The sequence below is a fragment of the Lentibacillus saliphilus genome (assembly GCF_019093865.1).
GTDB lineage: Bacteria > Bacillota > Bacilli > Bacillales > Amphibacillaceae > Lentibacillus_B > Lentibacillus_B saliphilus.
Genome location: NZ_JABJXD010000003.1, coordinates 288358 through 346028, shown reverse-complemented (window position 1 = coordinate 346028; position 57671 = coordinate 288358). Strand labels below are relative to the sequence as shown.

Annotated in this window: 61 protein-coding genes (2 of these 61 only partly in view); 44 read left to right on the top strand and 17 right to left on the bottom strand. The window is 39.9% G+C overall.

Annotation, left to right across the window (positions count from 1 at the left end; all coding sequences use genetic code 11):
- On the bottom strand, positions 1-2116 hold the 5' portion of the coding sequence (locus tag HPC67_RS08075) for a transglycosylase domain-containing protein (RefSeq protein ID WP_217587025.1). It extends 839 nt beyond the left edge of the window; only the first 2116 of its 2955 coding nucleotides appear in the window; the start codon lies at positions 2114-2116; its stop codon lies off the left edge, out of view.
- Positions 2117-2516: 400 nt separating this feature from the next.
- Between HPC67_RS08075 and tyrS the strand changes: the two genes are divergently transcribed.
- Positions 2517-3794, top strand: coding sequence for a tyrosine--tRNA ligase (tyrS, locus tag HPC67_RS08070; protein WP_217587024.1), 1278 nt, complete (start codon positions 2517-2519; stop codon positions 3792-3794).
- 339 nt (positions 3795-4133) lie between these two features.
- On the opposite strand, the gene HPC67_RS08065 is transcribed toward tyrS, so the two are convergent.
- Both HPC67_RS08065 and HPC67_RS08060 read right to left on the bottom strand, forming a co-directional pair.
- Positions 4134-5318 (bottom strand): site-specific integrase, encoded by a 1185-nt coding sequence (locus HPC67_RS08065; protein ID WP_217587023.1) that lies wholly within the window; start codon positions 5316-5318, stop codon positions 4134-4136.
- 220 nt (positions 5319-5538) lie between these two features.
- The gene (locus HPC67_RS08060; protein ID WP_217587022.1) at positions 5539-5946 is read right to left on the bottom strand and encodes a helix-turn-helix domain-containing protein; all 408 of its coding nucleotides are present in this window, start codon (positions 5944-5946) and stop codon (positions 5539-5541) included.
- Between the two features lie 154 nt (positions 5947-6100).
- Here HPC67_RS08060 and HPC67_RS08055 point away from each other — a divergent pair, with 154 nt between their 5' ends.
- From HPC67_RS08055 to HPC67_RS07980, 16 genes are all read left to right on the top strand, one after another.
- Entirely contained in the window at positions 6101-6301 is a 201-nt protein-coding gene (locus tag HPC67_RS08055; RefSeq protein ID WP_217587021.1) for a hypothetical protein, read from the top strand.
- Positions 6302-6317: 16 nt separating this feature from the next.
- Positions 6318-6590 carry a hypothetical protein gene (locus tag HPC67_RS08050; protein WP_217587089.1) on the top strand — a complete coding sequence of 91 codons (273 nt, stop codon included), beginning with the start codon at positions 6318-6320 and terminating at the stop codon, positions 6588-6590.
- Between the two features lie 47 nt (positions 6591-6637).
- Entirely contained in the window at positions 6638-6826 is a 189-nt protein-coding gene (locus HPC67_RS08045; RefSeq protein WP_217587020.1) for a hypothetical protein, read from the top strand.
- A gap of 380 nt (positions 6827-7206) precedes the next feature.
- On the top strand, positions 7207-7488 hold the full coding sequence (locus tag HPC67_RS08040; RefSeq protein ID WP_217587019.1) for a hypothetical protein: 282 nt from the start codon (positions 7207-7209) through the stop codon (positions 7486-7488).
- Positions 7489-7502: 14 nt separating this feature from the next.
- A complete protein-coding gene (locus HPC67_RS08035; protein WP_217587018.1) occupies positions 7503-7769 on the top strand; it encodes a group-specific protein in 267 nt (88 codons plus the stop codon).
- A 17-nt stretch (positions 7770-7786) separates the two neighbouring features.
- Positions 7787-7996, top strand: a complete 210-nt coding sequence (locus HPC67_RS08030) for a hypothetical protein (RefSeq protein WP_217587016.1) — start codon at positions 7787-7789, stop codon at positions 7994-7996.
- A gap of 317 nt (positions 7997-8313) precedes the next feature.
- Complete coding sequence (locus HPC67_RS08025; RefSeq protein ID WP_217587014.1) at positions 8314-10878, top strand: DUF927 domain-containing protein; 2565 nt, start codon at positions 8314-8316, stop codon at positions 10876-10878.
- A gap of 418 nt (positions 10879-11296) precedes the next feature.
- Positions 11297-11683, top strand: coding sequence for a hypothetical protein (locus HPC67_RS08020; protein WP_217587012.1), 387 nt, complete (start codon positions 11297-11299; stop codon positions 11681-11683).
- 167 nt (positions 11684-11850) lie between these two features.
- The gene (locus tag HPC67_RS08015) at positions 11851-12258 is read left to right on the top strand and encodes a phBC6A51 family helix-turn-helix protein (protein ID WP_217587010.1); all 408 of its coding nucleotides are present in this window, start codon (positions 11851-11853) and stop codon (positions 12256-12258) included.
- Between the two features lie 529 nt (positions 12259-12787).
- Positions 12788-13552 (top strand): hypothetical protein, encoded by a 765-nt coding sequence (locus HPC67_RS08010; RefSeq protein ID WP_217587008.1) that lies wholly within the window; start codon positions 12788-12790, stop codon positions 13550-13552.
- Complete coding sequence (locus HPC67_RS08005) at positions 13537-13770, top strand: hypothetical protein (RefSeq protein WP_217587007.1); 234 nt, start codon at positions 13537-13539, stop codon at positions 13768-13770. The genes HPC67_RS08010 and HPC67_RS08005 overlap by 16 nt, the downstream gene beginning before the upstream one ends.
- Complete coding sequence (locus HPC67_RS08000) at positions 13771-14100, top strand: hypothetical protein (RefSeq protein ID WP_217587006.1); 330 nt, start codon at positions 13771-13773, stop codon at positions 14098-14100.
- Positions 14101-14165: 65 nt separating this feature from the next.
- Entirely contained in the window at positions 14166-14597 is a 432-nt protein-coding gene (locus tag HPC67_RS07995; RefSeq protein WP_217587005.1) for a hypothetical protein, read from the top strand.
- The gene (locus HPC67_RS07990) at positions 14584-14850 is read left to right on the top strand and encodes a hypothetical protein (protein ID WP_217587004.1); all 267 of its coding nucleotides are present in this window, start codon (positions 14584-14586) and stop codon (positions 14848-14850) included. The genes HPC67_RS07995 and HPC67_RS07990 overlap by 14 nt, the downstream gene beginning before the upstream one ends.
- A gap of 76 nt (positions 14851-14926) precedes the next feature.
- Positions 14927-17365: a phage tail tape measure protein gene (locus tag HPC67_RS07985; RefSeq protein ID WP_217587003.1), complete on the top strand. Its 2439-nt coding sequence runs from the start codon at positions 14927-14929 to the stop codon at positions 17363-17365.
- Entirely contained in the window at positions 17362-18141 is a 780-nt protein-coding gene (locus HPC67_RS07980) for a hypothetical protein (protein WP_217587002.1), read from the top strand. The genes HPC67_RS07985 and HPC67_RS07980 overlap by 4 nt, the downstream gene beginning before the upstream one ends.
- 107 nt (positions 18142-18248) lie before the next feature.
- Here HPC67_RS07980 and HPC67_RS07975 read toward each other — a convergent pair whose 3' ends face one another.
- The 3 genes from HPC67_RS07975 to rpsD all read right to left on the bottom strand — a co-directional run bounded on the left by HPC67_RS07975 (position 18249) and on the right by rpsD (position 19972).
- Entirely contained in the window at positions 18249-18410 is a 162-nt protein-coding gene (locus HPC67_RS07975; protein WP_217587001.1) for a hypothetical protein, read from the bottom strand.
- A 262-nt stretch (positions 18411-18672) separates the two neighbouring features.
- The gene (locus HPC67_RS07970) at positions 18673-19167 is read right to left on the bottom strand and encodes a hypothetical protein (protein WP_217587000.1); all 495 of its coding nucleotides are present in this window, start codon (positions 19165-19167) and stop codon (positions 18673-18675) included.
- Positions 19168-19369: 202 nt separating this feature from the next.
- A complete protein-coding gene (gene rpsD / locus HPC67_RS07965; protein WP_217586999.1) occupies positions 19370-19972 on the bottom strand; it encodes a 30S ribosomal protein S4 in 603 nt (200 codons plus the stop codon).
- Between the two features lie 379 nt (positions 19973-20351).
- Here rpsD and HPC67_RS07960 point away from each other — a divergent pair, with 379 nt between their 5' ends.
- Positions 20352-22214 (top strand): sensor domain-containing diguanylate cyclase, encoded by a 1863-nt coding sequence (locus HPC67_RS07960; protein WP_217586998.1) that lies wholly within the window; start codon positions 20352-20354, stop codon positions 22212-22214.
- Positions 22215-22250: 36 nt separating this feature from the next.
- Here HPC67_RS07960 and HPC67_RS07955 read toward each other — a convergent pair whose 3' ends face one another.
- On the bottom strand, positions 22251-22733 hold the full coding sequence (locus HPC67_RS07955; protein ID WP_217586997.1) for a GAF domain-containing protein: 483 nt from the start codon (positions 22731-22733) through the stop codon (positions 22251-22253).
- Between the two features lie 225 nt (positions 22734-22958).
- Between HPC67_RS07955 and refZ the strand changes: the two genes are divergently transcribed.
- The 5 genes from refZ to HPC67_RS07930 all read left to right on the top strand — a co-directional run bounded on the left by refZ (position 22959) and on the right by HPC67_RS07930 (position 28289).
- Positions 22959-23570 (top strand): forespore capture DNA-binding protein RefZ, encoded by a 612-nt coding sequence (gene refZ / locus HPC67_RS07950; RefSeq protein ID WP_217586996.1) that lies wholly within the window; start codon positions 22959-22961, stop codon positions 23568-23570.
- 227 nt (positions 23571-23797) lie between these two features.
- Complete coding sequence (ezrA, locus tag HPC67_RS07945; protein ID WP_217586995.1) at positions 23798-25495, top strand: septation ring formation regulator EzrA; 1698 nt, start codon at positions 23798-23800, stop codon at positions 25493-25495.
- A gap of 133 nt (positions 25496-25628) precedes the next feature.
- The gene (locus HPC67_RS07940; protein WP_217586993.1) at positions 25629-26768 is read left to right on the top strand and encodes a cysteine desulfurase family protein; all 1140 of its coding nucleotides are present in this window, start codon (positions 25629-25631) and stop codon (positions 26766-26768) included.
- Positions 26769-26770: 2 nt separating this feature from the next.
- Positions 26771-27973 carry a tRNA uracil 4-sulfurtransferase ThiI gene (gene thiI, locus HPC67_RS07935; RefSeq protein WP_217586992.1) on the top strand — a complete coding sequence of 401 codons (1203 nt, stop codon included), beginning with the start codon at positions 26771-26773 and terminating at the stop codon, positions 27971-27973.
- Between the two features lie 109 nt (positions 27974-28082).
- Complete coding sequence (locus tag HPC67_RS07930; RefSeq protein ID WP_217586991.1) at positions 28083-28289, top strand: alpha/beta-type small acid-soluble spore protein; 207 nt, start codon at positions 28083-28085, stop codon at positions 28287-28289.
- A gap of 67 nt (positions 28290-28356) precedes the next feature.
- Here HPC67_RS07930 and HPC67_RS07925 read toward each other — a convergent pair whose 3' ends face one another.
- A complete protein-coding gene (locus tag HPC67_RS07925) occupies positions 28357-29163 on the bottom strand; it encodes an NAD kinase (RefSeq protein ID WP_217586990.1) in 807 nt (268 codons plus the stop codon).
- A 244-nt stretch (positions 29164-29407) separates the two neighbouring features.
- Here HPC67_RS07925 and HPC67_RS07920 point away from each other — a divergent pair, with 244 nt between their 5' ends.
- The 6 genes from HPC67_RS07920 (at position 29408) to HPC67_RS07895 (ending at position 33925) form a co-directional block, all read left to right on the top strand.
- Positions 29408-29983, top strand: a complete 576-nt coding sequence (locus HPC67_RS07920) for a DUF2953 domain-containing protein (RefSeq protein WP_217586989.1) — start codon at positions 29408-29410, stop codon at positions 29981-29983.
- Between the two features lie 32 nt (positions 29984-30015).
- A complete protein-coding gene (gene ytfJ, locus HPC67_RS07915; RefSeq protein WP_217586988.1) occupies positions 30016-30492 on the top strand; it encodes a GerW family sporulation protein in 477 nt (158 codons plus the stop codon).
- Between the two features lie 86 nt (positions 30493-30578).
- On the top strand, positions 30579-31079 hold the full coding sequence (gene tpx, locus HPC67_RS07910; protein WP_217586986.1) for a thiol peroxidase: 501 nt from the start codon (positions 30579-30581) through the stop codon (positions 31077-31079).
- Between the two features lie 129 nt (positions 31080-31208).
- Positions 31209-32186 carry a class I SAM-dependent methyltransferase gene (locus HPC67_RS07905; RefSeq protein WP_217586984.1) on the top strand — a complete coding sequence of 326 codons (978 nt, stop codon included), beginning with the start codon at positions 31209-31211 and terminating at the stop codon, positions 32184-32186.
- 19 nt (positions 32187-32205) lie between these two features.
- Positions 32206-33393 carry an acetate kinase gene (locus HPC67_RS07900; RefSeq protein WP_217586982.1) on the top strand — a complete coding sequence of 396 codons (1188 nt, stop codon included), beginning with the start codon at positions 32206-32208 and terminating at the stop codon, positions 33391-33393.
- Positions 33394-33406: 13 nt separating this feature from the next.
- On the top strand, positions 33407-33925 hold the full coding sequence (locus HPC67_RS07895) for a MogA/MoaB family molybdenum cofactor biosynthesis protein (protein ID WP_217586981.1): 519 nt from the start codon (positions 33407-33409) through the stop codon (positions 33923-33925).
- Between the two features lie 48 nt (positions 33926-33973).
- Here HPC67_RS07895 and HPC67_RS07890 read toward each other — a convergent pair whose 3' ends face one another.
- Entirely contained in the window at positions 33974-34411 is a 438-nt protein-coding gene (locus HPC67_RS07890; RefSeq protein ID WP_217586979.1) for a universal stress protein, read from the bottom strand.
- Between the two features lie 130 nt (positions 34412-34541).
- Here HPC67_RS07890 and HPC67_RS07885 point away from each other — a divergent pair, with 130 nt between their 5' ends.
- Positions 34542-34706 (top strand): hypothetical protein, encoded by a 165-nt coding sequence (locus HPC67_RS07885; protein ID WP_217586977.1) that lies wholly within the window; start codon positions 34542-34544, stop codon positions 34704-34706.
- Positions 34707-35761: 1055 nt separating this feature from the next.
- On the opposite strand, the gene HPC67_RS07880 is transcribed toward HPC67_RS07885, so the two are convergent.
- A complete protein-coding gene (locus HPC67_RS07880) occupies positions 35762-36859 on the bottom strand; it encodes a M24 family metallopeptidase (protein WP_217586975.1) in 1098 nt (365 codons plus the stop codon).
- Between the two features lie 150 nt (positions 36860-37009).
- Between HPC67_RS07880 and HPC67_RS07875 the strand changes: the two genes are divergently transcribed.
- A complete protein-coding gene (locus HPC67_RS07875; RefSeq protein WP_217586973.1) occupies positions 37010-37693 on the top strand; it encodes a PspA/IM30 family protein in 684 nt (227 codons plus the stop codon).
- 119 nt (positions 37694-37812) lie between these two features.
- The gene (locus tag HPC67_RS07870; protein WP_217587087.1) at positions 37813-38493 is read left to right on the top strand and encodes a metal-dependent hydrolase; all 681 of its coding nucleotides are present in this window, start codon (positions 37813-37815) and stop codon (positions 38491-38493) included.
- A 212-nt stretch (positions 38494-38705) separates the two neighbouring features.
- On the opposite strand, the gene HPC67_RS07865 is transcribed toward HPC67_RS07870, so the two are convergent.
- On the bottom strand, positions 38706-39461 hold the full coding sequence (locus HPC67_RS07865) for a prepilin peptidase (RefSeq protein ID WP_217586971.1): 756 nt from the start codon (positions 39459-39461) through the stop codon (positions 38706-38708).
- 177 nt (positions 39462-39638) lie between these two features.
- Between HPC67_RS07865 and HPC67_RS07860 the strand changes: the two genes are divergently transcribed.
- Entirely contained in the window at positions 39639-39866 is a 228-nt protein-coding gene (locus HPC67_RS07860) for a hypothetical protein (protein WP_217586970.1), read from the top strand.
- Between the two features lie 72 nt (positions 39867-39938).
- Positions 39939-41249, top strand: a complete 1311-nt coding sequence (locus HPC67_RS07855) for a DRTGG domain-containing protein (protein WP_217586969.1) — start codon at positions 39939-39941, stop codon at positions 41247-41249.
- A 165-nt stretch (positions 41250-41414) separates the two neighbouring features.
- Here the strand turns inward: HPC67_RS07855 and tnpA are convergent, their stop codons facing one another.
- On the bottom strand, positions 41415-41888 hold the full coding sequence (gene tnpA, locus HPC67_RS07850) for an IS200/IS605 family transposase (protein ID WP_217586968.1): 474 nt from the start codon (positions 41886-41888) through the stop codon (positions 41415-41417).
- A 175-nt stretch (positions 41889-42063) separates the two neighbouring features.
- Positions 42064-42363, bottom strand: coding sequence for a YtpI family protein (locus HPC67_RS07845; RefSeq protein WP_217586967.1), 300 nt, complete (start codon positions 42361-42363; stop codon positions 42064-42066).
- Positions 42364-42470: 107 nt separating this feature from the next.
- Here HPC67_RS07845 and HPC67_RS07840 point away from each other — a divergent pair, with 107 nt between their 5' ends.
- Positions 42471-43421 carry a DHH family phosphoesterase gene (locus HPC67_RS07840; protein ID WP_217586966.1) on the top strand — a complete coding sequence of 317 codons (951 nt, stop codon included), beginning with the start codon at positions 42471-42473 and terminating at the stop codon, positions 43419-43421.
- Between the two features lie 59 nt (positions 43422-43480).
- On the opposite strand, the gene HPC67_RS07835 is transcribed toward HPC67_RS07840, so the two are convergent.
- The 3 genes from HPC67_RS07835 to ytrH form a co-directional block, all read right to left on the bottom strand.
- The gene (locus tag HPC67_RS07835; protein ID WP_217587086.1) at positions 43481-43669 is read right to left on the bottom strand and encodes a YtzJ family protein; all 189 of its coding nucleotides are present in this window, start codon (positions 43667-43669) and stop codon (positions 43481-43483) included.
- Positions 43670-43797: 128 nt separating this feature from the next.
- Positions 43798-44301: a sporulation membrane protein YtrI gene (ytrI, locus tag HPC67_RS07830; RefSeq protein ID WP_217586965.1), complete on the bottom strand. Its 504-nt coding sequence runs from the start codon at positions 44299-44301 to the stop codon at positions 43798-43800.
- The gene (ytrH, locus tag HPC67_RS07825) at positions 44301-44633 is read right to left on the bottom strand and encodes a sporulation membrane protein YtrH (protein ID WP_217586964.1); all 333 of its coding nucleotides are present in this window, start codon (positions 44631-44633) and stop codon (positions 44301-44303) included. The genes ytrI and ytrH overlap by 1 nt, the downstream gene beginning before the upstream one ends.
- A 125-nt stretch (positions 44634-44758) precedes the next feature.
- Between ytrH and dnaE the strand changes: the two genes are divergently transcribed.
- From dnaE to HPC67_RS07785, 8 genes are all read left to right on the top strand, one after another.
- Entirely contained in the window at positions 44759-48109 is a 3351-nt protein-coding gene (dnaE, locus tag HPC67_RS07820; protein WP_217586963.1) for a DNA polymerase III subunit alpha, read from the top strand.
- A gap of 167 nt (positions 48110-48276) precedes the next feature.
- Positions 48277-49485 carry an NADP-dependent malic enzyme gene (gene ystJ / locus HPC67_RS07815; RefSeq protein WP_246569863.1) on the top strand — a complete coding sequence of 403 codons (1209 nt, stop codon included), beginning with the start codon at positions 48277-48279 and terminating at the stop codon, positions 49483-49485.
- A gap of 19 nt (positions 49486-49504) precedes the next feature.
- Positions 49505-50134, top strand: a complete 630-nt coding sequence (locus HPC67_RS07810; RefSeq protein WP_217586960.1) for a FadR/GntR family transcriptional regulator — start codon at positions 49505-49507, stop codon at positions 50132-50134.
- 67 nt (positions 50135-50201) lie between these two features.
- The gene (gene accD, locus HPC67_RS07805; protein ID WP_217586959.1) at positions 50202-51062 is read left to right on the top strand and encodes an acetyl-CoA carboxylase, carboxyltransferase subunit beta; all 861 of its coding nucleotides are present in this window, start codon (positions 50202-50204) and stop codon (positions 51060-51062) included.
- Positions 51059-52015 (top strand): acetyl-CoA carboxylase carboxyl transferase subunit alpha, encoded by a 957-nt coding sequence (gene accA / locus HPC67_RS07800; RefSeq protein ID WP_217586958.1) that lies wholly within the window; start codon positions 51059-51061, stop codon positions 52013-52015. Before accD ends, accA begins: the two co-directional genes overlap by 4 nt.
- A gap of 276 nt (positions 52016-52291) precedes the next feature.
- A complete protein-coding gene (gene pfkA, locus HPC67_RS07795; protein WP_217586957.1) occupies positions 52292-53251 on the top strand; it encodes a 6-phosphofructokinase in 960 nt (319 codons plus the stop codon).
- 39 nt (positions 53252-53290) lie between these two features.
- Positions 53291-55051, top strand: a complete 1761-nt coding sequence (gene pyk / locus HPC67_RS07790; RefSeq protein WP_217587085.1) for a pyruvate kinase — start codon at positions 53291-53293, stop codon at positions 55049-55051.
- A gap of 103 nt (positions 55052-55154) precedes the next feature.
- Complete coding sequence (locus HPC67_RS07785) at positions 55155-55541, top strand: FxsA family protein (protein ID WP_217586956.1); 387 nt, start codon at positions 55155-55157, stop codon at positions 55539-55541.
- Here the strand turns inward: HPC67_RS07785 and ytvI are convergent.
- Entirely contained in the window at positions 55529-56653 is a 1125-nt protein-coding gene (ytvI, locus tag HPC67_RS07780; protein ID WP_217586955.1) for a sporulation integral membrane protein YtvI, read from the bottom strand. The genes HPC67_RS07785 and ytvI overlap by 13 nt on opposite strands.
- 239 nt (positions 56654-56892) lie before the next feature.
- Between ytvI and citZ the strand changes: the two genes are divergently transcribed.
- Positions 56893-57671: the 5' portion of a citrate synthase gene (citZ, locus tag HPC67_RS07775; RefSeq protein WP_217586953.1), read on the top strand. The gene runs 337 nt beyond the window's last position; only the first 779 of its 1116 coding nucleotides appear in the window; its start codon is at positions 56893-56895; its stop codon lies beyond the right edge, outside the window.

The window sequence follows — 57671 nt, the reverse complement described above, 5'->3', positions numbered from 1 at the left end:
GACGGACATCTGCTGCTGCATTGATGAGTGATGCCCAGAGGAGCCCATTTTTTTGATAATATCTTAACGAACATCCTGAGCACTCGAGATCCTGTTGATATTTGTAACCCATCCATGAACCAACTGTTATATTTGGATTACCTCCGACAAACCATAAATCGCCGCGCTTCTGGGATGTCCCAGTTTTTCCAAACCAATCGACATTCGAATGATTTAAATAAGACTTCGCGTAAACCCCTGTGCCCTGTGACATGACGTCACGCATCATATCAACCGCTAAGTAGTTGGTCTGTGGCGAAAATACGGTGTTTTTAACGGGTTCATGTTCATAGACTACTGTTCCATCCTGTGTCGTAATCTTATCAATCATATATGCATCAACAAAGGTGCCATTATTACCGAATGTCGCAAATGCGTTCGTATTTTCTTCAACGGTGATACCTCTTCCCGCAGCACCAATGGATAGCGCCAAATTAGCATATTCATTGTCACCGAGCGTCGTGATGCCCATTGGTCGCAGGTATTGATTTACGATGTTATCATTTGCAAATTGACTAAATAGCCTAATCGTAGCCACGTTGATCGATTGTGTCAGTGCGTGCCGGGCTGATACAAGTCCATTGAAACGTTCATTTACGTTATTAGGTTCCCAGTCCCCCATCTTAAATGGTGCATCTAAAATGGGAGAGCCCGGTTGTGTAAGCCCTTTTTCCATCGCTGCGCCATAGACGAAAGGCTTCATCGTACTCCCGTTTGATCGTGGTGCATTGGTCGCATAATTAATTTGGTTTTCTTGAGTATATCCACGGCCACCAACGAAGGCGATCGTACGGCCAGTGCTGTTCTCGACCATGTAGGCGCCAGTCTCAACACGTTGATCAACATTATTTAATACGTCTCCATTAGGGAACGTGATGTTACCCTTCCAATTGGGTCCATAATGCTCAAAGTTTTTGGCAACTTTTTGTAGGGCATCGTAAACATCTTTATCAATGGTTGAATGAATATTGTAACCATCCATCCGGAGCGCCCGTTTAGCCAATATGTTATATTTCTCTGATAGTTCAGCGTCTTCATTGAGTTCTTCTTTTGTAATACCATCTTCTTTAGCTAAGATGTCTTTAATAATGCCTTCAGCTCGATTTTGTAGCTCAAACGTTAAATAAGGATATTTTTCAAGTGGTGATGTTTTTCGATCTGTAAAATCAGCCGTGATATCATGGGCTAATGCATCCTTATATTCTTTTTCGGTAATGTATGCTTCTTCATACATCCGTTTTAAAACAGACTTCATCCGATTAATGCCAGGCTGTAAACCTTCTTCTGATTTTAAGCCACCGTGATTTTGAAACGGTGTGTAGGCATAAGGGCTTTGTGGAAGACCAGCAAGGAATGCAGCCTGTGGTAATGTCACATCTTTGGCATCAACGCCGAAAATCCCCTGTGCCGCTGTTTGTATCCCTGCAATGTTTCTACCAGAAGCTTCTCTACCGTAAGGGACAATGTTTAAGTAAGCTTCTAGAATTTCGTCCTTATCAAAAAAGTTTTCCAGTCTCATCGCTAGAAGAATTTCTTTTGCTTTTCTTTCGAATGAGACTTCATTTGTGAGAATTTGATTCTTAATTAATTGCTGTGTTAAAGTACTACCGCCTGATTTCGTTGACGCATTTGTCACTTCTTGAACCATTGCACGGACAATCGCTTTTGGCACAATACCATTATGCGTCCAAAAATACTCGTCTTCTGTTGCGATGACGGCATCAATCAAAACAGGTGATACATCGCCTAGCATCACTTCTTCGCGATGTAGATCTGATTGTACATCGCCGAAGTAAATATCATCGGCGAAGTAAAGCTTAGACGTTTCCTCGTAATTATAAATGGCTTGTTCCATACTTGCCTCATCACGAATTGGTTCATCTTTAACAAGTGATGCAAAGTAACCGACACCAACGCCGCCTATAAAAAAGGTACCAATAAAGCCAATAATTAAGAAGAATAGAATGACGTTCCAAGTCACGTCATATGTAATCCGGAATGAGCGTTGGAGTTTTCCAGTGTGCCACAAGTCCAACCATTTTTCTTTATATTTATGATATAATTGTTTTACATCCACACGATAAACCTCCTAAAAGTGCATGTTTCAAAAGGGGAAAGGCCCAACCGTCTATACGGGCGATTAGGACCACCTTCTAAAAAAACATCATTTTATATTATAGCATAATTTTGAAAGTGGGCGTAGACTAATTTTCTATTGCACAAGCTGTTGGAATATGGTACTAATATAGCATTAAGTAAGATCAAAGATGCTAGGTAATGTTTTGAACCAATTAATGCGTGGATGTTGAGCTGCATCAGGTTGACGATTTAGATGAAGGAACAGTCGTATAATAAGTGAGTGTTTGGTCATTTGATTTGTCATCATAAAAGTGTGGTAAGCGAATTTAGCGCGCCCCTTAATCGATTATAAGGGCGGGTTTTTTCATATTAATGATTTAATAATTGGAGTGTGAAGAATGGATATATTGCAGGATCTTGACAAAAGAGGGCTGATCAATCAAACAACAGATTTAGAAGGCTTAAAGAAAAAGCTGGCTACTGAGGAAGTGACATTGTATTGCGGATTTGATCCGACTGGTGACAGCTTACATATTGGTCATTTAGTTCCTTTAACGATGCTCAAGCGTTTTCAGAAAGCAGGCCATAAACCGATTGCACTTGTTGGTGGTGGCACCGGAATGATTGGTGACCCGAGCGGTCGTTCCAGTGAACGTTCATTAAATACGACAGAGGTCGTTAAAGGCTTTAGTGATAAAATTCGTCAGCAAATTGTTCGCTTTCTAGATGTCGACAATAGCAACGAAGAAAATCCTGTTGTTGTTAGAAACAATCACGACTGGTTATCACAAATGACTGTCATTGATTTTTTACGTGATGCGGGTAAACACTTTGGTATTAACTACATGCTGGGAAAAGAGTCCGTATCTGCACGAATTGAACAAGGGATTTCATACACTGAATTCAGCTATATGATTTTACAGTCACTTGATTTCCAAAAGCTTTATGAAGAAGAAAACTGTACATTACAAATCGGTGGCAGTGATCAGTGGGGCAATATTACAGCTGGGATGGAGCTCATTCGCCGGTCACGTGAAGATCAAACAGAAGAGATCAACGTATATGGTCTTACTGTACCGTTAATTACAAAAGCAGATGGCACGAAATTCGGGAAAACAGCTGGTGGCGCTATTTGGCTTGATCCTGTTAAAACGACACCATATGAATTTTACCAGTTTTGGATCAACACTGATGACCGCGATGTTATTAAATTTTTGCAGTATTTTACATTCCTTTCGGATGAGGACATGGAAGCTCTTGAATGGGAAGTGGCTAACCAGCCCGGACAACGCGTCGCTCAAAAGCGCTTAGCTGAAGAAATGACGAGAAGCTTACACGGTCAAGAAGCACTTGATCAAGCGCAAAAGATTACAACAGCTTTGTTCAGTGGTGATTTATCAAGCTTGACAGCTGATGAAATCAAACAAGGCTTCAAGGATGTTCCTGCGAGCGATGTAGAGAAAGCAGATATTGGTCTTGTTGATCTTCTCGTTGAAGCTGGCATTTCATCATCAAAACGGCAAGCTCGCGAGGATATCAATAACGGTGCCATTTACATTAATGGTGAGCGGAATCAAGATGTTTCTCACGTGGTGAGTGGAAGTGACCGTATTGAAGACCAATTTACCATCATAAGACGCGGTAAGAAAAAATACTTTATGATTCAATTTAACTAAACACGAAAAAATCTCGGGTGATGCATCCCGGGATTTTTTTCGTTAAATCAGGTTGATATTAATTTAAAAAATGTTTTCGTAGATTTATTCCATTTAAGATGGGAGTGTGAAGGGGTGCAATGTATTAAACAATTATTACTTAAATGATAGAAGAGACAAAGGGACGACAATATTTAGTATAGAGGCTCATTTACATGGCACAGAAAAACCCTAGAAAGATTTGTATAACAACCTTTCTAGGGTTTAATGATTGCTATTTAAGCAGCAATGTTATTAACGTGAGTAGTGTTCTACAACATTTTAAAGCCTTATATATCAATGCTTTCAGGTTGTTTTAAATTAATTAGCCCCACTTTTAGCCCCACCTAGTAGACTTTCTCTAAACGCATCGACTGCTTTATCCTCTAGTTCCTTAAAGGAATGAGAATAAACATTATAAATCATTTCCACAGTGTTACCTAGACGCTCCGCAATAGTTTTAGGCGGAACCCCTGCGTTAATTAACATGGTTGCATGAGTATGTCTTAAACCATGTGGAGTGATACGTTTGATTTCGATTTCGTGTTTCTTCATTTGAGTGTACAGCCGTTCAAAAAGATAATGTGCTGTGGTCGATCCTATTGGTGAACCACCTTGATGGGAAATGAGCACGTAGTCTTTCTTTTTATTGAGCTTCATGCCGTAAGAAAACTTTGTTTCTACGCACCATTTTTGATAAACTTTTAGTTGATCAACTAATATATCGTCTATAGGAATGGTTCTGTAACTGTTTTTTGTCTTGGGATTTCTGTCGCCGTATCTATCCCTTGTACAATCAACAGTTACAGTTTTTTCATTTAGGTCGATGTTTTCCCACTTCAATCCTAGAGCCTCACCTTTTCTTAATCCGGTATAGGCTAAAATTAAAACAAACGTGTAATTCGTAATGTTGTCATATTGTTTAGCGGCATTTAAAAACACATTTAACTCTTCAGGTGTAAGAAAATTTTTCAATTCCTCATCTTGATCGATCGTGATTTTGTTAAACCTGTTACGTGGAATTATTTCATCCTCAACAGCAGCATTAATCGCAATTTTAAATAGGCGATGGAACAATGTAACCGTATTAGGCTTATATTTTTTCAACAGTTCATTGATATAAACCCTTACATAGGTTGTTTTGTCCAGGTCTTTTAGTTTGTACTGACCTAAAAGGGGCTTCATTTGATACTTTATAGCGTTTTTTCGCTGAAGCCTGGACGTGACTTCCCAGCTGTTGTTGTATGTCTCAAACCATATATCTAACCATTTAGCAACGGTTAATTGATCATTTTCCATCTGTTTAGACTGACCATTTAATGTTGCCGTCTTAACTTCTAACAAAGCCCTTAGAGCTGCCTTTTCTGTTTTAAAACCGCTTTTCTTTTTTTCTTTACGTTTACCTAAACTGTCGTGATACTTATGTCGAAACATCCATAATTTTTCATTGTTTTTATTGAAATAGTAATATACTTCAGGATCTTTTTTTGATTTATACAGTGCCATAGTTATCCTGTCCCTTTCTTTGCGTGAGCAGACGCTTTTAGGGGCTTTTAACTATGCTTGCTGGTTTCGTGTTGATGTGGTCGTTTCAACCGACTACACCAGGCATCACCTCCTTAAAGTTTTCTTCTAGTGTGTATGAGCGAATTGTTCCTAGAAATGGGGTTACTTTTAATAAGGCCGAGCGTTTAGGGAATTCAATCTCACACATGCGCACATGTCTCTACCCCAAAACAGTTTCAATGATCGTAAGAAGCTTTTGTTTTTCCTCTTTTGTAAGCAGCTTGTCCTTATAGAAAGTATCTTTACTACTTGTAAGAATATCGTACAAATTGTACTCGGCACCAAGTCCTAATAAGTTGTGAAAATCCTCTTCTAATTTTGCTTCTTTTTCTTTTGTGAACTCAGTGTCGTATAAATATCCTGCTAGGAACATCAAGTACGTATGATCTATTTCTAGAGCTGAAGCAATCTTGTGTAGTAACTCTGGTTGTGGTATTCCTTTTTTGCCCGTCTCTATTTGCGATAGATAGGGATTTGAGTACCCTATTTTATTTCCTAATTCAGTCAGAGTTAACCCCTTATTGTTTCTTAACTTCTTCAAAATTGCTCCAAACTCTTTTGGATCCATGAAATATCCTCCTCGACTAATATCTACAAAAATTATAACGTACTTGCTATTAGTAAACAACAACAATCCAAGAAAAAATAACTTGCTAAAAGTAAAATATTGGTTTATACTTGCTTTAAGCAAGAAACGACAACAACAAGGAAGGGGGATCAGTGTGAATAATCGTGATGTTAGGAAAGCAATAAAAGACGCTGGAATAACGCAGTGGCAAGTTGCGGATGCATATGGATTGCATGAAGGTAACTTTAGCAGACTTTTACGTAAAGAGTTAAATCTCGAGGAAAAAATTAAAATTTATGAGGCAATTAAGGTTGCTAAAGAAAGATGGGCGGTAGGGCAAACAGTAAATCAGTAAAACGAGGGGGATTAGTATGTCACTTGCACAAATTCACGTTGATGTAGACCAGGAGCAAATCAAAACACATATCAATGATAAATTGGACCAGATATTACATCAAACTCTATTTTTCTGGGATATCAATGAAATGTCAAAACGGACTTGTATGAGTAAATCGTACCTGGAGAATGAAATTCTTCTCGATCCGCGTATGAAGATGCTTGAAAGACGCAAAGAGAAGGGAAAGAGGTTGTGGCCAGTAAATGAAAGCGTGAAAGCAATTAATGAGATTATGAATGATTGGTAAAAAAGAAAAAGGCGTGAGCAGACGCAATAACGAGAGGGGCTTAAACCATGGACCATGCAATAGCAGAGGTAAAAGAGCGCATGCTCTCAACCATTGATTTATGGCAGGGGAGGGTTTCTAAAGAGGAAATAAAACCAGAGATTGTAGCTTATGTAAAAGCCATCAATGAGCTTGAAAAATATTTATATGGCAAGGCGCACACAGATGTAGAAACGGTGCTGTGCTTCTATAAATGAGGTGGTAAAAGTGAAAATCATTAAGATACTTAACAACTATTTTTTCGACAGTGATACAGTCACTATTTCTAGTGCACTTTGGTTCTACGGTGTTGTACTGGTCTTTCTCATTGTTGGTGTAGTATTTATGGTTTTAAATACCGCAATTTAAAAGGGAGCGAACAGGAATGGAAAACAAACGAGGAGGTGTAATTCTGTTGGGACCCTATGACGTTCGTACGATGCTTTTATTATCAAATTTTTCTAACGCAATACTGAACGTCGCACATAGTCTACAAGACGATGAACAATACACTAAGGAGGACGCAAAAAACGATTTATTGGCAATACTGGAATACACAGACAGTGCAGTGATTATTTACGATAGGGAGAGACGTTAAATGGAGAAACAGACAACAAACCTTTTAGCTGAAATGGATGATATTGTAGGCAAGAACATTGTTAATATTGAGGTGCTATCCAATATTGACAGGAAACTGGCACAGCTTGTGTCTGAGATGGATACAGCAATTCACCGTGGGCATGGTCAGGTTTATCTTGAGGAGTATCACCAGGACATAAGCATCTTATCCAAACTGATGTACTTTGTGATGAATGATATGGTCGATGCAAATGAAAGCCTGGAGACGCTGTATGAAGAAGGCGCTCAAATGACGAAATAGGAAGGTAGTGTCGAATGATTAAGGTCGAGATAGATGAGAAAGTAATTGAAAAACTGTACGTTGAACGAATTGAAGATCATATTAAAGAGCTCGATAAAGAATTGATCTTTTGGGACTCAAAGGAATTAAGACGGCGAACAAATCTCTCATGGAACACAATTCAAGATACGTTCTTCTGGCACAAGGATTTTCCAAAGGTAAAGTTAAGCGGAAAATGGTTGTTTCATGCAAAGAAGGCAGAAGATTTTTTGAATAAGTGGTTTGAAGAAAATAGGTCTTAAAAAGGAGAGAGGTAGTTATGTCAGAAAAACGAAAAGAAGCGTTAGGGCTAGTGACTCATGTTGCTAAAGTGGAGAACGCAATAGAACAGATATTTCAACTATTGGATGATGGGGATAAATCCAACAGGGGTATTGCTATGGAACTAGCACTTAAGACTTCTGAAGACCTTGAAGTCATTAAAAGCAAACTAATTGATCTAATAAACCAGGAAAACAAAAAACACTGATGCGGGAACATCAGTGCTAGAATCGGAATACGTGTATCTGAACACTATATCTAAAATTAATTATAGCAGTGTTTCAAAAATTGTACAAATCAAGTAGGGCGTTTTATGAATTGTTCGTCCATTAATAAAAACAACGGGATCCGGCAGCTATATCGCGTGTCGGGTGTGAGGGTCCGCAATTTGCTGACACCTTGCTAAGGTTATGCTTCGAACATAAGAGTCGAAATCGGCCTCCCCATTTAATCAGGAAACACTGACTAAAGGGGAGGCTTTTTATATGAGAAAATTTAAATTTTTAATGGAGGGGTGGGCTTATAATGAGCGAAAATAAAAAAGGCCTTCACCCGGATCAAGGGAAGGCAGGTACGAAGAATCTTGAAATTGTTGATTCTAGTATACCACAGTTTGATGAAATGTTTAACACAGATGTGAAAATAGTAAAACTTAAAGGATTCAGCGACAAAAACAAGACAGGTCAGTATAAAGAAGCGAAAGCTCCAGTAGGATCATGGCAAAAAAAGCCTGGTCTTTCTAGCGAGGAAATCAAGCAATGGATAAATGAAAATGGTTGGATCGGCCTGGTTATCCCTAAAGGGTACGATCTAGTGGACATTGACGATAATAACACGGCAAAAGTTATATTGGAAGGTTTGAAAAAAATTGGATTAAAATTTCACACAGTCAAAACTCCGAACGGATATCACTTCTATTTTAAATCGAGCGGTAAACTCGGAAAACAAAACACTAAATCTTTATCTGTTTGTGGCGCAATGGTTGATTACAGACTGAGTAAAAGAGGATATGTCGTAATTCCATCGCCTAATATAAACGACCGTTCCTGGGAAATAATCGAGAAAAATGACCTCGACACTATGCCCGTGTTCTTTGAAAAGCTCCCTAAGAACTTGGATAAGGAAGAGAATGCTATTTCCCTGCCGATATCGACTGGTAGTAGAAATGACAAAATTCATAAATGGTTAAGTTTCTTACGCGAGGCTAACAAGTGGGAAGCTGATGATATTTGGAGAATAGGTTATTTCATAGCTGAACATTTATGCAGCCCTTCATACATAGAAACTGATGGAGAAGAGGCTCTAAATGAAACAATCAAAAGTGTATTGTCTAAGGATCCGAGCGGAAACGATTACGATAGTAGTACATTGACCATACCGGGGTTAACAACTGACTTAAGTGTGTTAGATAACAGACCAGGCCCTGGAGACACATCACTTCCGTATGGGTGGAAAATAAAAGACGATTCAAAAGCATTGTACAGAACAAGCGGAAAGCTTCCAGAGTTAACATCTCATTCACCGATATTAATTACCGGCACATTTGAGAACTTATCAGATAGAACAATGGGTCTGGTCGTCTCTTATTTAAAAAATAACAAATGGTATACAGTCCACCAAAATAGGGACGTATTCATGACACAAAATAAATTGATCGAACTGTCATCCACTGGATTTCCTGTATCCAGTAACAATGCCCGTAAAATTATTGGTTACCTTGAAGACTATGAAGCTATTAATTCTCAGCAGCTCCCACTGTACAAAGTCAGTGAGCAACAGGGGTTTATAGAAGATGGTTTTCTTATAGGTAATACGTTTATCAATAAACACGGGGTAGAAATAAACCAAATGTCACGAGGATCCGTGACTTTTACAGGTGCGGATAAAGGGGATGCGCAGTTCGTAGAAGGGTTTTCGACAAACGGAAATCTTAATGAATGGATACAAGCGATAGAAAAAATCAAAAAGTATCCTCGAGTGCTAGTAGGTCTTTTTGCATCATTCGCAAGCGTATTGGCCCCTGTTGTAAAATCAAGTCTATTTATCTATGAACTTGCAGGGGAGACATCCAAAGGCAAGACTATTGCGCTTCGAACTTTCGCCAGCGTGTGGGGAAATCCTGATGAAATAGATGGAGGTATCGTAAGAAAGTGGAACACAACACCGGTTAATCTGGAGAGAATGGCGGGAATCGTAAATCACCTTCCCTTGTTCCTGGACGATACAAAAGAAGCGAATGAGCGCTATTTAGCACAGAGTATATATCAGTTAGCAAGCGGTCAGGGTAAGGGGCGAGGCAGTATAAAGGGAACTCAGCGAACAAAGAGCTGGCGAAATGTAATCTTTTCAACGGGTGAACAGAAAATTACCACATTCAGCAAGGACGGAGGTACGGCTGGTCGGACTATTTCAATACTGGGTATGCCGTTCAATGAAGCTAACAAGCAAACTTATAAAACCGTTCATGAACTTGATGCCGCTATTAATGAGAATTACGGTCTTGCAGGTCGTGAGTATATAAAATATTTATTAAAAAATCGGGATATGTGGCCCGAAATGCGAAAGACGTGGATCAAGTATCGGACCTATTTTGCGGATCAAGTTGCTGATATTAATTCTGTGGCAGGACGCCTTGCAGGTTATATGGGGTTAATTGCCCTGGCGGCGGAAGGATTTACAGACGCTTTCCAGGTAGATTGGGAGGTTATGGAGCCACTCGAAGAAGTATGGGAAACGATTGTCAGAGAAAATGTTGAGTCGGACAGGCCATTGGAAGCTATCAGAGATATATTTAGCCACATAAGGGCCAATAGGGCTTACTTTAAAAAAAATCCGAATGACGCGATGTTTGGTACCTGCTGGGGTGAGTGGTTTAGTCAAGATGAGGAGTGGGATGAGGTCAATATGTACCCATCGACGCTTGATCAGGAACTAGAAAAATTGGGTTATGAGCCGAAGGCAATGATAAAAAGTTGGGCTGACAGAGGGTGGCTCAATGTTACGAAAGGTCGTGGTCACAGAAAACAAATTAGAAGAAAAGAAGACCGGGTGGATTTCATCTCATTTAAGAGGGAAGCACTGTCACAATGATTCTGTGACAGTCACAACCCTGTCACGAGGTTATAAGTGAATAGTTGTGACAGAAAAAACCCGTAGTACCAATGAATAGAGTCCATTTGTCACAATGTCACAATGTATTTATTATTTATGGGTTCGTATGAATCGCCTACCACTTAAGTATTTATATTACTTTATATATATATTTTTATACTTCATTATATATGTACTTTTTTAAAGAAGAGTAGTGACATTGTGACAAACCGCTTAAAACCGTTGGTACGACTGGGTTTTAGCGTCACGTAACCACATGTGACAAGTATTATATAGCTTGTGACACAATTACTATAAAGTATCTTAAACCCTTGTAGGACATGAGTTTGTAAGAGAACCAGTCTGTCACACACTACTTGTGACACATTATTTAACTACGTTTTTGGAAGTGATTAACATGGAAAACAACATTCAAATTGAGGGTTACATGTCTAGGAAAGCTATTAGAAAATATTTAGAGCACTATAACGATATTAAAAGAGGAGACTACTCATGGAAAGAAACGACCAGCACCGGTCCTAAAGTATATGATGGAATCTCCGGAGGACAGCTTAATCGAATAATGATTGACCAGGCTATAGAGAAGTTGCCCAAAATAGTTCAGGCATGTTGTCGGGCGCGGTGGATCCACGATCTGCCAGCAAAAGAAACGACAAAGTTATTAAAAATATCCCGTGGCATGTATAACCATCACTGTGCTGCAGCTATCGAACTCATCCATGAACATATAAACGGAAGTACGATCGGCGCAATGAAGCTGTTGCAGGCTATAAAGGATGAGTAACCTACTTCATATATTTTCACATCAAAACTTGACAACGGCGCTGTTTAATGGGAAAATTAAGGTATAATTGAAATACCTGTATTTAGTTTAGGTTTGGCAAAAGTATAAAAAAGGACAAGACGTGGGAAATCACACCTTGTCCTTTTTTTTTATAGGGAGGTGCTACATTGTCATTAGATGCAAGGCATTATAGAGCAATTAATTTCCTGGCCCAGCCGGATCGTGGCGGTTTAACTCTTGAGCAGGTAGCAAAAGAGTGTGGCGTAACTCTGCGTACGATTCACAATTGGAAGAATGATCCTGCGTTCAGCAGAGAACTGAAAAAGACAATTATCCGCTATACCCAGGACGATTTACCAAAGGTTATGAAAGCCATGGTTAAGTCTGCTACTGAAGATCGAAACGCTGCTATGGTTAAGTTGATACTTCAAATGAATGACATGCTTCCTTCAGGATCCGATACTGTAGATGACCGCCTTGGAGGTAAAGCTTCTGTAAATGACATTGAGGATATGCAAAAGCGTATCGAGGAATTCAGAAGTAGGAAAAATAACGTTGTTAAAATGAAGCAATAAGGGTTCAGTGTATTTCACAATATAGAGCATTTCACCCACTGCCACCCTCTCATAGAGACGCGCCCTAATATTTTGAGGGGTATAGGTCTAAACACGTCATACGCTGCTATAGGGTCACACTGTGAAACAATTTATCAGACAACTCGCCAAACCCTTGATACATCAACGTTTTGATTTTCGCTATAATGAACAGTAAACTTACTTTTATGATGTAAAAACGGAAACCGCGTCATATCAACGTTTGAGCGTATTTCTAGTTGACATAATCAGTATTATCGGAAGTCAAATTCAAGCTTTAAAAGGCGAAAAATGAGGGTCTGAAGTCGATACCCCCCCACCCCCGGGGGCTACCATGTTTCACGGGCTACAACTAGTGCATCTGACATCCGAGCATCAAAAAACACTTTGAAAAAATCAACATAATACACGAATTTCGAGAGCCGACTGTAACACTAATGTGAAACGGCTCTTTTTTGCGTTTTACGAGTCAAAATTTAAAATAAAATTTTTTAGAAACGAGGGAAAATAAATGGAACAAACGTTCTATAAAGAGATGGAAGAGTACAAAATACGTGCTTCAAATATCGAGAAACAAATAAAAGACTTGAAACGGGAAAAAGCAAAACTAGAAAAAAGTCTTGTTGAAGCGGGTACGGAATACACAAACATTTTAGCAGATGAAGCAAAGACAGGCGAAAAGGCTGAGAAAGTCAAGCTGAATCAGTTGCAAAAGAAAAAGGAGTCCTTACAAAAGAGCATTGCGCAGTATGACGAGCGTATTTCTTTGATTGAATCGAGTAAAAAAGAGAGTCTCCAGGAACTTATCCCATCTTTACACGATGGGTATAAGCGCGAGTTGGATTTACTGAATAAGAAAATCGAAGTAATGAAAAAGAACATTCTCCCGCAGGCGGCCAAATATTTAAACTATCTAAAATTAGTTGGCGAAGTAAATAAACGTGCGGATCTTCTGCATGAGGATTTTATGCGTGAGGCTAAGAAAGCTACAGATGAACTTGATAATAAGTATAGGTTCGGTCGTAACAAAGTGGACTTAAAGATCTATAATACGCCGAACGAGTCGGAGTGGCAGTATGGGGTGATTATGGGCAGTAGAAATGGAATGAAACACTGGGATGATCAGGATAATGCCCTGCAGAGAGGGACACTTCCTCCACAAGTTGAATTATACAATTTAACAGGTGAAGTTGAACCTGTGGAAACCGAGGCAAGGCGTAAAATCCATAAAGCACAGCAGGAAGAAAGGAAGAAGTCAAAATGGCTAAGGGATTAGAAGCAAAGCAGAACCAACAAGTAAGAAATAACGTTGAAAATCGCTATAGGGCTCACAAGAGAATACTTCAGGATATAAGCAGCGGATTTAAGGAAATTCATGAAGAAAAAGAGAAGGAACCACTGAGACAGTTGGATCCCGACAAAATGAATAGCTTTCAGCTTTTAAGCGAAGGGTTCAAGCGGATGGACGAACAACAAAAAGAGGAGGAAAAATAAATGGTACTACGCATGTTTGAAGGCTCACGTGACGCGTTACTCTCTTATGGAGAATCGAATGTAACCACGAATACTACAAGTGAAGTTATTCATATGCCTGCTGTTAATGAATGTAACATCCTGGTAGAAACTCAGGGCCTCGAGGGGGATGCTGCTCTTTCAATTAAATTTGAGGAATCGGACAACGGTACAGACTTTACAGAAGTCGGCACGTTCCCGGTACATGAAAGCAGATATGGCATTCTGTTCGCAAAACGCAAAAACTACGTACGATACACGCTGCAGGTCAGTGGCACCTCACCTTCTTTGACTGTGGCTATTAAATTTTAAATATAAAACATACGGGCTGCCTTCATAACGAGGGCAGTCCTTTTTTGTTAGGAGGCTAAAAAAGAATGGCTAAATGGTACGACAAACAGGCTATGATCGATCTATTCAAAAGAGCAGTGCCTTTAAAAGAAAACGAAGTCTACCTGGGTAAAAAGAGGGCTGAGATCAGGAAACTATCACCCAGTGATTTTAAACATTTAATGGGTTCGATAGAGTATCTCCCGAGTCTAGTATATCAAGTTGTATCTGCACGCAAAAATAACGATTTATACGTGATTTTTCTGCAAGCCGCGGATATGGCTATGGACGAGATAGTAAATTTGGTTTCCGTCATTACAGATATAGACGAGGATTACATTTATAAAAATGTTGGACTAGACGAGCTTTATGAGTTTTTAAAGCGAATGACTGAATTCAACAACTTTAATTCTATTGTACAAAATGTAAAAAATTTGTATTTACATGAGAAAGAAGGTGCAGAAGATGCCGATAACTGAAAAAGAAATGAATGACAAAGCCTATGCTGCAGGTATTTTAGCGGGTAATGCAGAGCTATTCCTTGAAGGGCGGGTGCCTGGTCAAAGCGGGATGAACAAACTCACAGAAGCGCTAGAAATCGTTGAGCAATACCAAATGACAAACGAGGAAATCGGTATCTATGTACAAGAAGTGGTGCCTGATGCATCCTACCAGGTTCAACGTTTTATTACTCGGATGATGAGAGCAAAAGGTGTGAATAATAATGGCTGATGTAGGAGAAATCAGAGCTCGTTTAGTTTTAAGTAACAAAGACTTTAAAAACAAGATGGACGAGTCACGAAACAAAATGGAAAAATCCCGCATGTCTGCCCAGAAAATGAACGAGGATTTCGGTAAAATACAAAAGATGAGCATGGTAGCTGGCACTGCTATTGCGGGTGTCGTGGGTGCGAGTATTAAAACAGCTGCTGATCTTGAAGCGGGTATGAGTAAAGTAAAGGCTGTGAGCGGTGCTTCAGCTGAGGAAATGAAAGAACTTGAAGCTGTCGCACGTGAGATGGGGAGTACAACTCAGTTTAGCGCAAGTCAAGCAGCTGAGGGGCTGCAATATCTCAGCCTTGCAGGTTTTGAAGTCCAGGAACAAATTGACGCGCTGCCTTCAATCTTAAACGCGGCAGCTGCAGGTAATATCGAGCTGGGACAGTCGGCTGATATTGTTTCTAACATTATGACCGGGTTTGGAATTTCAGCTTCTGAGACTGAGGGCGCTGTTGATGTCCTGGTTAAAACCATGACTACTGCAAACACAGACTTGCCTCAGCTCGGGGACGCCATGAAAATGGTGGCACCTGTTGCAAAATCTGTAGGCTGGTCTATCGAGGATACGGCCGCGGCGATTGCTAAAATGTCAGATGCTGGTATTCAAGGAAGTTCTGCCGGTACAGCATTACGTGCTTCACTTATATCACTTACGGATCCGACAGGAAAAACGAAAAAGGCCATGAAGGACCTTAAAATAGAAGTTAATGACGCAGAAGGCAACATGAAGCCGCTGCCTGAATTAATGGGCCACATTGCCAGTAAAATGGACGGCATGACCGACTCGCAAAAAACAGCTACGGCATCCCAGTTAGTGGGACGTGAAGCCGCTGCAGGATTTATTGCCTTACTGGATGAAGGGGAAGACAGTCTCAAAGATTATTCATCCGAATTGGATAACGCTGGCGGCACAGCCGAAAGAGTCGCTGAAATTCAAAACGATAATCTGAACGGTGCCTTCAAAGAATTTAAGTCTGCCATGGAAGAACTCGGTATTACAATCGGCCAGGAGTTTCTGCCTGTCTTTACTGACATTGTGCGTAAAGGGTCAGACGTTGTAAGGACTGTTTCAGAACTGGACTCTTCTACAATTAAAGCGGGTCTCGCTTTCGCTGGTACGGCGACTGCTGTAGCGCTCACAGCGTCTTCAGTAGGCAAGCTGATCATTGCTATGCGCGGCTTAATGGTCTCACTGGGACCTGCCGGATGGGCTATTGCGGGTGTATCTGTTTTAGCGGGCGTTATGGCGAGCTTAAATGTCGAAATGGAAAGTAACAGGAAAGTAAATCTTGAAACAGCTGACTCACTCGATAAGCAAGCTGACTCACTGGAAGAAACCGTAAATCAGTACGAGCAGCTGCAGAGTAAAAGCAAGCTGACAAAAGATGAATTTGGAAGACTACTGGACATCCAACAGGAACTGAATAAAGAACAGGATCCCGACAAGATAAAAGATCTTAAGGACGAATATGCTGAACTAGCAGATAAAAGCGGTCTCAGCAAAGACGAACTCAAAAAATTAATCGAGGCAAACGATGAAATAATTGATCAAACCCCTAATGTGAAAAAGTCATTTTCAGAGAAGGGACAGGCCATTGTAGATTCTACAGACGCTGTTAGAGATTATATAGGCTCTTTGCGTGATTTGACACTACAGGAGCTTGAGCAGGAAAGATTTAAAGCCATGCAAAATGAGCAAAACATAATTGAAGAAAATATAGAGCTCAGAAAAGACCAGGCTCAGATTGAAAAAGATATGAACTGGGTTATGGAAATGGCCGACCTGGAAGAGCATAAACGAAACGACATTCTGAAAGAGAAATTGAGAGCAAATGCCCAGGAGCGAGCAAAGTCAACAACGACTGAAGAACGCTTGCTCGAATTGAAAGCAGAAGAAGACGTCCTAAACGCTATTATTAAAGATGGGCTTGGCGAGGGTCTGCAGGTTCTACAGGATCAGAAGAAAACGATTGATGAAAAAATTGAAGGCAATAAAAACGAGCTCAAACAAATGGATGCCATTAATGATCGTATGATCGATGTGCTGCTGAAACAAGAAGGTCTTACCGCGGAAAAGGGTAAAAGCCTTGATGTGGTTAAAGAAGAACTTGAAAAACTTCAAAAAGAAAAGAAGCAGCTCGAAAAAAATGCAGGTACCGCAAAAGAGGGTACCGAGGCTTACAGAGAATCGAAAAGGGCCATTGATAACAAAATCAGAAGCCTCGAAGGTGTTTACGACGAAATTACGAGTATCACAGGCAACGCCCATAACATGAACAGCACACTCGGAGCAGGTATTTCGAAAACTGTATCTGTGCTTTATAAGTCGCAGGGACGTGTTCCAGCTGGGTTAAGGCAGACGGGACCTGTTGCTTACCATACAGGCGGAATTGTGGGGCGGGATCCTGCTCCTACTAATAAAAGCATAAGTTTTTTAATTAATAAAGATAGGAGCGAAGCATCATGACACTTGTATTAAATGCGGGTATAGGCGGTCTTTTCGTTATTATGACTTCAGACTTTCGGAGAACTCTTGCAGAACGTCATATAGATTATGAAAAACTGAGTATTAGTAATTACGAAACCGCAGAAAAGACCAAAAGCACAGACGGAAAGCCTAAAGTTTACAGGTTAACTGATAAAGTAATGGCGGCTACCGGTGGAATTGAGTCACCCGGAAAATACGTACTTGATCAGCTAAAGAAGAGGGTTAAAACACACCATGACTTAACAGACTGTAAAGCCATTCTTGAACTTGTTTTATTTAAGTGCAGGGCTGAAAATAAAATATTCCACGTAAATGAGGCTGTATCATTGTTAATGAGCGGTTTCTATAATGACGGCAGCATAGGCTATGCTGGTTTTATATCGGGTGAGGAAGTCGATGTGTTTGAGCAAAAAGCGGCAGCTGATGAATACTTGTATAACATGATAACACCGGATAAGAAATATTTGGAAAACATTCCGGAACTGTTTACTATCCCTGAGATTTTCGATGAAGAAAAGTCTTTTTTGAATAACGTTCATCCGTCGGAGCTCTCAAACAAAATTTTAAAGATGATGACCGAACATCTAAAGAAGATCCACAGCTATATTGCTGGACAGCATACTGTCGATGTATCACCGGGAATGAGTGTACATTTAATTGCTTTTAACAAGGGACGTTATGATTATGACCATGTTTCATATAACCTTATCGAGCCATATAAGCAGTTAGAAAGCATGAAGCAAAAAGTACGGTGAACCACTCAACAACCAACGAAGCCCCTCACTTTTCGAGGGGCTTCTAATGTGTTTATACCCGAAGCATGTTAAATGCTTATATGGGCCTCTAAATGCTTTTTAGATACTTAGTAATTTGTCAGATCCTCTTGTTTCATTTCAACAAATTCCTTAGAATCTAACACTTCTCCACCTAAATGGGCTACAGCATTAGCGATTGCTGTATCAATTTCACCTTCATCATAATTATCAGGTAGTTCAACTTCAAGTTCAATTCTCGCGTACTTCATCTATATTTCCCCCTAATATTATAATCATATGTATTTTAGCACGAGTCGTGGTAATTTGAAATGATCACGGTCACAAGAGGTGCGTTGAATGTAGCTCCTTAAACAAATGTACGGCACTTCTTTTAGTATCTATACTATAGATAGTCCCTTGCTAACGGCATACAATATAATTGTGTTCAGCGTATGCGTGGCAAGGGACTTTAAATTCCTTCTAAACTTCATAGGAGGCATTTCGCCTGGCATGTGTTGCGGAATATATGAATTAATCTAAAACAAACGCTTCTTTATCTACAACGTTTCGTATATCTACAAAGTAAATTTTTTCTGCGTTGTCTTTTCCATCCTCTTGGAAAACAAAATGCGTACCATGCAATTCAACAAGCGTGCCGTTTCTATAAGCATCTTCACCCTCGTCCAGTTCCCAGTATTTTTCGATTACAGTTATTTCGTCTCCAGGTTTATTATCAATCAATGCTGTTATACCATCTTTCATATAGACAAATTTTCTCGCATCCCTGTGGAATAAATAACAGTTCACGCGCTCTAATTGCTTTAGGTGCCTCTTGTTAAGCAGTTTTTCTCTAGTATAAGGCAGGCTCCTCTGCCTAGATCCATCACTCATTCTTATAAGCGGGCGTAAAATGTCCGTATCACGTACGGGAATATCTTCCCCCATAACTGTACATATAAATAATTCGTCACCCTCAAAAGACAAATCCCCGGTAATGTAGTTTGTTTTCTTGTTATTGAGTGTCATTGTTTATTCTCCCTTCGTACCCTCGTTCATTGCAGCGCCTGCTCACTATAAATAATTAGCCCCAAACTAGCCCCAATTTAGCCCCAAAAGTACACATTTAAATACATTCTTTTACAAACCTAAATAAAACAAAAAAGCCTTGAACCCTTGATATAACAAGGATTCTAAGGCTTTAAATGTTGTTAAAAAAATAGCACTCTTATTAACGTGAGTAGAATTCAACGATCAATGCTTCGTTGATTTCAGCTGGAAGCTCTGCGCGTTCTGGTAAACGGTTGAATGTACCTTCGAGTTTGTTTTCGTCGAATGTCATGTATTCAGGTACGAAGTTGTTTACTTCAACAGCTTCTTTCACAATGTCAAGGTTTTGTGAACGTTCACGTAGGCCGATAGCTTGGCCAGGCTTGACGCTGAATGATGGAATATCTACACGCTTACCATCAACAGTGATGTGACCGTGGTTAACGAGCTGACGAGCTTGTCTGCGTGTGCGTGCAAGACCTAGACGGTACACGAGGTTATCCAGACGTGATTCAAGGAGAACCATGAAGTTTTCACCATGAACACCTTGCATTTTGCCTGCTTTGTCAAAAAGTGTACGGAATTGACGTTCGTTCAAGCCATACATGAAACGCAACTTTTGCTTTTCTTGTAGCTGAAGACCATATTCCGAGATCTTTCTGCGTTGGTTAGGGCCATGTTGCCCTGGTGGGTAAGGGCGACGATCAATCTCTTTCCCTGTACCAGTTAATGAAATGCCGAGACGGCGGGACTTTTTCCAAACGGAGCCTGTAAATCTAGCCATTGGATATGTCCTCCTTTATTATTTTATTTGCATAAAATAAAGCGGTATGTGCCAAACGCTGTGCATTTTGTTTTCATGTACCATCGCTCCAGCAGCAAAGAGTTACACGATACACCTCCTAATCAGCCTTATAGATGATTAGCGAGGAACAAAATGACCTCAAACGCCCGTACATTTAAGCTACTTTTTATTTTACACAACTTCTAGTATATAAGCTGGCTTAACATAAGTCAAGAAATGATTGTCTCTTGAAAAATTATTTAGTAACCAGGATTATTTATGGTACATTTTACCTCTAACTATGCTAAAATAACTATACGCACATCATTCAAATAGGCATAAATACCTAATTGGGTTTAATTTTTCTGAAGGTGATATGATGATAAATAAGGACGGGGTACACATTAATATTAAGCAACTATACTTTGATTTAACTTTAGAATTAACCGATAACTTACAAAGAAGTTTTTATGATAAACTTGCAGATGGTTTGCAAAAAATTACAGAAGCATCGAGCTTAGCGATCTATCAATGTGATCCTTGGACATCATGTTATTTTAAGCGCGCAGAAAGCTTTATAGCTGAAGAGACATTTGCAGATCAATTTGTTATGGATGAGAATGAAAGCGCACAATCGGCTATACAGAACATGGTGTCTCCAGAAGAGCGAATTCAAGTCCTTCAAACTGAGGTTGATTGTAATGGGTTAATCATTGCGGCTACTCGTGTTAATGAAGATATCAAGCAAGATACTTGGAACATCGTTGCTCAGGAGACAGAGAAGCTTTTACGTGTCTTTGTATCGCGAAACGAGGCTGAAGACGACAAAAGGAAGCTATCCTTTTTATTCAATTTATCAGCTAAGCTAAATGGTTTATATACGAAGGCGGAAATTTTGCAGGAATTAAAGCATGCTTTAGAGGTAACATACCCTGAATTTTCTTATGAGCTTTTACTGTCGCAGGATTTTGAAGCGGTTGGAATTTTACCAGTTCAATTGATTGCCTATGCCGATGATATGACGAAACGCGTTAGTTCTCAAGCCTTTATGACAGGTGACATTCAAATCGAAAATCGTTGGAATGACAGAACGACTTGTATTTATGCTCCTTTAAGAGGTGATCAAGGTGTATATGGTGTTTTGAAAATTGTCGCCGGTGAAAACATCCATTTTCCAGAGGATGAGCTCAGCTTCGTGTCCCGTTTTTCTAATGTTGTGGGAAAGGCGATTGAGAATGCTTCGCTTTATGAACGGTCAAATCGACTCGTAAACGATTTAAAATGGATGAATGAAGTAACACAACAACTCAATTCGAATCTGGAATTAGAAGATATTGTTACACTTGTACGGGACCGTACGATAGAAGTATCTGAGGCCACACAATTAGGGGTTGTGTTCATTAATGAATCATATGATCAGTCCTTCCAAGTTCGGCCTGGAAGTACGGATTATTTCTTTTCAGAACAAGGCACTGTATTTGTTGAATACATTGTAGAGACGATGTTGCAGGAAAAAGACATCATTTTTACAGGCGATATGGCGAGTCGAACCGATTTAACAGCTTATTGTTCAGTTATGGCGATTCCGATGCTACAAGGCGGTAAGCTTGAAGGTATTATAATTGCAATGCATGAAGCATCCTACCATTTTTCTCTTGATACATTGAAGCTTGTGCAATCATTTATTCAGCATTCGAGTCTCGCTTTTTCCAATGCGCTTTTAAAGGCTGAATTGGAGAAAACAGTGATTACAGATTACTTGACTCAATTGTATACGAGAAGCTATGTAGATGAAAAAGTGATTAGCCATATGGACTCAGGAGAATGTGGTGCGCTCGTATTTTTTGATATTGATAATTTTAAACAGGTTAACGATACGTATGGCCACCATATTGGAGATGAAGTCCTGATCCAAGTGGCGCAAATTATCGAACGTCATTTAACAGGGGAAGAAATTGCGTGTCGATGGGGTGGCGAGGAGATTGCTGTGTACTTGCCAGAATCAGGAATTAAAGAAGGGCTTGAGATTGCAAAATCCATTCGTGAACAAGTTGCTAAAGAATCTGAGCCTACGGTTACATTGTCATGTGGAATCGCTTCTTGGACGCAAAACACACCTGATTCTGCAAGAGCGTTGTTTGCCAGATCTGATCAAGCATTATATCAGGCGAAGCAAACAGGGAAAAACAAAGTCGTTTTAGCAAACCAGCCTTATGATACTTCACATGGATTGGTAACATAGGACACATCAAAAAGATTATAATACAACAAGCCCTGATTATTTCAGGGCTTGTATTAATTCTTCAACAAATGCTTCTATATACCTTTGATCAGTCTCATCAAATCGACCGGTAACAGGACTGTCGATATCAAGGACACCGTATATGTTATCATCTATAATGATTGGAACGACGAGCTCAGATTGTGACGCACTGTCGCATGCGATATGGCCAGGGAATTGGTTCACGTCACTAATTCGTTGGGTTTGGCGATCTTGAACGGCTGTGCCACACACACCTCGCCCAGACGGTATTCTGATACAGGCAGGTAATCCTTGGAATGGTCCGAGAATCAATTGGTCATCCTTCCAGAGATAGAAGCCAACCCAATTAATATGATCCATGCATTGATTTAATAGAGCGGATGCATTGGCAAGAATTGCAATATGATCCGTTTCTCCTTCATTTAAAGCTTTTAATTGCTTGAGTACCAATTGATAATCTTGATCCTTATTTCCTGTGTATTGCATAGCTTTAAACATATATTCATCCACCTTTAAAGACGTATTGACTACTATGTGATAATTAAACGAAACCATAGAAGGAATTTTATCCACTTTTGTCGTAACATACCATTATGAGGAATATGTCGAATGACATGATTCGTTGACAACCATTAGGACATTATTAGGGAATATAAGCCATTTACTTATAAATAAATCGTATACTTCACTGCGTTGTAATTAACTAAAGGGAGTTGAACAAAATTGAAACGCAATTCATCAAAGCTTAAAGTCATCGAGGCTGCTTCTGTGCTTTTTTATCAGAAAGGCTTCAACGGGACTTCTGTACGGGACATTGCAGATTATGCTGACGTCAATGTTTCGTTAATTAGTTATTACTTCCAAAATAAACAAGGTCTCTTAGAATACGCTGTTACCAATTATTATGAATCATACTTGCAAGCGATAGAAGCTTTACATCAAGACGAAAAACTTGATCATCCTGTTGATCAGTTAAAGCAGATCGTATCGACGATTATACAGTATAAACAGACACATCAGCAATTATCATGTCTCATCCATCGTGAGCTGTCACTTGATTCTGTCTTCGTAAGAGAAGTGACAGTCACGTATCTTGCTAAAGAAAATTATTACATACGAGAAGCTTTTTTTAATGTACTTCCTGAGCGGTTAAAAACAAATTATCAACGGCAGTTTCTTTATTTGCAATTCAAAGGCATGCTTGCAGCGCCATATGTATTGCACAATGAATGGAAAAATCAATCAATGGATCAATACTCGGACCAACGATTTGCTGAGCAATATGCCCGAACGATTCACGCATGGATTGATCACTTAACAGACGAGGCAATATAATTTTTCTTGAAAGAAAATAGGTATGTATTTAAGACAAAAAAAGAACTTTGCACGTGAATTAAAGAAAGAAATGAATAAAATAATGTCAAAAACACAATTAAATTGCTTTTTTTTGTTCCAAATCGTTGTGAACATGGTATCATTATAGTAAATCAATAATTTGTTCCGATCTGTAGATATGCATAGGAGCAACCTCTTTAATTTGGGACATGTCTGGGGGTTTCATGATGGAGTTTTATATTGCCATAATACTACTCATTATAGCAATCATTATTTTTGGTTTAATTATGAGAAAGAGAATATATGATGCGGTAGATCGGTTCGAAAGCTGGAAGCTGGATATGATGAATCGTAATATTGCTCATGAGCTGGGCCAAATTAAGCGGCTTAATTTATCCGGAGACACACAAGAAAAATTTGAAACGTGGAAGGGACAATGGGAAGATATTGTCACGAAAGTTCTTCCGGACGTTGAAGAGTATTTATTAGATGCAGAAGAAGCTGCTGATCGGTACCGTTTTCCAACGGCGAAAAAGAATTTACTCAAGATCGAACAAATTCTAGAAACAGCAGAGCAAGACATTGAGTCGATTTTAATGGATCTCAATCATCTGCTTGAATCGGAAAAAATGAGCCGCAAAGATATTGAACAGCTTGAACCTGATATCCGCACATTACGCCAAACGATCTTAAACAATCGCTATCAATTCGGTAAAGCAGATATAAGGTTTGAGGTATTAATTGACGAACTCGAGAAAAGGTTGACCGTCTATCATGAACTTGTTGCTGAAGGCAATTACTTTGATGCCCAAGAACATGTTGAACAGCTTAAAGATGATGTTGATAAGATGCAACAGATGATCGGTGCATTTCCAGATATATATCAAATGTGCAAGCGAAAACTCCCATCAGAACTTGATGACCTTTCTTCCGGTATCAAAGAAATGAAAGATGATGGCTATCGAGTGGAGCACTTTGGGTTCGAAAAAGATATACAACAGATGCACAAACGTCTGCTAGATGGTCTGGATCTATTAGAAAAAGCACAAATAGATGACGTTGAAACGATGATCCCTGAAATTCAAGGACGGATTAAAGAGATGTATGAACGGCTTGAAAAAGAAGCTGTTGCTAGAAATTACGTTGAATCAAAAGTGCCAACTTATGAGCATTTAATTGACGAGCTTGATAAGGATTTCACAGATACGAGAGCAGAAGTTGATGTTTTGAAGCAAGCGTATCATTTTGATGACAGAGATATGGAAAAGTATCTAACACTCGACAAATCAATTCATCAAATGATGCATCAACTAGACACCTTCAAGAATGAATTGAATACGAAGTCACATTCATTTTTGAGAGAAAAGCTAGAAGAAGGCTTGGATCATATCGAGCAACTTAAACAAGACCATCAACAGTTTAAAGATACGATACGAACATTAAGAAAAGATGAACTAGAGGCGAAGTCCAGTATACAAGACATGAAAGAACTTGTTCACACATTGCATCGTAAATTAAATAAAAGTAACTTGCCAGGGGTTCCGACCTTTATGTTTACGATGATGGAAGATGCAATGGACAAAATTAACCGTGTCATAAATGCATTGGACAAACAACCATTGGACATGGCTGAAGTGCAATCGACTCTCGGTGAAGCAAAGGCAATGGTTGATCAAGTGAAAGAGCAGACTACCTTAATCCTAGAACAGGCTTATTTAACCGAGCGTGTCATTCAATATGCAAATAGATATCGTAGTCAAGACCCGACTCTCGCTGCTAAACTCGTCGAGTCAGAGCGATTATTTCGATCTTACGAATATGAGGTCGCACTTGAAAAGGCTGCGACTGCGCTTGAGGAGATTGAACCAGGTGCGTTGAGACGTATCGAGGCAAATGTTGAAGAAGTAGATCTGGTTTACAAATAAACAATTGACAAATTAGGCGCATTTTATTGATGCGAACAAAGACTGACTATCGGATGAATGCCGAAGCCAGTCTTGTTTCTTGTTATGGATTTTTAAGGTATGAACAAATTGAATGTACAAGGGGTTAGACGAAATGATTTATTTAGATAATAGTGCAACGACAAAACCGGACCCGTCCGTTTTAGATAGCTTTTTACAAGCGACAACAGTCTATTTTGGCAACCCATCAAGCGTTCATCAATTAGGTGGAACAGCTGAGAAGTTGCTTCAGCAATCCAAGCAACAGGTTGCACAGCTGTTAAATGTCAAAGAATCTGAAATCATTTTCACTTCAGGAGGAACAGAAAGTAATAATACAGCTATTAAAGGGATTGCTTTACAGCACCAAAATCGTGGTCGACATATTATAACGAGTGCGATTGAACATGCATCTATTATAGAGCCCTGTCAAGCACTTACTGAATTAGGCTTTGAGATTACGTATGTACCTGTGGACGAAGATGGTGTCGTTTCTCCTACAGCCATTCAAGACGCCATTCGAGATGATACAATATTGATTAGTATTATGCATGTCAATAACGAAATTGGTTCAATTCAGCCTATTTCTGATATTGCAGCCATCGCCAATCAACATCCAAAGCTTTTTTTCCATGTTGATGCTGTTCAAGGAATTGGTAAAGTTCCTCTTGATCTTTCTGAGCCTGGAATTGATATGGTGACGATGTCTGGTCATAAAATACATGGTTTAAAAGGAACAGGGTTATTGTATATAAAAGAAGGCACATCTATTTTTCCACTGCTTCATGGTGGACATCAAGAGCAGGGATTGCGTGCTGGAACTGAAAATGTAGCGGGAATTGTTGCGTTTGCTAAAGCACTGAGGTTAGCAATCCAAAAACAGGATATGCATGGACATGAACTAAGTGAGCTGCATAATATGTTACGCCGAAAACTAGAGCATATACCCGATATTCAAATTAACACACCTATACATGCTGCACCGCACATCATGAACATTTCTACACCATGGCACAAGCCTGAAGTTCTCGTGCATATGCTCGCTGAAAAAGGCATTTATATTTCTACTAAATCCGCCTGCACTTCAAAACAGAGCGAGGCAAGTACAGTTTTATTGGCGTGTGGTCACTCCCAATTAAATGCGAAGTCAGCCGTCCGCATTAGCTTGGCATATGATACAACGGAGGAAGACGTGACGACGTTTGTAGACACGTTAACTCAAATCATTAATCAACTACAGAAAGTGATGAAATAATTATGAAATATGATCATATTATGGTTCGTTATAGCGAAATCGCCTTAAAGGGCGGAAATAGAAAGATGTTTCTTTTAAAGCTCCAAGACAATATTAATCGGGCTCTAAAAGAATACGAAGGAATTAAAGTAAAGCGTACACAGGGGCGTGTGTTTATTTTATTGAATGGTCATGCACCTGAGCCTATTATTGAGAAATGTCGCAAGGTGTTCGGTATTCACAGTTTGAGTCCGGCAATGAAGTTAGAAAGCGATTTAGAACAAATTCAAAAGGCAACACTTGAAGCACTTACGAAAGCAACTGACGCCCAAACATTTAAGATTATTGTAAAGCGTATTGATAAAACATTTCCACATCGATCTCAAGAGATGAATCAGCTTCTCGGTTCATATCTTTTGAAAAACACAGAAGGGTATACTGTCGATGTTCATCACCCTGATGTTGCAATCAAAGTGGAAATTCGAAATGAGGCGACATATGTAACGTCTCAGGTTACTCCTGGTGCTAAAGGCTTGCCAGTCGGTACAGCTGGAAAAACACTGTTATTATTATCTGGTGGAATTGATAGTCCTGTAGCAGGCTATTTAGCGATGAAACGCGGTGTTCAGCTAGAAGCAATTCATTTTCATTCACCACCATTTACAAGTGAACGCGCTAAACAAAAAGTGTTGGATTTAGCTGATGTCCTTACAGCTTATGGAACAAAAATTAACATCCATATTGTGCCATTTACAAAAGTTCAACAAACGATCTTCAGAGAAATGCCTGATAGCCATGCGATGACGATTATGCGTCGAATCATGCTTAGAATAAGTGAACGGGTGTGCCGTGACAATGGCATTTTATCCATGACAACAGGTGAAAGTCTCGGGCAGGTTGCAAGTCAGACGATGTATAGCATGCATGCCATTAATGATGTGACAAGCTTTCCGATCTTAAGACCTTTAATCGCGATGGATAAAGAAGACATTATTCATATATCAAGAAAGATCGGTACGTATGATATATCCGTACGTCCTTATGAGGACTGCTGTACAGTGTTTGTTCCGAAATCGCCGAAAACGAAACCACAAAAGGAAAAAATCCAAAAGTATGAAGCGAAGTATGATTTCACAGATTTAATCGACGAAGCTGTAGCAGGCATTGAAACCGTCACAAGAATACCAGGTGTATCATCAACAGATGAATTCGATGGCTTGCTCTAACACAAGCTTGACAATGATATAACATATGTAGCAACAACTACCAGCTATTTTATTGCATGTTATGTCTCATTTCCACACATTCTATGTGTACCAAAGGAGGTGAGACATAATGGCTTACAACAACAATAGTTCAAATCAGCTCGTTGTACCTGGCGCTCAGCAAGCTTTGGATCAAATGAAAACTGAAATCGCACAAGAATTTGGTGTACAGCTTGGCCCTGACAACACGGCACGTGCAAATGGTTCTGTCGGTGGCGAGATTACGAAGCGTCTTGTCCAAACTGCTCAACAGCAGATGGGCGGCGGATCCCAATAAATTAAATAAAACAATTGCAAAAGGAGCTCACCTTAAAGGTGGCTCCTTAATTTAATGAAGTAGATGATTATTGTTCAAGGAATGTCCGCTTGACACGGTCCCAAAAGGAGTTGTTTTTTAATTTCACTGTTTTAATCACTTTGTCCCCGAGTGTGACCTCTATGCTACGAATGTTTCTGATGGAGTATGCTTCGTTGTCCAAGCCAATGACAGGATAATCATTTCCGTCTTGGACGATTTTAATAAGCAGTTTTCGATCTTGATTTAATATAAAGGAAGAGCCAAGCGTCCGGTACGTATTATTGTTTAGAGATGCAAGTTCAGATACTTGAAAACACGGAAGCTTAGGATCTATTACCGCACCACCAGTGGACTTACTATAGCCTGTGCTACCTGTTGGTGTTGAAACAATTAAGCCATCTCCCCGAAATGTTTCAAAATGATGATCATCAATATAGACGTCCATTACAATCGTTTTTATAATGGTTGAACGAATACTTGCCTCATTCAAACATTCATAAGTGTTCTCGCCATTAACACGTACATTAATGACCGGAAACTTCCTTACTTCTTTTTCTGCGTGCTTCATTGTTTCAATCATGTCATCAAAATGATCAATGTTAAAATCGCAATAAAGTCCTGCTTCATCTGAACGGGTTAGCCCTGTATACAGGCAGTCCTGCCTAAAGCCTGTATATCTGACTGCCCGAAGAAATGCACCATCACCGCCAACGCTTACAATGATGTGAGCGTCCTTGTGATCTTCTACAATTGTAAATCCATTTTCTTCAGCCAATGTGAATAAAGGCCTTAGCTGTGCTTCTATTTCATCATCCTTCTTATAGTAAAAATAAATAGACGTCCGTTCATCCATCGTATAAACCTCCATTTATGTTGTGGCATTAACTGATACTATGTACTTCCACTACCCTGAGCTAAAAAGTGAAAAGTGGCTCCTTCAATGAGAGTGCTAAAAAAACGCTCTTTAGGAGAATTTATAAAAATTATGGTTCTTTATATATTTTACCATGATTACAAATGGAATTCAGCAAAACGAATAGAGTAAAATAAACACTTCTCGCACAAAATAAATAAAAGATTATTTAGGGGATGGCGATATGATTTGGATTGTGTCCATTTGCTTAGGTGCTCTCGTTGTAATTTTTCTTGCATCCAGACTTTATATTGATATTAAAGGGGTCTATTCTACAGAGCAACATGATATCGTGATTAAAGCGTATTTTTATAAAGTGTGTCTGTATAAGAAAACGATTATTATGACGAACGACCAACACGTTGACCTTGAACAATTACTAACGGCTTGGCTCAACACACCTCAACTTAAAAATTCATCGCGTATATCCATTGGAAAGATCAATATCATGAAGCGGTCGTTCATTGACATCTTACAAAGGGTACGTTTTAAAAAATGGGACTGGTATACGCAGTTTGGGTTGCGAGAGGCTGACGTGACAGGCTTTGCAGTCGGCGGGATATGGGCTATCAAATATATGATTGTGGGCTACATGAGTCAATTTGCACAATTCTCCAAACACCCTCACATAGCAGTGGTCCCTCAATATGATCGTACATATTTATCAACACAGTTGAATTGCATGTTCTCTATGACCATGGGGCAGATTATGTATAGTGTATACCTGCTGTTGCGCAGGTCATCTACACATACACAATGAAAAGGTAAAAGAAGAAATGGAGGCTATACTTAATGGATACACATCCAATTCAAGGATTAATGACAACTGCCATGGAAAATTTAAAAGATATGATTGAAGTTAACACGATTATTGGAGACCCGGTCAAGTCGCCGGACGGAAGCATTATTATACCTGTGTCAAAGGTTGGCTTTGGTTTTGCTGCAGGCGGTAGCGAATTTCAGCCGACCACTACGAGTCAGTCCAGTCAAGAGCTGCCATTTGGTGGTGGAAGTGGAGGTGGTGTTTCCATCACACCTATTGCTTTTCTCATTGTTAAGGAAAAGGATGTAAAAATGATTCATCTCGATCAGCAAACCCATATTTATGAAAAGCTTCTAGATCTAGCGCCTCAAGCTGCAGTAAAGATTGAACAGATGATCAATCAGTCCCTAGGGGCAGAAAAGACCAAAAATAAGGAAGCAAATAAGGAAGGCTGTCATGAAAAAGACAAAAATAAAGACGAAGAACACTATCATTACGATATTTAACATGTTTATAACCTACTGATGTTAGGGAAAGACATAAAAGAAAGGAATGCGAAAATCACACACTTTTTAAAGGGAGGAATGATGTAATGCCTCGTGTGACATTTAACCATGAACCTATCACACTTGTGGGACAAGAATTAACGGTTGGTGAACAGGCACCGGATTTTCAAGTTGTATCAAATGAACTGAAGGGTGTATCGCTGAATGATTATAAGGGGAAAATTAAGCTTATTGCGACTGTTCCTTCCGTAGATACGGGTGTATGTGCGGAAGAAACGAAGCGTTTTAACGAAGAAGCAAGTAAGCTTGATAACGTCGAAGTATTGACGATTAGCATGGATTTACCTTTCGCACAAGCACGCTGGAAGGCATCAAATGACATTAAACACCTTGACCTCTTGTCAGACCATAAAAGCGGCGATTTCGGTGAAAAATACGGTGTTTTAATCAAAGATTTACGGCTTTTAGCAAGAGCGGTGTTCGTTGTTGGTTCGGATGATAAAATAAGCTATGTAGAATATGTTGATGAGGTGACGAATCACCCTGATTATGAGGCAGCATTACAGGCTGCTAAAACGTCACAATAAAGTCAAATTGGGCCCCCTCCAATTACGGATGGGGCTTTATACTTGAAGTAACGGATTAACTTTTGTACAAGCCGCCTAAACCTTGGTACAATAGAAACGCTTGATATATCGTTGTACGGAGGTCAAAATGTGGAAAAATCAAAAGTAGAACAATTATTTCAATGGTTAGATGATACAACTAATACCCTACATATAGAAGCGCCTTATTTAGATAAGCTGGCGATATGCATGGATACATTGTTACACGGATCACCTGATGACGTGCTCTCTGATGAAGTAAAAGAACAGCTAAGGGCGTCTGTAGCGACGATCAATTCAGACGCATTTAACGCAGAACATATGCGTAAAGCAATTCAACTGGCTGTATTAAAAGGAATGCGAGATTCAACGCAACAACAACATCTTATAACACCAGAGACGATTGCGCTCATCATTGGATATCTCGCTGAGAAGCTTAGTCAAGGTAAGGAACAATTAACATTATTTGATCCTGTTTGCGGTACGGCTAATTTGATAACCGTTGTATTAGATCAATTAAAAGCTGATACAATTGCATATGCCGGAGAAGTTGACCCGACATTGATTAATGTAGCGGTGTTAAATGCAAACCTGCAAAAGCGTGAAATTGAATTTTTCCATCAGGATAGTTTACAACCAATGTTGCTTGATCCTGTAGACATGGTTGTTGCAGATTTACCAGTCGGCTATTATCCGGATGATGTGCGTGCAAAGAACTATGAGTTGAACAGTCAAGAGGGACATGCATATGCACATCATTTATTTATTGAACAAAGCTTGAATTACACAAAGCCAGCTGGGTATTTGATATTCATCGTTCCGGAATTTTTATTTGAGAGTGACCAGGCAGAGCAGCTACAGACGTTTATCCGTGAGCATGCCCATATTGTCGGTATGCTAGGCTTGCCAGAAAGTGCATTCCGAAATAAACATAATCGTAAGAGCATACTCATTTTGCAAAAGAAAGGTGAAGGCACGGAAGCACCGAAACAACCATTGCTCGTACAACTCCCGTCCTTTAAGGAATCAAAAGCAATGGCGAGTATTATGGCACAAATGAATGCATGGTTTCAAGCATACAACGAATAGACGCTGAGGAGTGAACGCTATGGGAAACATTCTTGCAATAAATGCTGGTAGTTCATCACTTAAATTTCAACTCATACGTATGCCGGATGAAACGGTACTAACTAAAGGGTTGATAGAGCGAATTGGTTTAGATGATTCAATATTTACGATTAAAACGGCTGGGGACGAAAAAAAACTCGAAACGACGATCCCGAATCATGAAGCAGCTGTTCGGCATTTACTCGATGGTCTTTTAGATTCAGGTGTCATTCAAGATTTTACAGATATTCATGGCGTTGGCCATCGGATCGTCCATGGTGGAGAATATTTTAGCGATGCTGTGATGATTACCGATGACGTCATTCATAAAATTGAAGATATTTCAGAGCTTGCACCACTGCATAACCCTGCAAATTTAACTGGGATTCATGCATTCCGAAATATCTTACCTAATGTACCTATGGTTGCTGTTTTTGACACAGCATTTCATCAAACAATGCCTGAACAATCGTATTTGTATAGTCTACCTTATGAGTATTATGAAGACTATGGGATTCGAAAATACGGCTTCCATGGCACATCACATAAGTATGTCTCTCATCGTGCAGCTGAAATGCTCGGAATCCCGATTGAGCATCTGCGTCTCATTTCTTGCCATTTAGGAAATGGTGCAAGTGTAGCTGCTATCGAATATGGTCGTTCCATAGATACATCCATGGGCTTTACGCCCCTTGCTGGCGTTACAATGGGAACGCGGTCAGGTAATATCGATCCCGCTTTAATCCCATATATTATGGAGAAAACCGGTAAGACTGCTGAAGAAGTTGTACATGTGTTAAACAAAGAAAGTGGCATATTGGCGCTCTCTGGTTTCTCCAGCGACTTTCGCGATATTGAGGCAGAAGCAGGCAATAACGAACGAGCAGAGCTTGCGCTTAACGTGTTTGCCGGCAAAATTCATAAATATATTGGATCATATGCAGCGCGAATGTCGGGTGTAGATGCCATTATATTCACAGCTGGCGTCGGTGAAAATAGTCAAGTTGTTAGGGAGAAGATTTTAACAGGTCTCGAGTTTATGGGTGTGTATTGGGACCCTAAATTAAATGATGTTCGGGGAAAGGAAACCTATGTCAATCATTCGTATTCACCTGTTAAAGTGCTCATTATCCCTACGAATGAGGAAGTGATGATCGCACGGGAAACAATCGATCTCATTTCCCGGTAGAGGGAGGGGTAATATGTCTGTTGCTGAACATAAAAAAGAACGTCAACCTATAAACTGTTTTATTATTACAGTCAGTGACACACGTACGGCAGACACAGATAAGAGTGGGCAATTGATGGCATGTATGTTAACGGATGCTCAGCATCACGTCGTTCATAAAAAGATTGTCTCTGATGATGTATCAGCAATTCGCCAAACGATGTTCGAGGCATGTCAAACATCGAATGTTGATGTTATATTGTTGAATGGTGGTACGGGCATTGCAGGCCGAGATGTGACCATTGAGGCTGTTAGTCCAATGCTCGATAAAGAAATGCCTGGTTTTGGTGAGATCTTTAGGATGTTAAGCTATCAGGAAGATATCGGGTCAGCTGCGATTTTATCACGAGCCCTTGCTGGAATACGTGGTCATATCCCCATATATGTAACACCAGGATCATCTGGAGCAGTAAAGCTCGCCATGCACAAATTGATTTTACCTGAATTAAACCATGTTGTGAACGAAGCGACGAAAGACAACAAAAGAGATTGACCGGGTATAACCGGGCAATCTCTTTTGTTTTTAAGCGAAGTGATTGAGTTAACGGACGACAAGGACGTCACATGTCGCATAACGTGCGATGCTTTCAGATACGCTTCCTATTAGAAAGCGCTCTACAGCATTCATCCCTGTTGCACCACAAATTATTAAATCTGCATCAAAATCCTTGGCAATGTTTTTAGGTATTTTCACTTTAGGAGAACCGTATTCGACAACTCGAACTAAGTCGTCAACACCAGCTTGTTTAGCGAGTTCGACGTAATCATCTAATAATTCCTTTGCATACTCTTCAGCACGTTCAGTGAGGGTTCTGTCATAGACTTCAATGGTTGCAAAAGCCCGAGAGTCAACAACATGGGCAAGAATGAGCTTGGCGCTGTTGTTCCGTTTAGCAATTTCAAGTGACTTTTTAAACGCCTTTTCTGATGCGTCAGACCCATCAACAGCAACTACGATTCGATCATATTTAAATTCCATCATGCCACATCCCTTCTGATTTCTTTTCTCCCTCACCTCTATTATAACGCTTTCAACCTTAATTGGAAAAGAAAGTCACACAAATTTATCGTCTAATTTGGACACGCTATAATTATGGAGGTGAGATGCAATGGCAGACCGCAAAGATCAGGATAAACAACAAGCCTTTTTCGAGGATAAAGACGGCGTAGCCTCTGTACAAAATCAATTGAATGAAAGTTATCAAAGTGGTGTCGTTGAAGATCAGCTGCACAATAATCGTGGCATCTATACGTTCAACAACCAAAAAAAATAACGTCCACTTATTTTGTTAATGGATAAAAAGAAAACGGGGACAAAAGAGGTTTATTTAAATGAAAAAACGAACAATACCACAGCTCCGTAAATATTGAGCGTTGTTCGTCTTTTGAGTTAAACTTTAAGTTTTGTCCCAGCCTTGCATACTAAGTACTAGGAGTTAGCTGCTCCTGGTACTTTTTTTGTATAGTCATTTATACTGCAAGCAACGCTGTAGATTAGCAACCCAGCCTACAGTACTTATAAGTAACTGGTTTTTAGAGAGTCTAACTACAGCTCTTTGTTTATCTGTTAATTAGTTAGATAACGCAAGACGTTTGATTTCATACAAGGATACTGGACAAGGAGTGTGTGGCTTGAAAGACCTGGGTAATATGTCAATAGAAAAGAAGCACGTATGAAGTTATCATGAAAAATGATTTCTATAAAAATCATAGGACCATTATTTAGGAATGTCTCAGAGCGCCCAAGTAATTAATATATGATGTAGGTTCATTCATTTATGAAATATACGCACATACTGAGTTACCTGAAAAGGAAGGCGGCGACTCCAGCGGGAACAGCACGCGTCCGAAGACCCCGCAGAAAAAGGTAGGAAGGCTAAAGNTAGGACCATTATTTAGGAATGTCTCAGAGCGCCCAAGTAATTAATATATGATGTAGGTTCATTCATTTATGAAATATACGCACATACTGAGTTACCTGAAAAGGAAGGCGGCGACTCCAGCGGGAACAGCACGCGTCCGAAGACCCCGCAGAAAAAGGTAGGAAGGCTAAAGTCGCGACGACAATCGCCACACCTTCATGACCAACATCCTGTTAACCCGAGGCTGAGGCCGTGCCCGCGGAAAGCGTCCGCCTGCAGTGAAAGGTAACGGCGTTATAGCTGAATATATGTTAAAAAATCATTTAGAATATATATTCCTAAAATCAATGCCTAGATATACTATACGAGGAGATAGCTTAATGATTAATTTTAAAAAAATCATAAATTATCAAGCTTATTTGTCATACACAAATTTATAAGGAAGAAATATTCGTTTTTTTCGCAGTTTACTCAATGATTTGCAGGTCCTTAGGGTATTGCGTAAGCACTTCAGCACCATCATTGGTCATATAAATCATGTCTTCAATTCTGACACCTGCCAAGTCTGATACATAAATACCGGGTTCAATCGTGTAACACATCCCGCTCTCTAAAGGAAGTGTATTGTCACTATGCATGGATGGCCCTTCATGAGTTTGAATGCCAATTCCATGCCCAATTCGGTGTGGGAAGTGTTCTCCAAACCCTTCTGCAGCAATGTGTGTTCTTGCAACACTGTCAATCTCACCAACAGGCGTACCAATCATTGAATGATCGATCGCTTTTTGTTGCGCCACCAAGACAGTATTATAAATCTTCTGTTGCTGTTCATTAATCGATTGATATGCGACCGTTCTTGAAATATCTGAACAATAGCCTTTATGAATGACGCCTAAATCGAATAAAACCAAGTCTCCAGCTTTAAGCTGTCTTGTTCCTGGCGTTCCATGTGGTGAAGCTGCTTTTTCTCCGAATAACACCATCGTGGAGAATGACATGGCTTCAACACCACGTTGCTTTAATCCGAACTCAATTGCAGCAATGACCTCCAGTTCTGAAACACCTTCTTTTAAAGCTGCTACGCCAAGCTCAACACCATAGTCAGCTAATTGTGCAGCTTCTTTTAAATGGTTGTATTCATCCGTCTGTTTAATGCGTCTTGCTCCGGAGAGCATACCTTGTGCATCCACAGTATTAATATTCGGCATAATACGGGATACTTCATAATATCGTTCTAACGTTAAGTGGTCATATTCTAGACCGATTGTTTTTGGCTGCTCAGTGAAAGTGTTTAACTGGTCAAGAAGGAGGTCCCAAGGATTCTCGTGATCATGATAGGCAATGATGTTATGAGACCAGCCAGCTTTTTGCGCATCCTGTGCTTCCATGCTAGGTACAATTAAGATCGGTTCATGGACAAGGTCAGCAAATAATGCAATGACCCGCTCATGGGGATCAGAATCATACCCACTTAAATAAAAAACGTTCGCTTGTGATGTCACAAGGACACTATCCATGTTTTGTTGCATCATATCTTTTAGTAAATGGTTCAATTGGTCTGTCATATGTGTGGCACCTCTTTGGAAAAATGTATTGATCCCATTATAACAAAAATGTTTATCAATGATAGATGTGAAACCTTTTTGTTAAAAGAATCGTACGTCTATTAACTGATGAAAGAGGGAATCATCCAAATATATAAGGAGGGCTTGACCATGTTTAAATTTTTCAAACGTATGAAAACAGTTGTTGGTGCCGAAATGAATGCGATGCTGGATAAAGCAGAGGACCCTGTTAAAATGCTTGATCAATTTATGAGGGATATGGCTGAGGACATTCGAGAAGCAGAAGCCGCGATTGCCAAACAGATGGCACATGAAAAGGTGTTGAAGCGTAAAGCAGATGATGCCGAAGCGATGAGTTTGAAACGCCAAAAACAAGCTGAGCAAGCTGTTCAAGCAGGAGATGATGACCTAGCCCGTCGAGCACTACAGAACAAGCAAGACCATGCGAAACAACGAGATGTATTAAATGAAACGTGGTTAAAAGCAAAAGAGGATACAGACACATTAAAAAAGCAGCTCGATGAAATGAAGCGCGAATACGAGCATATGAAATTGAAGAAAGATGCGCTAAAGGCACGTGCACAGTCTGCTAAAACACGGACAAAAATGAATCAAACAATGTCATCAATCGGTGGTGACGAGTCACGGCTTGGGTTTGAGCGGATGGAAGAGAAGGTGCTTCAATTTGAAGCAGAAGCGGAAATGAGTGAAGATTTAACAGAACAAGCATATACATTGGATGATGAATTTGCCAAGTTAGAAGACACTGTTGAAAAAGAGCTTGACCAGCTTAAAAAGCAAATAAATACTGAAGATACAGCTGATCAAGGCTGATTACCTGCAGGGCCTTACGTTTCAATTTGGGACAGTCTTTTTTGGATAAAGGCTGTCCTTTTGTTATGATGAATGGAGTAGATATACAGAATGAATTCAAAAAGGGAGCTGGTAGTGAAATGAAATTGTCTTACCATGGCCATTCAGTTGTCAAAGTCGTAACGAACGATCATGTGATTTTAATTGACCCGTTCATAACAGGTAATCCATTGTGTGATTTAGACCCCGATTTGGTCAAAGCCGATGTCATTTTATTAACGCACGGTCATAATGATCATGTTGGCGATACAGTGGAAATTGCCAAACGGAATGATGCGTTGGTTGTGGCGACAAATGAGCTCGCTGTTTATCTTGGTCAAAAAGGATTAAAAACACATGGTATGAATATTGGTGGTGCCTATAACTTTGACTTTGGACGTGTCAAGCTGACGAAGGCTTTTCACAGTTCTTCCTATGAAGAGCCAGATGGTACAATCGTGTATACGGGAATGCCGACAGGGATCTTATTAACAATTGAGGGCAAAACCATTTATCACGTTGGCGACACGAACCTCTTCTCGGATCTTAAGCTTATCGGTGATATGAATGATATCGACGTCGCATTTATACCGATTGGTGATAATTTTACGATGGGACCAGAAGATGCGGTCGTAGCTGCTGATTGGATTCAAGCACGTACAGTTGTGCCAGTTCATTACAATACTTTTCCAGTGATTGAACAAGATCCAGATGCTTTTGCCAAGAGCGTGAAAACAGGGAATGGCAAGGTGCTACAGGTCGGAGAGGTTTTTGATATATAGCTCATCATTGACGAACGCATAAATGAGGCAACCAGCCTCATTTATGCGTTCGTTTTTGGTTGGATGTTTTCGTGCATGTGGCTTGAAATAGCTTATAATGAGCGTTTGATTATCGGATTGTTAGCATATCAAATATCTAATCACAACACTAAACACTATTTCCAAACAAAGGTAAATCAGTACGCCTATTTTAGAAATGTGTGTATGACGCTTTAAATGAGTAATTCAAAATACCAATTTGCCAGGTTTTCACCAAAAAAGTAAGTCAACAGTGTTCCGATAACGATATACGGGCCAAACGGAATTTGCTGTTTACGTCCAATCACTTCTGTCATTAAAAGAATGATACCGATCAAGGCACCGATAATGGTCGATAGAAAAAAAGCGAGAAGTGTTTGCTTAAATCCAAGAACAATACCAATTACTCCGAATAACTTCATATCTCCAGCCCCCATCCCACCTTTACTTATGAGAATAATTAGGGCAAGGAGAATCATCGCTCCTAACGCTCCAGCAATAGATGACCACCACGGTGTTAACGGGTTAATCAACCGCATTAAAATGAAGAGCGGAAAGAAAAACAGTAAAAGACGGTTCGGTATGATCATATATGTTAAGTCCGATACCAAGATGATCATAAGCAGAGCGATAAGCAGAAGCGCTGTCATCAATTCAGTCTCTAATCCAATTGCACGTACACTAAATGCAAATAATAGACCTGTTGAAAGCTCTACAATAGGATAGAGAGGTGCTATATTCTTGTGGCAATAGCGACATTTCTGTCGTTGTATGATGTATGAAATGAGTGGAATAAGGTCATACCATTTTAACGGATGGGTACAATGTGGGCATTCTGAACGACCATGAACAAATGACTGCTTGATTGGAAGCCTCAAGCCAACCACATTCAAAAAAGATCCCACAATTATTCCGAATAGAAAGAAACTACTTATTAACAGCGTATTCATCTATATGCTCCTTCACCTTCATAAATATTTACATATATTGTCATTTAATTTGGAAAATTGGTCAAGTGAAATGACCGGCATGTTTATGATTTAGAAAAAGGCAAAGGTGTCCGGTCTTACAATTGAACGCATGAACAGTGTCCAAGCTACATATGCTATAAAAAGGAGTGAGCTTGAATGCGACATTATGCGATTCTAAAGCTTTTATTAGCAGCTTTTTTTCTTTATTTTGCCTGGCCGGTCATTCCCGAGGCTATACTTGGAATTGAGCGGATGTTTTGGATGGGATGGTTAATCTTTTTTTTACTCGTAGTTGGTGCAAACTTAGCGACGATGCTGCAAATAACAGAACCACCAATCATGGAACAGAATCGTCAATTAGAACGTGAAACACTTAATGATTGAGCCTGTCACCGACTAGCTGTTATAATAAAATAAATGAAACAGTGTAAAACAGTTGAAGGTCGGTGACACGCGTTGACGAAGCATGAACAAATCATTCGGTATATAGAATCATTAGACATCGGACACAAAATATCAGTTAGACTCATTGCAAAGCATTTAGATGTGAGTGAAGGAACAGCTTATAGAGCGATTAAAGAAGCTGAAAACCAAGGCCTCGTTAGCACAATTGAAAGAGTAGGGACTATTAGAATTGAACAAAAAAAACGGGAAAATATCGAAAACCTAACATTTGCTGAAGTGATTAACGTTGTTGACGGTCAAGTTTTAGGCGGAGCAGCTGGACTGCATAAGACTTTAAATAAATTTTTAATTGGTGCTATGCAAGTGAAAGCCATTAAACGCTATATTGAAGCTGATTCTTTGCTGATCGTCGGGGATAGAACTGAGGCTCAAGAGCTTGCGCTTGAAGAAGGCGCTGCGGTGTTAATTACAGGAGGATTTGATACGACAGCGCGCATTAAACAGTTAGCAGATGAAAAAGCATTACCGATTATGTCAACGAGCTACGATACGTTTACAGTCGCAGCCATGATTAATCGCGCTATTTATGATCAGTTAATCAAGAAAGAAATTGTTTGTGTGAGCGATATTTATACGCCTGTGGAAAAAGCGGCTTACTTAACCGTAATGGATACTGTTGATGGCTGGTATGCTTTAAATGAACAGACCCGGCATACACGATTCCCTGTCGTCGATAAAACCCTTCGAGTGAAAGGTATGGTTACATACAAAGACATCATGGGGAAACAGGAACATGTGAAGCTAGATAAAATAATGGTGAAAAATCCGATTGTTGTTCATCCAAAAACATCACTCGCTTATGCCGCGCATATTATGGTTTGGGAAGGAATTGAAGTCGTTCCTGTTGTGGATAAAGGCTATCTTTTAGAAGGCGTCGTTTCCCGACGAGACGTCCTTAAAGCATTGCAGCAAATTCAACGTCAGCCGCAAATTGGGGAGAAAATGGAGGATATCGTCGCGTCACATATGGATATGGTGACCGAGGAGCGGGGTCAAACGGCATTTAAAATGACGGTTATTCCACAGATGACGAATCAGCTCGGTACATTAGCAGATGGTGTGTTTACATCCATTATGAACCAAGCCTGTCGAAAAATGTTACAACATGAAAAGAGAGCCGATATATCGATTGAGAATATGACAATCTACTTCATCCAGCCTGTTCCAATTGATAGTCAAATCATCATCAAACCAAAAATCATGGAGATCGGTCGAATGTATGCTAAATTGGACGTTGACATGTATTGTAATAAACAGCTTGTCGGAAAAGGCATGCTAATGGGGCAAGTTATCGTGCGTTAAGGCTTACAAGCAGACCGGCAATCTTAAATGAATAATCAAAACCACCAGTGTGAACTGGTGGTTTGCTCTGCGGCTGTAAGCCTTTGTTGCCGGCCTCGGCCTTAAAGGCCCACTGAATGGGTTTCCCTTTTGCACCACACTCACTCACTGATTCTAAAGAATCTCTTACTTATTCTTTTTATTCTTCTCTCCAGTGAAAGGATCAAACTCTTCAAATAAAGTTAATTGATCGCTTATGTAGTCTTCTTTAAGCTGATTCCTAATGTATTCTTGAATTTGATTTTTGTTTCTGCCCACTGTATCTACAAAGTAGCCTCTACACCAGAATTTCCGATTACCATATCTATACTTTAAATTGGCGTGACGATCAAAAATCATTAAACTACTTTTTCCCTTTAGATATCCCATGAACTGAGATACACTTAGTTTTGGCGGAATACTTACTAACATATGAATGTGATCTTTGCATGCATTTGCCTCGTGTATCTCAACGCCTTTCCTTTCACAAAGATCTCTTACGATTTCACCAATACTTTTTTTATATTTTCCATAGATAATTTGCCGTCTATATTTTGGAGCAAAAACTATATGATACTTACATCTCCACTGTGTATGTGCTAAACTATTCTTGTCCTGCATTGGACATGCCTCCTTCTTTGATGAGATTTGGTGGTCGGGAAACCAACCTTATCTTATCATGAAGTGAGGCTTTTTTTGTCCCCACGCTGGAAGCTCTATGGAACCCCCGGCATAGCCAGGGGTTTTCAAAGACCATAAAAAGGGCTGCCTTCCTAGCGGACGGACAGCCCAGCTTCTAATGCTCAGTATTTAGCTTCTTCCATTCGTTTCTGTAGTGTTTCGTCTCTTTTAAGCCACGAATGAGCTGCATACCGCCAAGGATGACAAAAACAATTGAAATAAATAGCGTCACCTTGTCTTGAAACAGCCAATAAGAATTCACCCCGAAAAACAACACAAAGCTACCAAGACAAATGCGTGATTTACTGTTAAAGTAAGCTTGGGTAAGTCGGTCCTTTGTTCGGAGAATGGCAACTTTATAATATACATATAAAACGATAGACAGTATAATAATAATTGGGAAAATAACATCCATATTCAATCGACTCCTATTTTTGGTGAACGTGTTCTTAAACAAGTTTACCCTGTTTGTTATATGATTGAAAGGAAAAACATCTGATGGTAAAAGTAAGGGGATGCAGAATGACGATAGAACACATAATTCAAGCGATTAAAACTTACGATACGATTATTATACATCGACACGTGCGGCCAGATCCTGATGCGATTGGTTCACAAGCTGCTCTCAAGACGATTATTCAACACACCTTTCCTGAAAAGCATGTGTACATGACAGGCGAAATGACCCCATCATTAAGCTTCCTTGCTGATATGGATGACATTCCTGATGACACATATGCTGGTGCGCTTGTGATCGTTTGTGATACGGCTAATACAGCAAGAATTTCTGATGAACGCTTCCATAAGGGAGATATGCTTATAAAAATTGATCATCATCCAAATGTTGACGATTATGGGGATATTGCTTGGATTGATACAGATGCAAGCTCAACATCTGAAATGATTTATGAGTTATTTTTACACGGTAAGGCTGCCGGGCTGCAATTCAGTAGTGAGGCAGCGCGCCTTATATACGCAGGCATTGTTGGCGATACTGGTCGTTTTTTATTTCCAAGCACGACGACGAAAACGTTTCGCTATGCAGCAGAGCTTGTTGCTTGGAATTTTGACCGTACAGCTCTTTACGATGCCATGTATAAGACCCAACATAACATTGCACGTCTACGGGGTTACATTTTACAGCAATACTCGATATCACCAGCTGGCATGAGCTCAGTGAAGCTTACGAAAGAACTGTTACAGAAATTTGATGTTGATCCGATAGACACCGGACAATTTGTAGGAGTACTTGGTGATGTTGAAGGTATTAAAGCATGGGTGTTCTTTATTGAAGAAGACGATATTATTCGTGTGAGATTGCGTTCGAAAGGGCCTGTCGTTAATGACATTGCTGCTCAATTTAATGGCGGTGGTCATCCATTAGCTGCAGGTGCATCAGTTGACTCCTGGTCAGAGGCTGAACATGTGGTCGCAGAGCTAGAGGCAGCATGTGAGGCGTATATGGTTAAATAAAAGAAAAGCCGATTTCCGTTAGATTAAGGAAATCGGCTTTTTAATACAGTCACTTATTTTTAACCGCTTTGCTTTTCAGGAATTGGAATGAACCAACATCCTGAAGCTGTATGATCATAATGGACGCTAAGTTGATGTTTGGAAATGCCTCTTTTAATGAGTCGAATCATTTCTTGTGATTCTGCATACACAGATTGCCCGCGCTTTAGTTGGGTAATTTTCGAATCGCGCATTAATCGCTCATTCATAATCAATTGTATCAGCTCCCATCAATGTCATTGATATGAATGTGTTTATGTTTTAATTGTATATAATATTTCCACTAATAACCACATCGTATGGGCATTCTTCGAAAAATGTTCACAAAAAATAATCGTTATTGATGGCGTTTCACTTTAAGGACTAACGATATGTTCGGGGCAAACGTGATGCGCTGAACTTCAAGATAATAATCCATGTCATCAACTGTAAATGTTTTATTTTCAATTGTGGATATAAGTAGTTGGGCATTTTTACTCACGGATTCAAAGTCCTGACCGATAACATGGTCTAATTCCGTTTTAACAAGTTCCACGAGCTGATAAATGGTTAGTCGATCGAGATGTAGTTCTTTTGAATTACTTAATGATACGTCAATCGATTGGATCGTAAGCTGTTCCTCTTTTTGATGATCCTGATCTTCCTTGTCATCTTTTAAGGAATTATTTTGGGCCTTTAATTCACTGATCCTCGCTTCGAGACGTAGATTTTCCTCTATGAGCTGTTCGTACATCGTTCCATACATAAACATAATAATTCCGTATGCGACTATACCACCGAAAATAGCACTGATAACAGCATGCTGCCAGCTGGTTTTTTTGAAATGAGGCGGGATGTACATCAGGACAAATCCTCCTGAATGAGTGATTCAATTATAATGATTGCGGTTTTTACGCCACCCATTGCCGATAATATCAGTAAGGCTTGTTTGAAAAGATCAAACGTTGATCCATCTAAAAAACCTTTTTCAAATTTCTCTATTGTATCAAATGTCCCCCCGATAGCAGCAACTATTGCCCAAATCCGGAGGCTTCTTGCAATACGTCCCATTGCGGTAAGAGGAGGGTCGCCAGTTGCGAAGGAGCCAATGCTGCCAATAATCGTCCCCCCGATAACGACACCAAAGGCAATGAAATAACAGTGTATAAAAGTTGCAAAAAAACGTTCCTCCACTTGGAATCCCTCCCTTTTTAACGCTTGTCTTTACATGATATGATCGGACAGGACGAGATATGAAGATAGGATGCAACCGTGCATATGTTTCGCTATAATGTATATAAGAGAAGAGGTGGGATTATATGAAGTTTACGCACCTACAAGCAGCAAGTGGCTTTAGTATGATGAATAGTACAATGACAGTTGATCATTTAGTCAGTGCTGCCAAGAAAAATGGATTTGACGCGCTAGCTTTAACAGATGAGAATGTGCTCCATGGGGCGGTTACTTTTTATCAAGCATGTCAAAGGCATAATATTAAACCGTTACTAGGTATGACCGTATATATTGATGAAGATGATGAGGGTGTCTGTGCTTGTGTATTACTTGCAAAATCAAATGCAGGATATGATGCGCTCATTAAACTAAGTACCTATATTCAAAACAGCGACAATCGAACACTCACAAAGGAAAAATTATCAACTTTTACGGACCAAATGATTTTGATTGTCCCAGCGTTACACTCATTATTATCTAAACGATTGCTTAATTCATCCTTTGAAGAAATTGATGCATATCTTACGTCATGGCAGAATATCGTTTCTGAAGGTGATTTTTACATAGGTGTTGAAGATCATGGTATGGAAATGGAACGCAAAATCATTGCACCTCTCAAGGCTTATGCAGAAGCTCGCAATGTCAAAGTCGTGGCAATTAATGATGTCCGCTATATCCGTAAGAAGGATGTGATTGCTTACGATTGTCTTCAAGCGATGAAGCACGGAAAAAGGTGGCAGCCTGGAGGCGATATGTCTCATATAAGAGAGCGTCACCTTCGATCTTCTGAAGAAATGGCCATGTTATTTGATAATTGGCCAGAGGTTCTAGAGGCGACTGAAGACATAAAAGAAAGCTGTCACATTGCCTTTAACTTCAACGAACGGAAGCTACCCGCTTTTCCTGTTCCGGTTTCTATGAGTGCTCATGACTATTTGGAACACATATGCCTTAAGCGACTTCCTGAAAGGTATCACACGGTAACAAAAACGATAGAAGACCGTCTCATGTATGAATTAGGTGTTATACAAGAAATGGGTTTTAGTGACTATTTTTTAATTGTTCATGATTTTGTTGCTTACGCAAAGCAAAAAGGTATTCTTGTTGGACCAGGGCGTGGCTCAGCGGCTGGCTCAATCGTTGCGTATGTCCTCAGCATTACTGAGGTAGACCCTGTTAAATATAATTTGTTATTTGAACGATTTTTAAACCCTGAACGCATATCAATGCCGGATATTGACATAGACTTTTCTGATACAAGGCGTGATGAAGTGATTGCCTATGTTAGGGACAAGTACGGCGCAGATCATGTTGCTCAAATTATTACGTTTGGAACGTTTGCTGCTCGTTCGCTTTTACGTGAATTAATTAAAACAATAGGTATTGATCAACAAGATGCTTACTTTATCTTAAACAAGATTCCGGTGCAATCCAATCAATCTATCGTTGCTCATATTCAGGGATCTGAAGAACTGAGCACATACATTCAAACGTCACGTGATCTTAAAACGCTGTTTACTATTGCAACAGTCCTTGAAGGTTTACCTAGGCATGTATCAACCCATGCTGCTGGTGTCGTGATAAGCGAGCAGCCACTTAGTGAGCATGTACCTTTAATATCGAGTGGCGATGGTACGCAGTTAACGCAATATGCCATGAATGATTTAGAACAGCTCGGTTTGTTAAAAATGGATTTTCTCGGTCTACGAAATTTAACTTTAATGGAAAAAATCATCCAAACGATTAAATATAAGACAGGGAAAGATATCTCTCTTCAAAGTATCCCTGACGGTGATCAACAAACTTATCAATTACTTCAATCTGGTATGACGAATGGCGTATTTCAACTTGAATCGAAAGGCATGCAAAATGTACTTCAAAAGCTAAAACCAACTCATTTTGAAGATGTTGTTGCTGTTAATGCGCTTTATCGCCCAGGGCCAATGGACAACATTCCGACCTATATTGCTCGTAAGCACGGAGCTGAAGCGTGTACGTATCCACATCCAGAAGTTGAACCCATTTTGGCGAACACATATGGTGTATTGGTTTATCAAGAGCAAATCATGCTTATTGCCCATAAAATGGCACGTTTTTCACTAGGTGAAGCAGATGTATTAAGACGGGCAGTTAGTAAAAAACAACATCATCTAATGGATGAGCAGCGCGAAAAGTTTGTAGTCGGAAGTGTTCGAAATGGGTATAATCGCGAGGTTGCAGAAGAAATTTTCAGCTGGATTGTAAAGTTTTCTAATTATGGATTTAATCGGAGTCACGCTGTGGCATACAGCAAAATTTCTTATCAGCTTGCTTATTTGAAGGCCCATTACCCGTTGTTCTTTTTTGCGGAATTGCTGAGCTCTGTTTCAAATCAAGAAGAAAAGGTTCATATGTATGTTAATGAAGCAAAACAATTTGGACTATCTGTTCTTCCCCCATCCATTAATAAGAGCTATGGGCGATTTTCTGTTGAAAATAAAGGCATTCGCATCGGATTATTAATGGTTAAAGGCGTCGGGCGCCATGTGGTCAATGATATTATGGATAAGCGTAAAACTGGTGGTCCTTTTAGTGATTTATTCGATTTCTGTCTTCGCGTCCCCGCCAAAATTGCCAATCGTAAGGTTTTGGAGAATTTAATTTTAGCTGGTGTGTTTGATGAGCTACACAACAATCGAGCAAGCTTGTTGGCAAGCATCGATCAGGCTGTTGATCAAGGCGAATTATTTAAAGAATTTCAAGATCAACCAGGGCTTTTCCATGAGAAAATGGGGTTTGAAACGATTTATACAGAGATGGAAGATTTTAGTCCGTTAAAAAAGTTGGCTGATGAAAAGGAATTCTTGGGCATTTACGTTTCTAGCCATCCGTTAACGGCATATCGCCCTACACTTCATATAAATGGCTTTCTTTCGGTGAAAGACCTGAAACGTCAAAGTGATAAACGTGTTATAAAGGCGGCAGTCATTGTCCAGTCCATTAAGGTGATCCGCACAAAACGAGGAGATCCAATGGCTTTTCTAACGTTAAGTGATGAAACAGGTGAAATAGAAGCAGTAGCGTTTCCAAATTTATACCGTGATGTAAATCGGTGGCTTGAAGAGGAAATGATTGTCATGTTTTCTGGTAAGCGAGAAGTTAGAAACAATCAAGTACAAATGATCCTTAATACAATCAGTGTGTTTGAAAGTGAAACACTTAAACAACCAACACAAGTATTTATAAAGCTCGTTGAAACAGATAACACTGAGGCGCTAGCCTTTTTAAGACAAGTCGCACAACGCTATCCGGGGGAGTCTCCGATAATCGTTCATGAAGATAAGCAAAAGAAAACGTACCAATTATCGAATGATTATAAGATTAATCCCACCGATAAAAGCATGCGTGCATTGGAGTCTTATTTCGGGGGAACCCATGTCGTTTTAAGAACGATTTGATGGTAGTTATAGAAAGACAACTGCTTTACATGATAGTGTCATCTGTTATAATAGAGAAGTTAATAGGTGGTCTGACCACCTGGTGTTAATTATAAATGTATGATAGATATAGGATATTAAAAGGAGTGGTGGGGAGCGTGGCAAATTTGCGAGATGAAGCATTGCATATGCATAAAGTACATAAAGGCAAATTGAGCTTACAATCAAAGGTGCCTGTCCGAAATGCCAAAGATTTGAGTCTGGCTTATTCACCTGGTGTCGCTAAGCCTTGCAAGGAGATATACGATCGACGTGAATATGTTTATGACTATACAATGAAGGGAAACATGGTTGCCGTTGTCAGTGATGGTTCTGCTGTGCTAGGTCTAGGGAATATTGGGCCAGAGGCAGCTCTTCCGGTTATGGAAGGGAAAGCCGTATTGTTTAAGAGCTTTGCTGGTGTGGATTCATTTCCAATCTGTCTAGCCTCCCATAATGTTGATGACATTGTCGATGCGGTAAAAATGATGGAGCCAACATTTGGCGGTGTGAATCTAGAAGATATAGCGGCACCGAATTGCTTCATCATTGAGGAAAGATTAAAGAAAGAAACAAATATACCTATTTTTCATGATGATCAGCATGGAACAGCAATTGTAACAGTAGCAGGCCTTATTAATGCACTCAAACTTGTTGGTAAGTCATTCTCTGACATCAAAGTCGTTGCCAATGGGGCTGGTGCAGCAGGAATTGCCATTATAAAACTACTTCACCGCTTTGGTGTTCGTGAGATGATTATGTGTGACTCTAAGGGTGCCATTTATGAAGGTAGGCCTTATGGCATGAATGATGTCAAAGAACGTGTTGCCGAGATGACGAACAAAGACAAAAAAGAAGGACCTTTAGAGGATATGCTTGAAGGTGCAGATGTATTTATTGGTGTATCTGTTGGTGGTCTTTTGACAAAAGATATGGTGAAAACGATGAATGATGATCCAATCATTTTTGCTATGGCAAATCCTGATCCGGAAATTATGCCTGAACATGCAAAAGAAGCAGGTGCCAAAGTTATCGGAACAGGTCGATCAGATTATCCGAACCAAGTGAATAATGTATTAGCATTTCCAGGGATCTTCCGTGGCGCACTAGATGTAAGAGCAACTCGCATTAATGAAAAGATGAAGGTTGCAGCCGCAGAAGCGATTGCATCACTTATCAGTGATGATGAATTGACTGAGGATTATGTCATTCCACGTCCTTTTGATTCGCGTGTAGCCCCTCTCGTTGCATCAAGTGTAGCAAAGGCAGCAATGGATTCAGGCGTCGCGAGGGTAGACGTTTCACCGGAGGAAGTGGCCGAAAAAACAAGACAGCTCACTAAAATTACTGAAGACTAATCACCAAGAGGTGTGACACGTGGCAATATCACCAAGACAAAAAGTTTATCACAGTATTTTAGAGGAATTACGCCGTTTGATTGAACGGGATGATTTAAAGCAAGGCGATCGACTTCCCTCAGAGAGAGAGTTGTCAGATGTACTTGGCGTTGGACGTTCGTCGGTTAGAGAAGCATTAAGGGCTTTGGAACTGCTAGGACTGATTGAAACCCGGCGCGGTGAAGGAACGTATTTGACTGTATATCAGCCTTATCAATCAGTTACGCTCCTATCCACCTTCATTTTGCAGGAAAATAGAACACGCCTTGATTTAGTGGCAGCAAAACAAATTTTAGAAAAAGAATGTGCGAAACTCGCTTGTAAGAGTCTTGATCAAGAAGATATCGTTAAGCTTGAAGCCATTATATCAGCTGACACGTTAACAGCGACAGAAAGGCACACCGCATTTTTTCAGCATATTGCTGATAAAGGCTCCAATCACTTACTGATGAAAATATGGCAATTGATGCAAGGTTTTTCTACGACGCTAGACCGAACTTATTTTGATATTGATTTTTTGGAAAGACTGATGCAATCCTATAAAAACGATGAGTGTGAAATGATAGAGCCATTATTTTCAAAGTCGACCTATGCGATTAAAACGAATTGATATCTTAAACGATCATCACTCATACAAATAAATGATGAACGCCATAAAATGATAAGGAGGGATTGCCTTGCTCAAGGATATATTTGGAAAGAAACGGAAGTATGCGTCAATACCGAGTGAACAAGCAAAAAAGAATATTCCAGAGGGTCTGATGATAAAGTGTAGTCATTGTCATGATATATACTATCGTAAAGAACTGCATAAACAATTAAATGTATGCCCAACATGTGGATACCACCACCGGTTAAGTGCGTGGGACCGCATCAACGGTCTTGTTGATGAGGAATCGTTTGTGGAATGGGATCAAGAACTTGTGTCAACCAATCCCTTAGGGTTTCCTGACTACCTTGAAAAGCTTGAGAAAGACCGCCAAAAAACAGGGCTTAATGAAGGTGTTGTAACAGGGAAAGGGTCCATTGATGGCCTTCCGATGGCTTTAGCTGTTATGGATGCTGGCTTTCGGATGGGGAGCATGGGATCAGTGATTGGCGAGAAAATTGCCCGGGCAATAGAGCGGGCACGTGAACAATCGATTCCGTTCATCATATTTACCGCTTCAGGTGGTGCAAGAATGCAGGAGGGTGTGCTTAGTCTAATGCAAATGTCCAAAACATCAGTTGCGTTAGAGCGGTTCTCTAGAGAAGCAGGACTCTTTATTTCTGTTATGACACATCCTACAACAGGAGGCGTAACGGCAAGCTTTGCGTCACTAGGTGATTATAACTTTGCTGAGCCTGGTGCATTAATCGGGTTTGCTGGTAGGAGAATTATCGAACAGACAACGCGTGAAAAGCTGCCCGATGATTTCCAAACAGCAGAATTCCTGTTAAAGCATGGTCAATTGGATAAAGTCGTGCACAGACATGATCTCCAACAGCTCTTGTCAACATTGATTGCCATGCATCAAAAAGGAGGTCAACCATCGTGAAGCAGGTACTTGATTTTGAAAAACCGATTGTAAACCTCAAAGAAAAAATTACAGAGTTAAAAAATCTAACAGAACATAGTGATATTGATTTAAGTGAAGAAATTACAACGCTTGAAAAGCGCTTAGCCGTTTTAGAAGATGATATTTATGGTAACTTACAACCGTGGGATCGCGTGCAAATGGCAAGACACCAACAACGTCCTACAACGCTTGAGTACATCGAGGAATTGTTTACGGATTTTATTGAATTTCACGGTGACAGGCGGTTTGGCGATGACGCTGCGATCGTTTCTGGCGTCGCTTACTATAAAGGACGTCCAGTGACGGTTATTGGTCATCAAAGAGGAAGAAATACAAAAGAAAATTTAAAGCGCAACTTCGGTATGCCTCATCCTGAAGGCTATCGAAAAGCGTTAAGACATATGAAGCAAGCTGAAAAGTTTAATAGACCCATTATTTGTTTCATTGATACAAAAGGTGCTGATCCCGGAAAAGAGTCTGAGGAGAGAGGTCAAAGTGAAGCGATCGCTAGGAATTTAATGGATATGGCTGGTCTCACTGTGCCAATCATTTGTATCGTAATTGGCGAAGGTGGCAGTGGTGGTGCATTGGCACTTGGTGTTGGTGATAAAATCCATATGCTGGAAAACTCAACTTACTCTGTTATTTCTCCAGAAGGCGCAGCAGCTATTCTATGGAAAGATTCTGGTTTAGCGCGAAAAGCAGCTGAAAGTATGCAAATTACGTCTTATGACTTAAAAAAATTGGGTGTAATAGACACTATCATTCCGGAACCAAAGGGTGGGGCACATAGAGATGTCAAACAACAGGCCATCTATATAGATCAAGTACTTGAGCAATCTATTGACAACCTTGTGAATAAAGATTCCCATACCTTGTTAGAAAACCGTTGGAATAAATATAAAAACATTGGTGATTTTGGCCAAATCTGATAAAATGAACTTAAACGAAGAGGTTGACGACAGTCAGCCTCCTGTTTTTAGAGTTTGTTCAAAATTAACAGCAAAAAATGCTTTTGAGCGCGTCTATTGTTTATGTGCTTGTGAAATGCAGATATGAAAATAGCTATAACGATATCCTGTATGCGTTTAGAGCTTTTTGCTTCTTTTTGAACCTTCTTTTTTAGCCATCATTGTTTATGTTCTCACAAATCAGATGGAGCTTAGTTACGGGAGTAAACACGACAAACTTAAATTGGAGTGGTACAGATGAAAAAAATCGGTGTACTAACCAGTGGCGGGGATGCGCCAGGAATGAATGCAGCAATTCGGGCAGTCGTACGCAAGGCCATTTACCATTCAATGGACGTCTATGGCATTAAATACGGTTATCAGGGATTGATTGACGGTCACATTGAAGAAATGGAAATTGGCTCAGTGGGGGATATTATCCAACGAGGCGGCACCCAGTTGTATTCAGCAAGGTGTAATGAATTTAAAACAGATGCCGGGCAAGAGAAGGCACTGGCTCAACTCAAAAAACACGGAATTGAAGGGCTAATTGTTATCGGTGGTGACGGGAGCTTTCGTGGCGCTCAAAAACTTGCTGATAAAGGCTTTCCGTGCATAGGTGTACCAGGAACAATTGATAATGATATTGCAGGAACAGATTTTACAATTGGGTTCGATACAGCTTTAAATACAATTATCGATGCCATTGATAAAATACGAGACACAGCTACGTCACATGAACGTACATATGTTATCGAGGTAATGGGACGAAATGCTGGTGACTTAGCTTTATGGGCTGGTTTAGCAGACGGGGCTGAAAGTATCTTAATCCCTGAAGCACCAGATGAATTCGACAATGTTTTAGAGCGACTAAAACGTGGACATGCCCGAGGTAAGAAACATAGTATTATTATTTTGGCAGAGGGCGTAGGTAGTGGTATTGAATATGGACAACGGATCGAAGAAGCGACAAATCTTGAAACACGAGTAACTGTTCTTGGACATATTCAACGAGGTGGTTCTCCGACTGCAGCGGATCGTGTACTGGCAAGCCGTCTCGGCGCAAAAGCTGTCGACCTTCTCCGAAATGGTCAATCAGGAAAAATGGTTGGAATTCAAAATAACCAACTGGTTGAACATAATATTACAGATGTCGTTGCTGAAAGAAATGAAATCAACCATGATATGTACAAACTAGCTAATGAACTTTCAATATAGTAACGCTCACAATATATCAGGAGGAATGCCGTCATGACTATGCGTAAAACAAAAATTGTATGTACGATTGGACCAGCATCAGAATCAGTGGAAACATTGGAGAATATGATTGAATCAGGTATGAATGTTGCACGATTGAATTTTTCTCACGGTGATTTTGCTGAACATGAAAATCGCATTCATAACATTCGAACTGCAGCAGAAAAAGCCGGGAAGACTGTTGCGATTCTCCTTGATACAAAGGGGCCTGAAATTCGCACAGGGTCTTTTGTGAATGGGGAAGCGGAATTAGAAGAGGGTCAAACGATATACGTGTCAATGAAGGATATTGAAGGAACTGCAGAACGCTTTTCCGTCACTTATAATGGCTTAATTCATGATGTGTCACCAGGCTCTAAAATATTGCTCGATGACGGTTTAATTGAATTAGAAGTGTTAGCCATTGATCATGATAATCAAGAAATAAAAACAAAGGCGCTTAATTCAGGTCTTATTAAAAATAAAAAAGGTGTCAATGTACCTAACGTTCAAGTCCAGCTACCTGGTATAACTGAAAAAGATCGAGCTGATATTGAATTTGGTATTAAACATAATATTGACTTCATTGCGGCCTCATTCGTCCGCAGACGCTCTGACATACTTGAAATCAAGGAACTTCTTGAAGCACATGATGCGACACATATTCATATTATTCCAAAGATCGAAAACCAAGAAGGTATTGATAATATTGATGAGATTTTAGAAGTCAGTGACGGTTTAATGGTAGCGCGCGGAGATCTCGGAGTCGAAATACCAGCGGAAGATGTACCGCTCGCACAAAAATTTATGATAGAAAAATGTAATAATGTCGGTAAGCCGGTCATTACGGCTACGCAGATGCTTGATTCAATGCAACGTAATCCGCGGCCAACACGTGCTGAAGCTTCAGATGTTGCGAATGCTATTTTTGATGGAACAGACGCCATCATGCTATCTGGTGAAACAGCAGCAGGACACTACCCTGTTGAAGCAGTTACAACAATGAGCAATATCGCGATCAAGGCTGAATCAGGCCTTGACCACAAAATGATTCTGGAAAAACGAGCAAATTCTGTTGATATGACAATTACAGATGCCATTAGTCAATCGGTTACGCGTAATGCGAGAGATCTCGCCGTTAGTGCGCTCATTACGCCGACGGAAAGTGGTCATACAGCGCGAATGATTGCGAAATACCGCCCTAAATGCCCAATTGTTGCTGTCACATCTCATGATTATGTTGCCAGACAACTGTCACTTGCTTGGGGTGTGCATGCGGTTATTGGTAAAAAAGTTCAAACGACCGATGAAATGCTTGATCGGGCCATCGATTGTGGGTTAAGCACAAAGCTTTTCCAAAGAGGTAATCGCGTCATTATTACTGCTGGTGTTCCTGTTGGAGAAAGTGGTACGACCAACTTGATGAAAGTTCACGTAATTGGTGATATTATTGCAAAGGGTCAAGGCATAGGTCTTCGCAGTGCATACGGAAAGGCGACAGTTGTCAAAACAGCTGAAGAAGCCCTCGAAAAAGTAACAGAGGATTCGATTGTGGTCACTTATGGAACGGATCGTGAAATGATGCCTGCCATTGAAAAGGCAAGTGGCATTATTACAGTTGAGGGCGGTCTTACCTCTCACGCGGCCGTTGTCGGTTTAAGTCTTGGAATACCTGTTGTTGTCGGTGTCAAAAATGCCTTTGAGGCTATTAAGGATGGAACCGACATTACAATTGATGGAACAAAAGGTGATATTTATAAAGGACATACGAGTGTCATCTAAAGTTGAAACAAAATCGTGTTAACCCTCGTATATCATATTTAATGTATCGGCGGACCTCCGCCGATTTTTTTCCAATTTTTTATAAAGAAAGGTTTTGGATGACATGCGGTTTATTATTCTTGCTTTATTAATTATACCTGCAATTGAAATAGGGGTGTTCATCTGGGCTGGCGGCATAATTGGTCCGTGGTGGATTGTTGGGTTAATACTGTTAACAGGATTTGTCGGTATTTCAATTGCTAAGCAGCAAGGTACTGATACGTGGCACAGGGCTCAGCAATCAATGATGAATGGACAAACACCAGCTGTTGAAATTATTGATGGCATTTGTATCTTTGCAGGTGCTGTGTTTTTACTAACACCAGGTTTTTTAACTGATATTGTTGGGTTTGTTCTCGTATTACCAATAACCCGCACGCCACTTAACAATATCATCCAACGCTACGTTCAGAAATTGTTAAACAAAGGCGTTATCATTTATCGCAAATAATTGTCCTTACCTTGAATGAATAGCAGTACCCCTTTAAACACGCCTGTTTGATGGAAAGTACTGATGATGATCAGTAAAAAAGGTGTGAGGATGAGCCCTATTAAACCAAAAAGTCTAATACCTACAAACAGACCGACTAAGGCTATGAGTGGATTGATACCGATATGGGTGGAAAGAATTTTCGGCTCAATCACTTGTCTGCCAATGACGATGATCATATATAACAGTGATAATCCAATCGTTAAAGGATATTGAGCGGATAAAAACATATAAATAATCCAAGGAATGAAGACAATGCCTGTACCTACGAGCGGAACAAGATCAACGAGTGCGATTAAAAGTGCAACCGTTAATGCTTGATCGATGTTTAATACAAGTAAACCGATATAAATGGTGGACGCAGACATTACTACGAGAATCATCTGTGCTTTAAAATAGCCTATAAGAGTTTTCGTAAAAGATTGCCATACACGAATGCTTGGTAATTTAACTCTTGATGGAATGCTATTGAACCATATGTGTTTGATATGATACCAGTCATTTGTAATGAAAAATGTTGCTAGAATGATTAAGATTAAAATCGTAATGGACATTGGAAAAAAAGATAACAATGTCGGGATTTTAAGTAATCCGTTTTGAATGAACGTCGTACTAGCAGCTGATGTACTTGATAGAATGTGATCAATTTGATCTTGTATCGCATCTTTTTGTGACGTGTTTAAGGTGTTAAATAAGGAAAGGAATTTTTCATACAATGGTATGATATACGCATGTATCCACTTTTGAATAATGGTGTTAAAAGTTGTAATGTGTTTTGGGATAGATTGGGCTAAATAAGCAGTTCCTTGAACAACTTCTGCAATGAGTATGACGATTCCGCCCATAAAAACAAATAACCCTGTAAAAATGACCAAAGCCGAGGCCACCGCTCTCGGGATGGTCATTTTTTTTTCAATAAACGTTACAATGGGATGAATGAAGGTTGCTAAGAGACACGCAATTAAAAAAGGATATAAGTACATTACTGTCCACTTAGCTACATAAAACCCTGCAATTGCACAAAGAAGGACAGTCGCTGCTCGTATTAACATATTTAAGTGACGTTTCTTCAAAATAACTCACCCCATATCGTCTGAAGCTTGTACTAGTTTATATATGTAAAAAACAGGGAAAATAGACGTAGAGTTGTTTATACAAGCAAAAAAGGTTAGAATAATTTGTTTCGATTCACTTTTTTTATTTAATCTATTATAATGTCGTTGGGGGTGACAATGATTCTTACAGGAATATTGTCTAAAAGAAACATCCTGATTCAATCGTACATAATTACAAGAAAAGGAGAGGGATTGTTATGGCAATGACAAAAGGCTTAGAAGGGGTTGTAGCAACACAATCGGCCATCAGTTCCATTATCGATGACCAATTAACGTATGTAGGGTATCGAATCGATGACCTTGCAGAGCATGCATCTTTTGAAGAAGTTGTTTATTTACTGTGGAATCAAAAATTGCCGACAGCATTAGAGCTAGAAAATTTTAAGACAGAACTAAACGCTGAAATGGATGTACCAGATGCGATTATAGATCACTTACATTCATATGACTTAAAGACTGTTCATCCAATGGCAGCACTTCGCTCAGTTATTTCACTGTTAGGTCTTTATGACGATGAGGCGGATGTGATGGATGACGCAGCGAATAAACGTAAGGCGGTTCGTTTGCAGGCGAAAATGGCGACTGTTGTGACAGCGTTTTCGCGTATTCGCCAAGGAAAGGCTCCGGTGAAACCAAACAAAAATTTGGGTTATGCGGCTAATTTCCTATATATGTTAAACGGTAAAGAAGCAGCAGATATTGAAATAGAAGCGATGAATAAAGCGCTCGTTCTACATGCTGATCATGAGTTAAATGCGTCAACGTTCACTGCTCGTGTCTGTGTCGCAACCTTGTCAGACATTTATTCAGGTGTAACAGCGGCAATTGGTGCTTTGAAAGGACCTTTGCATGGTGGTGCGAACGAACGTGTTATGGCTATGCTGACAGAGATTGGTGAACAAGAAAACGCGATTCCATACATTAAGGAAAAGTTAGCAAACAAAGAAAAGATCATGGGTATGGGCCATCGCGTATA

Coding starts and splice junctions, on each gene's coding strand:
- tyrS (WP_217587024.1), top strand. CDS start 2,517: ATGGATATATTGCAGGATCTTGACAAAAGAGGGCTGATCAATCAAACA.
- HPC67_RS08065 (WP_217587023.1), bottom strand. CDS start 5,318: ATGGCACTGTATAAATCAAAAAAAGATCCTGAAGTATATTACTATTTC.
- HPC67_RS08060 (WP_217587022.1), bottom strand. CDS start 5,946: ATGGATCCAAAAGAGTTTGGAGCAATTTTGAAGAAGTTAAGAAACAAT.
- HPC67_RS08050 (WP_217587089.1), top strand. CDS start 6,318: ATGTCACTTGCACAAATTCACGTTGATGTAGACCAGGAGCAAATCAAA.
- HPC67_RS08045 (WP_217587020.1), top strand. CDS start 6,638: ATGGACCATGCAATAGCAGAGGTAAAAGAGCGCATGCTCTCAACCATT.
- HPC67_RS08040 (WP_217587019.1), top strand. CDS start 7,207: ATGGAGAAACAGACAACAAACCTTTTAGCTGAAATGGATGATATTGTA.
- HPC67_RS08035 (WP_217587018.1), top strand. CDS start 7,503: ATGATTAAGGTCGAGATAGATGAGAAAGTAATTGAAAAACTGTACGTT.
- HPC67_RS08030 (WP_217587016.1), top strand. CDS start 7,787: ATGTCAGAAAAACGAAAAGAAGCGTTAGGGCTAGTGACTCATGTTGCT.
- HPC67_RS08025 (WP_217587014.1), top strand. CDS start 8,314: ATGAGCGAAAATAAAAAAGGCCTTCACCCGGATCAAGGGAAGGCAGGT.
- HPC67_RS08020 (WP_217587012.1), top strand. CDS start 11,297: ATGGAAAACAACATTCAAATTGAGGGTTACATGTCTAGGAAAGCTATT.
- HPC67_RS08010 (WP_217587008.1), top strand. CDS start 12,788: ATGGAACAAACGTTCTATAAAGAGATGGAAGAGTACAAAATACGTGCT.
- HPC67_RS08005 (WP_217587007.1), top strand. CDS start 13,537: ATGGCTAAGGGATTAGAAGCAAAGCAGAACCAACAAGTAAGAAATAAC.
- HPC67_RS08000 (WP_217587006.1), top strand. CDS start 13,771: ATGGTACTACGCATGTTTGAAGGCTCACGTGACGCGTTACTCTCTTAT.
- HPC67_RS07995 (WP_217587005.1), top strand. CDS start 14,166: ATGGCTAAATGGTACGACAAACAGGCTATGATCGATCTATTCAAAAGA.
- HPC67_RS07990 (WP_217587004.1), top strand. CDS start 14,584: ATGCCGATAACTGAAAAAGAAATGAATGACAAAGCCTATGCTGCAGGT.
- HPC67_RS07985 (WP_217587003.1), top strand. CDS start 14,927: ATGGAAAAATCCCGCATGTCTGCCCAGAAAATGAACGAGGATTTCGGT.
- HPC67_RS07980 (WP_217587002.1), top strand. CDS start 17,362: ATGACACTTGTATTAAATGCGGGTATAGGCGGTCTTTTCGTTATTATG.
- HPC67_RS07975 (WP_217587001.1), bottom strand. CDS start 18,410: ATGAAGTACGCGAGAATTGAACTTGAAGTTGAACTACCTGATAATTAT.
- HPC67_RS07970 (WP_217587000.1), bottom strand. CDS start 19,167: ATGACACTCAATAACAAGAAAACAAACTACATTACCGGGGATTTGTCT.
- rpsD (WP_217586999.1), bottom strand. CDS start 19,972: ATGGCTAGATTTACAGGCTCCGTTTGGAAAAAGTCCCGCCGTCTCGGC.
- HPC67_RS07960 (WP_217586998.1), top strand. CDS start 20,352: ATGATAAATAAGGACGGGGTACACATTAATATTAAGCAACTATACTTT.
- HPC67_RS07955 (WP_217586997.1), bottom strand. CDS start 22,733: ATGTTTAAAGCTATGCAATACACAGGAAATAAGGATCAAGATTATCAA.
- ezrA (WP_217586995.1), top strand. CDS start 23,798: ATGGAGTTTTATATTGCCATAATACTACTCATTATAGCAATCATTATT.
- HPC67_RS07940 (WP_217586993.1), top strand. CDS start 25,629: ATGATTTATTTAGATAATAGTGCAACGACAAAACCGGACCCGTCCGTT.
- thiI (WP_217586992.1), top strand. CDS start 26,771: ATGAAATATGATCATATTATGGTTCGTTATAGCGAAATCGCCTTAAAG.
- HPC67_RS07930 (WP_217586991.1), top strand. CDS start 28,083: ATGGCTTACAACAACAATAGTTCAAATCAGCTCGTTGTACCTGGCGCT.
- HPC67_RS07925 (WP_217586990.1), bottom strand. CDS start 29,163: ATGGATGAACGGACGTCTATTTATTTTTACTATAAGAAGGATGATGAA.
- HPC67_RS07920 (WP_217586989.1), top strand. CDS start 29,408: ATGATTTGGATTGTGTCCATTTGCTTAGGTGCTCTCGTTGTAATTTTT.
- ytfJ (WP_217586988.1), top strand. CDS start 30,016: ATGGATACACATCCAATTCAAGGATTAATGACAACTGCCATGGAAAAT.
- tpx (WP_217586986.1), top strand. CDS start 30,579: ATGCCTCGTGTGACATTTAACCATGAACCTATCACACTTGTGGGACAA.
- HPC67_RS07900 (WP_217586982.1), top strand. CDS start 32,206: ATGGGAAACATTCTTGCAATAAATGCTGGTAGTTCATCACTTAAATTT.
- HPC67_RS07895 (WP_217586981.1), top strand. CDS start 33,407: ATGTCTGTTGCTGAACATAAAAAAGAACGTCAACCTATAAACTGTTTT.
- HPC67_RS07890 (WP_217586979.1), bottom strand. CDS start 34,411: ATGGAATTTAAATATGATCGAATCGTAGTTGCTGTTGATGGGTCTGAC.
- HPC67_RS07885 (WP_217586977.1), top strand. CDS start 34,542: ATGGCAGACCGCAAAGATCAGGATAAACAACAAGCCTTTTTCGAGGAT.
- HPC67_RS07880 (WP_217586975.1), bottom strand. CDS start 36,859: ATGACAGACCAATTGAACCATTTACTAAAAGATATGATGCAACAAAAC.
- HPC67_RS07875 (WP_217586973.1), top strand. CDS start 37,010: ATGTTTAAATTTTTCAAACGTATGAAAACAGTTGTTGGTGCCGAAATG.
- HPC67_RS07870 (WP_217587087.1), top strand. CDS start 37,813: ATGAAATTGTCTTACCATGGCCATTCAGTTGTCAAAGTCGTAACGAAC.
- HPC67_RS07865 (WP_217586971.1), bottom strand. CDS start 39,461: ATGAATACGCTGTTAATAAGTAGTTTCTTTCTATTCGGAATAATTGTG.
- HPC67_RS07860 (WP_217586970.1), top strand. CDS start 39,639: ATGCGACATTATGCGATTCTAAAGCTTTTATTAGCAGCTTTTTTTCTT.
- tnpA (WP_217586968.1), bottom strand. CDS start 41,888: ATGCAGGACAAGAATAGTTTAGCACATACACAGTGGAGATGTAAGTAT.
- HPC67_RS07845 (WP_217586967.1), bottom strand. CDS start 42,363: ATGGATGTTATTTTCCCAATTATTATTATACTGTCTATCGTTTTATAT.
- HPC67_RS07840 (WP_217586966.1), top strand. CDS start 42,471: ATGACGATAGAACACATAATTCAAGCGATTAAAACTTACGATACGATT.
- HPC67_RS07835 (WP_217587086.1), bottom strand. CDS start 43,669: ATGAATGAGCGATTAATGCGCGATTCGAAAATTACCCAACTAAAGCGC.
- ytrI (WP_217586965.1), bottom strand. CDS start 44,301: ATGTACATCCCGCCTCATTTCAAAAAAACCAGCTGGCAGCATGCTGTT.
- dnaE (WP_217586963.1), top strand. CDS start 44,759: ATGAAGTTTACGCACCTACAAGCAGCAAGTGGCTTTAGTATGATGAAT.
- ystJ (WP_246569863.1), top strand. CDS start 48,277: ATGCATAAAGTACATAAAGGCAAATTGAGCTTACAATCAAAGGTGCCT.
- pfkA (WP_217586957.1), top strand. CDS start 52,292: ATGAAAAAAATCGGTGTACTAACCAGTGGCGGGGATGCGCCAGGAATG.
- pyk (WP_217587085.1), top strand. CDS start 53,291: ATGCGTAAAACAAAAATTGTATGTACGATTGGACCAGCATCAGAATCA.
- HPC67_RS07785 (WP_217586956.1), top strand. CDS start 55,155: ATGCGGTTTATTATTCTTGCTTTATTAATTATACCTGCAATTGAAATA.